Origin of the sequence: Staphylococcus sp. HMSC055A09 (assembly GCF_001809655.1) — a bacterium.
Lineage (GTDB): Bacteria > Bacillota > Bacilli > Staphylococcales > Staphylococcaceae > Staphylococcus > Staphylococcus capitis.
Genome location: NZ_KV798360.1, coordinates 115,343 through 157,285 on the forward strand (window position 1 = coordinate 115,343; position 41,943 = coordinate 157,285).

The following is a 41,943-nucleotide window of genomic DNA, read 5'->3' on the forward strand; positions in this document are numbered from 1 at the left end:
AGAATATTAATGAGAAAGATTATCAATAAAATCACTATACTTGTGAAAATCAAAAAATCCGATAGCTTAATTATTTAGCTATCGGATGAATACCATTATTGTTCAGCTTTTAAAACACGAGTCATTTCTTCAATTTTACCTGCATGTAATGGGATGTGTAATGCATTAAGCACTAAAAGTTCTTCTAATGTTTTACAACCTGCGATAGGCTGGTCAATTTCTTTTTTGAGCTCTTTATCAGTTAAATGTGTAGCTCTTTCAGGTAACGTTTTAATGTCATTTAAAATGCTTTCGATTGAAGGAACTTCATCATATCCCCAATCTGATGGCTTAGTTCCAGTTCCGAACAATTTACTATATTTATCAACATCAATAACTTCTTGATTACCCATTGCGAGTGCTTCTTCAAACACAGTTAGTACGTGACCATATTGCCAATGTAGTGTATTTGGGAAGACACTGTCATCTTTATCTAATACTTTCATAACATCCCATTTATCATAAACATCTCTAATATAACTTACACCAAAGTCTATAACGTCATAAACAGTTTTAGTCATTTTATACACCCTTTCAAGTGATTTCTAAAAAAATTGCTTGCAACATGTGTCTACCCGCTTTTAAAAATGACTACGCATATAATAACGAAGCTATTTGAATTCATATGTAGACTTTGTTTATTATAAAAGTAAACAAAAGGAATATAGGTGAAATGATGTATAAATACTTTAAGAGAAATCGTTTCTCAACGAAAAGTTCTGATATTAAAGATGATTCTGGAAAAATAGTCGGTACCATTCAGAAAAAATTTAATAATATTTTTCAACGGTTGGTTAGTTTTTTTACATTAGGTTTTAAATTTAATCGATTCGTAATTTATGATCATAATGGTGATGTAAAAGCGAGTGTCAAAGTAAAAACGATAATGGCGCAAAAGCGTTTTGATGTTACATATGTTTCAAATAACGGGGAATCACAAGTTTTATTTGATAAGCAAAGTAATGGTCGTGGAGAAACTTATGGAATATTGAAATTTGATGGTAGAATCCTCAATATTCATTCAGACGTGAATAAATATACAGTGATAAAAGATTCTAAACAAGATAAAGAAATCGCAAGTTGGAAACAAAATGGTGACTATGCATATGTTGAGGGGAAAAGTGAGTTATATGAAAAGAATCATTTATTATTTATATTAATTTTGCATTCTTTCGCGAATGTTCATGTATCGCACAGTATTCTGAATCCATTTAATCCAGATACTACTGGCTCCCCAATTATATAGGATGGGTGAAAATTAGTACCATGAGTAGTTTGATTTTGGTGGGGGCTTAGCCTATTCAGGCTTGGTTGTAGAGTGGAACGTACCTACCGCTTAAAGATAATCTAAAATGTAAATAGCGATGAAGGCCATCATAAAAATAGGCATTCATCGCTTATTTTAATATCATAAATACAATTAGTGCGTCTCACCCATAGCAACTTTAATATCTTCTTCTCGTGATATCGCCTTGATAGCAGAGGTTAATCCTTTCGTGATTGTATCGATAGACATTGATGGTTTCTCAGGTTTATCAGTAACTTGTTCTGGAATGTAAGGTACATGAATAAAACCAAACAGTAAGTCTGGATAAGACATATCTGCTAAATAACCTAGTTGATATAATATATGATTACATACAAACGTACCCGCAGTATTTGATAATCTGGCAGGTACTCCTGCTCTTTTAATAGCTTCTACCATTTTTTTAACAGGTAAATTTGAGAAATAAGCCGGCGCGCCGTCTTCTTTTATTACTTTATCAATAGGTTGGTTGCCTTTATTATCTGGAATACGAGCATCATCAATGTTTATCCCTACGCGCTCAGGTGTAATTTCGAAACGACCTCCAGCTTGACCAATTGCTAGAACAACGTCATAAGTGTCTTCTTTTAACGCTTTACAGATTACGTTTTTAGATTCATGAAAGACGGTGGGAATTTCTAATTTAGTGATGACATGTTCGCCGATGTGCGTATCAAGACGATGTACGGCTTCTAAAGCAGGATTTGTGGATTCGCCATCAAATGCATCAAACGCAGTTACTAATATTTTCAAACTCAACGCCTCACTCTCAAATTCAATCATTTAGTTCCATTTTAAAATGATTTTTCACATAAAAACAACTCCGCTACACCTATGTAAGGATAGCGAAGTTGGCATATAAACACTTCAATGATGACTTAAGCGTGGGCATGCTCAGGAACGTCTTTAAAGTTCTCTAGGCGACGATTCCATTCTTCATTACTGATATCATGTTTTGCAACATAACGATTACGTTCATGTTTCGCACAGTCGTATGAGCATGCGCCTAAGTATTTTTCTTCATTTTCTTCAGATACAAGGATTTGTTTATTACATTCTGGGTTAGCACAGTTGATGTAACGTTCACATGGTGTACCATCGAAATGCTCTTTACCAATAACTGTTTTCTCAACTTGGTTAACATCTACACTTATACGTTCATCGAAAACGTACATTTTACCATCCCAGTATTCACCCTTAGTTTCAGGGTCTTTACCGTAAGTCGCAATGCCGCCATGTAGTTGGCCTACATTTTCGAAGCCTTCTTTAACTAACCAGCCAGAGAATTTCTCACAACGGATACCACCAGTACAATATGTCACGATATTTTTACCATCTAATTGATCTTTATTGTTGCGAATCCAATCTGGTAAATCACGGAAACGTGTAATATCAGGACGAATTGCACCACGGAAGTGTCCTAAGTCGAATTCGTAGTCGTTACGTGCATCTAAAATAACAGTATCTTTATCTTCTAAAGCTTCTTTAAATTCTTTAGGTGAATAATATTTACCTGTAGTTACGCGTGGATCTACATCATCTTCTAAACCTAAAGCAACGATTTCTGTTCTAGGTCGAACGTGCATTTTCTTGAATGCATGACCTTCAGCTTCATCAATTTTGAATGTTAAATCAGCGAAACGTTCATCCGCATGCATATGTTCGATATATTTATCTGTGTCTTCTTTTGTACCAGATAAAGTACCATTAATGCCTTCTGTAGAAACTAAGATTCTACCTTTTAAATTATTTTCTTTACAGAATTCTAAGTGCTCTGACGCAAATGTTTCTGGGTCATCAATTGTTACGTATTTATAGTATAAAAGTACTCTATAATCCATTCTTACATTCTCCTCTTTTATTTCTTCTCTATATATGGGGCGATGATTTATAAATATTATTTTGTAGACAAACTAACATGACATAAACAAACTGTTAGAAAATCCTTCTCAATCGAGAAGTCGAAATGCATAAAACGTTGATGAGTGGTAAAAGGGCTTGTCTAAAGTCTGATATTAATACTGTTTACATTTTTTCCATTATAATATTGTACCAAAATGATAAATAGTTTCAATATGCTAGCTTATAAATCATTATTAAAGTTGATATTTTTTGAAAATGCAATCAAATATCGCGACATTTTTTAAGAAAATAAAATATAAAAATAACCGTTATAATACCGCTCTAATGACAATTAAGTTGAGTTCTTATAAAATGGTATCAAAGTTTAAATGAGAGAAAGAGGGGATTAGACGATGGCTATTCAAGATTTACCAACTTTAAAATATACAGGGAAATCGGCAAGTGTTGCACCAATAGTGTCTGAAAATGAGTTGCAAACAGTGACTGCAGAACCTTGGGTTAAAATTTCGGATAGAGGATTACAATTAGAAGGCTTAAATTTCAATCGCGAAGGCAATTTATTCTTATTAGATGTCTTTGAAGGTAATATTTTTAAAGTGAATACATCTACCAAAGAAGTGACTCGACCATTCGTGTCTGAAAAAGCGAATCCAGCAGCTATTAAAGTTCATAAAGATGGACGTTTATTTATATGTTATTTAGGCGACTTTAAGACGACAGGTGGTATTTTCTCAACTACTGAAGAAGGCGAACAATTTGAAGAAATTGTTTCTGAATTAAGCACAGAATACTGTATTGACGATATGGTATTTGATAGTAAGGGTGGTTTCTACTTCACTGATTTCAGAGGATACTCAACAAATCCTCTAGGCGGTGTTTATTATGTATCACCAGACTTCAAGACAATTACACCAGTGATACAGAATATCTCAGTTGCAAACGGTGTCGCATTAAGTACTGATGAACGCGTATTGTGGGTGACTGAAACAACTACAAATCGTCTTCATCGTATTGAATTAGAAGAAGATGGTGTGACTATTGCACCATTTGGCGCAACGATTCCATATTACTTCACAGGTCATGAAGGGCCAGATTCATGTTGTATCGATAGTGATGATAACCTTTATGTGGCAATGTATGGTCAAGGTCGTGTCTTAGTCTTTAATAAAAAGGGTTACCCAATTGGTCAGATCCTAATGCCAGGCCGTGATGAAGGTAAAATGCTACGTTCAACGCATCCACAATTTATTCCAGGTACAAATCAATTGTTAATTTGTACAAATGATATTGAGAATAACTCTGAAGGCGGTTCAATGATTTATACGGTCAATGGATTTGCAAAAGGTCATCAAAGTTATCAGTTTCAATAGATGCAAATTTTTAAGAACAAGTTAATGATTAAAGATATAAATAAGAAGTCGGGTGATAGCCTTTCAATAAACAACCCCTCACTATAAGCGATGATAGTGAGGGGTTTAACTCATTTATAATTGTGTTTTACTATTTAAGAGATAAAATGATGGATATGTTCATTTTGTTAATCTTCTAAACTGAATTCAGCTGATGCTTCAAATTTTACTTCTTTACCTAACATTACGCCACCAGTTTCTAATGCTTGGTTGAAGCTCATGCCATATTTTTCACGGTCAATTGTACCTGTAACAATAAATCCTGTTACTTGTGAACCGTTCATTGGATTTTTACTAATACCATTAAATTCAACATCGAAAGTTTCTTCGTGTGTTTCACCTTTAATAGTTAAATCGCCCGTTACTTTGTTCTCTGAAATTTCTTTTGTTTCAAATGTCCATTTGTCGTTTTCATCTGTTGCGAAGAAGTCACCAGATTTCAAGTGATTATCTCTATCTTCATTTTGCGTGTCGACTGAGCTTGGAATGATAGTTGCAGTTGCTTTAAGTGAACTTAAGTCGTTAATATCTCCATCTAATTGAATATCATATTGGGAGAAAGTACCTTTCACTTTAGATACCATTAAATGTTTGATTTGGAATTGAATATCACTATGTGCTTGATCAAATGTGAATTGAGTCATGATTACATTACCCCTTTTTCATAAGTTTTTAAGTATAATAATTATACCTGATATAATTATTATAACATCGTTTGCTCAAGTTGCAATCAATAAGTTCTCAATATACTCATTTTTGAAAAATAACTTCTATTAAACATTTACCCATTTTGAGTCATTGTTAGCTGTTATTTTTATAAAAAGAGATGTGTAAAACTTTATTATCTAGGGAATATTCGTTGTGATAAACAATTTCTAAAGAGGTGAAGAAATATGAAAGATATCTCAAGAGGTATCAATCATATTGGTTTAACTGTACCGGATATAGAGGAAGCCACTGAATTCTTCAAAAAGGGTTTAGACGGAAAGATTGCCTATGATAGTCAAAGAAAAGATGAGAAACCACGTGGTGGTAAAGATGTAGAAAAAATATTGGGCATGAGTAAAGGTGCTCAAATCGTACATAAACGGATGATGGTATTTGGGAATGGTCCAAATATTGAGATGTTTGAATTCCAAAATGCAAAGCAACGAAAACCTGAAGCACTTCAAGATATTGGTTATACACATTTATCGTTTTATGTAGATGACTTTGAAGTGGCTGTAGCCAAAGTAAGATCAGCCGGTGGAGAACTTATTTCTGAGCCTCATAGTAATACGAGATATGAAGACACCGAAGGGAATCAAACAGTATATGTTAAAACACCATGGGGAAGTCTCATTGAATTACAAACCGTTCCAAATGGATTTTATTATCCTCCAGATAATGAAGCGGAACTCTTTACGCCAAGTGAATAATATGTATTAATTTTAACTTTTTATTATGTGAAACTGAGATAGTTCATCTGTCTCAGTTTATTTTTATAAAAAATAATTTTATAGATAGTAAAAGAATGAGTGTGTATAACTAGTGATTATCAAACTATACATAAAAACCCCCTTCAAAGTGGCTCTCTTTGAAGGGGGTAGGGGAAATAAGGTTAATTTAGTTTCAACTTTTTGTTACTTCTAACTTTTACAATATTTATTAAGGGTTTTGGGGTCAGGGGAGAGCCCCAAGTAAGGACTTTAATATTTTATATTTTACAGGGAAAGGGTTAATTATTTAGATTCATAATAATTTAATTCTAAATCTTTTGATGTTTGTTTACGAGTTTCTCTCATTAATTGAACATCATTTATAAGTGATTGACCATATGAAGGAATCATATTTTGTAATTTAGGTTTCCATTCATTTTCGTAGTCAGCGAAGTTTCGTTCTAGAACTTCTAACGCTACAGAAACTGAAGTTGATGCTCCTGGTGATTCTCCTAATAATGCAATAACTGAGTGATCTTCAGAGTTCACAACTTCTGTACCGAATTGAATGAATCCTTTACCGTGCTCAGGCGTATCTTTGATAACTTGAACACGTTTACCTGCAGTGTATAATTGCCAATCTTCGTCACGAGCTTCAGGGTAGAACGTGCGTAAGTGGTTCATACAACCTTCTTTTGTCATCAATACTTGGTCGATTGAATACTTGATTAAAGGTAAATTTTTAACTGCAGATGCAAGTAGTGTTGTAATGTTGTATGGTTTTACAGATTTAAATAAATCTAAGTTAGAACCATTTTTTAAGAATTTAGGACCGATATTCGCAAACGGACCAAATAATAATGTTCTTTCACCATCAATATAACGCGTATCAAGATGAGGTACAGTCATTGGTGGTGTGCCTGGTGGTTCTTTACCATATACTTTAACGTCGTGTTCATTAATGACTTCAGGGTTAGTACAAATTAAGAACTGACCGCTAATAGGGAATCCACCAAGGTGTTTGCTTTCAGGGATACCAGTTTTTTGTAATAGTGGAATAGCGCCACCACCAGCACCTATAAAGACGTAATCCGCGAATACAGTTTCCTCTGAACCATTGTTACGGTTTCTTACTTTCACTTCCCAGATGCCGTCTTGACGTCGGTTGAAATCAATGACTTCATGATTATATTGAACATCGGCATTAGGATGTTGCTCAATATTTTTAGCCATTTTACGTGTTAACTCACCATAGTTAACATCGGTACCTTCGTCAATTTTGCTAGCTGCCATGATTTCATTGCCAGTACGACCTTTCATCATCAATGGCATCCATTTTCTCATTTCTTCGATATCTTCCGTATATTCGATGTTGTCAAACATAGGGAAGTTACGCATCGCTTCGTAACGGTCTTTTAAGAATTCAACGTTATTCTTACCTCTTACGAAACTAATGTGAGGAAGTGGATTAATAAATTCTCTAGGGTTATCAATGTTGCCACTTTTCACAAGGTGTCCCCAGAATTGCTTAGAAATCTCAAATTGTTCATTGATTTCTTTCGCTTTTTCTATATCAATTGAACCATCCGGTTGTTGAACTGTATAGTTCAGTTCGCATAACGCAGCATGTCCAGTACCGGCATTGTTTCTTTCGTTAGAACTTTCAATACCTGGACGATCTAAACGTTCATAGAGTTTGATGTTCCAATTAGGTTCTAATTCTTTAATCATAGAACCGAATGTCGTACTTAAGACACCAGCGCCAATAATAACTATGTTTTTTGACTCATTGTTAGCCATTTTTTGCTCACCTTTCTTAAAACAGAACTCGTGCAAAAATAATTAAATTATTGCGCTGAGTCTTATTATAATTGCTAACAATCTATAACAAAAATACATATTTTCAATAATACCTATTCCATTTTGTAATAATTTAGACATAATATGCTCATTGATTAGACACAAATTAGGAGTAGAACTTGAATTTAATCATATGTCCTACTCCTAATAAATGAGAAGATGGCTACCATAAGTTGGAGCCCCGTCAGCAAGAAGGGCTAGAATTGAAAGAAGCTTGATATAAGCACATTTTCAGTACAACCATCTACAGCATATATATTAAAAAATAAGACTGCGACAATCATTTATGCACAGCCTCAAATTTTATTCATTAATGCATGAGAGAGTATGATTAATAACTCTTCTATTGGTTTACTACTTTCATCTAAAATATGGAAGCTCACTTGTCCTTCATTTTTAGCCCAATGAGATAGTTTTTCATTCTCATAATTCGTAATAGTACATGTTTCTGGGCTCGTCTTTTTAATAAAATAATCTTCATTATCATAAGTGAATTTAACCGGTTTGTTCACCAATGTGAACTCTTTCATCTCAATATGAGTACCTCTGTAATTACAATGAATCTCTCTAAAGTTTCTAAAATTTGGAATACATTTAGAAGTAAATATTACATTTTTCTCTAAATCCCTAACGACATAAGAGGTATATATTCCTGCTTGAGGAATAATAATGTCTAATCCTTTAATAAAGGGGTTAGGGTACGATTTACGTATGTATAAATAGGGATTCCCATCGTCATACATCGTTTTCCATCTCGTATCAAAGTAATTGCTGAGTGTATAAGTAATCATCCTTCATCAACCTTCGATTTGTAAATTTTCATTATAAATATATTCCCTATTTTTAGGAAAATAAAAACTAAAATCATAAATTTTTTTAAATTAAATAGATCTAAATAAAATAAAACACTATACGAGATAGTTTAACGAGCGTGGCTATGTCGTCGCATAGAGTTTTAATGTGTAAATGAGTTAGCTAAAAATTTCTCATTAAGTCATACATTTGTAGGTGAGGGTGTGAGGCTTAGGTTTGTCTGAGGTAAGACATCCTGCATGCTAGCTCAACGTTGAATTTATGACTAGTTTTAAATAAAAGGTAGAAAAAAGGGTATATGCTAAAAAGTCAGTAATAAACAAATTGAGGTGGTGAGTATATGTTAGAAACCGATAGACTTTACTTATTAAAACCAGATATTGAGCATCTTGATGCGCTTTTCCAACTACATACGAATAATGAATCAACAAAATACACTCCTAAAGGTATACACGAGAACAAAGATATTACTAAAGGATTTATAAAAGGTTGGAGAAGACATTGGGAAGAAAATGACTTTGGATACTTTATGTTAATAGCCAAAGATACTGGAGAATTAGTAGGGATGAGTGGTTTTGAATACCGCACCATTAATTATCAATTATTCTTAAACTTGTATTATAGACTTTTTCCAAAATATACAGGTGAAGGATTAGCTACTGAAGCAATCGAAATGATATCACGATGGATGAAACAATTTGATGCAGTAACACCAAAACTTATACGAACGAATCAAGTCAATGAATCTTCTATTAAGCTTGCCGAACGTTTAGGATATGAATTAAATGATACGTGGAATAATATTATAAATGATGGGGATCGTTGTTATTTTAAGCAACAGTTAAATGTTCCTTTGTAAATATTTACGTTATTGAGTGAGATAATTTTTATCTCGCTCTTTTTTTATGCGTATTCAAATCATTGTTTAGTCAGCCTGATACATAGATATATGTTTAAACTCATTATTCGTTTGAACTCTTAAAGTGAATATAAAGCGATAGTTTTTTACATTAACATTAAATCAAAATAAAATTAAGATATATTTAATAATATTGTACACCCCATTAATGTTATATTGATTATTGTATGATGATATTAATTTGAGGGATGAGATAATGAGAAAGACTTTATATTTATTTTTTGTTTCTATTGTGTTGATGGTATTCATTTTAGAAGGATGCTCAAAACAGAAAGATTCTCACACTGAAGATAGTGAAAATGAAAATATGTATGCAAGTCATCAATCAAAAATGACTAAAGATTGGCAAACATACGATGGTGAAATATACCATATCTTTTATCATCCACTTATTACTGACGCTAAAGTGGCATTTTCGGGGAGCCCACAAGAAGCCAAAGGTAATAACGACTGGATGATTACAGCTAACGAATTTAAAAAATCTCTAGAAGAGTTACATAAAAGAAATTATATTTTAATTGATCCACACGATGCTTATGATTTAAAAGCAAAAACGATAAATAAGAAGAAGTTAAAATTACCTAAAGGTAAAAAACCATTAATACTATCTATCGACGACATGAACTATTATGAGTACATGCGTGGAAAAGGGTATGCCGACAGATTAGTTTTAGATAAAAACAAACATGTTGTATCAGAAACGAAGCAAAAGAATGGCAAAGTAACACATTCTAAAGACGATGATATCGTTCCAATATTAAATGACTTTGTTAAAAAACACCCTGATTTCTCTTTAAATGGACAAAAAGGTGTAGTTGCATTAACAGGATATAATGGCGTTTTAGGATATCGTACAAATGAAACAGATAGTAAGCATTATAAGGACCGTAAAGCTAAAGCAACAGAAGTAGCTGATGCTATGAAAAGAGATGGTTGGACATTTGCCAGTCATTCATATGGACATATTAATTTTGAACAATCATCTTATGAAGGAATTGTTAAAGATACAAAACGTTGGGAGAAAGAAGTGACACCAATTATAGGTAAAACTGATTTATTTATTTTCCCCCATGGTGCACAAGATAGAGATACGCCAGCATATAACTATCTGATTAAAGAAGGTCACTTTAAATATTTGGCTGGAGTAGGACCTAATAACTTTACCGATGTTGAACCAGATAATGTATATCAAGATAGAGTTGCAGTAGATGGTCTGAACTTATACGATTTTAAAGATAAATTAAAGCCTTTTATGAATCCTGAGAAGGTTTATGATAAACAAGATCGCAGTTACTTTAAAGGGAATAAAGATTATCAACAAGAATAAATATTCGTTAATAAGATGAAGTTATGCGAATTATTTACTTTCATAATTTCATTCAGATAATTACTCATAACAAGTAAACAGGCTAAGACATTAACGTTATGTCCTAGCCTGTTTTACATATGCGCGTGTATTCGGTATTTTTGAAAAGTTGAGTAAAACTTGATATAAGTATATGTAAAGTACATAAACTAACAAGAATATTAGAAAAATGAAATCAGGTGATACGATGTTTCGAAGAATACTATATATAACAGGCACGATAGGATTAACATCATTACTTTTAACTTCTCAAAGTTATGCAGTAGAAAAGCCCACACCTCTAGTCAATAAAGAAGAAAATGCTAATATTTCAACTCAATATGAACCTCAATCACTCACGCTCACTACAAAACAAGGTCAAATTTTATACAATTACAACGAAAATAAAAAAGTAGATCCTGCCTCTTTAACTAAAATGATGACAATGTATTTAACATTGGATGCAGTTAAATCAGGAAAAATACATATGAAAGATAAAATAAAAATCACATCTAAACAAGCGCAATTATCTCAAAAGTCTAACCTTTCTTCGGTACCGTTAAAAGCAGGACAAACATATACTGTTAAAGATATATTGAGCCAAACAGCTTTAGCTTCAAGTAATGCTGCTGCTTTAATTCTAGGCGAAAAGGTATCAGGTTCGACTTCTACTTTTACAGATAAAATGAATCAGCAGGCTAAAACATTTCACATGAAAGACACACACTTTACAAGTCCAGCTGGAGCAGATACTGAGTTGTTAGGATCTAGCGCACCTCAAAAGTATAAGAAACAAGGGAAGACTTCCAGTACGTCTAAAGATATGAATATCATGATGTATCACATGATCAAAGAGCACCCTGAAATACTTAAAACCACACAAAATAAATCAGATACACAAAAAGGACAATCATTTGAATCTACGAATTTATCTTTGAAAGGTCAGCCGAAATATTATAAAGGGACTGACGGACTCAAGACTGGTACGAGTGATTCCGGATATAGTTTAGCTTTAACAAATAAGCAACATGGTTTGAGATTAAATGAGACGATTTTAGATGTTACACCATATCCTAGTGAAACAGCTAAATTAAATCGTAATGAAATTGCGAATGATATGATGAAATATTATCGGAAGCAATATGAATATAAAAAGGTGTTATCTAAAGGTGAACATCAAATTGATGGCAAAAAATACACAGTAAAAAAAGACTTATATGACGTCGTACCTAAACATAAAAAATGGTATATTGCGATTAATGATAAAGGGAATGCTTACGTTCACTATCAACGACATTTTCTAGATGGCGCTTCTTATCCATCGGTAAAAGCTGAAAAGAAAAGTAGTGGCTTATTTGGATGGTTATCGCATTGAATAATGCGATAACTTTTTTATTGATCTACAAAAGCGCTATATTTTATTTATTACTTATGATTGCCAAAAGTGTGGTGCATTGACTATAAGACACTCGATGAACGTTCAACATGATTACGCATAGTGTCCGCACTATAATGAAAATAGCAATACGTGTCTTTAATGCCTTTTAAACTTAATAAAAGGATAGCAAGTTAAAGAAACGTATTGAAAGAGGGCATGAACCTCGGGTTGTTCCTAAAACAAATTCACCCAAAACTAGACGTAAAAAAGCCATACAAGGAAGACCTTGGATGGCTAGACATTAATGATTGAAACCTCTATTATAGTTTCTTCTGAAGATTCATAATCATTCTTGATAAATAGATGAGGGATTGCAAAACTATCTTTATATAGATGTGTTTTCAATCCCTCTCTTTTATGAATATAGTTTAGAACTTCTTTATATTTGTTTCTCTGATACCATTGATTATTTTAACTACCTCTATAGTTAACTCATCAACAGATCGTTCTTGACCTTCTTTAAGCCAAGCATAAATGATACGTAATATACCACCTGCTATAAATTCTTTATAAACTTCTAAATCAATAGTGAAACGTATACCGTGCCTTATGTCGAAATTAACTTGTCTCTCTACACCTTTATAAAGTTGCGTATAGACGATACGTGTCACTTCATCATAATACGATATAGTAAAGATACTTTGAATCGTTTCTCGATTTTCAATTAAAAAATAAAGCGTATCTCTAACGATATTTTCAAAATATGATTTAGGCTGTTTGACTAATAAACTCTCTGAATGAGATTCATGCAAACTATTGGAAAAGTTGGCTAAGACTTGGTTTAATAAATCGTATTTATCACTATAGTGACGATAAAAAGTAGAGCGTCGTACCATAGCACGATCACACAAATCTTGAACTGTAATCTGACTAAAATTTTTAGTTTTAAGTAATTCTAAAAATGAATCCATTAGAGCACGTTGTGTCTTCTTAACACGTAAATCATTGCTATTCATTATTGTTCACCTCATTAATCGGACACTTCAAAATCTGTGTGACTTAAGCGACATTTTTTGTATTTTGGCTACTCAATAAAATTGAAGCCGATGTATAATTATTGTTAGTTAAAGTCTCTGACTTATTAATTAACTAAAGTATAGTTATAGTTTACTACTATTATATGTGATAACAAAATATATAATTTAGTTATACAAATATTTATTCGTAATTAGAGAAGGGTTGTTAAAATATAAGAAGGAGATTTTAAATGATCAAGTCAGTATTCACTTGGCTTTTATGGGAAAGCATTTAATCGAGAGGGAATCATGACGAACATAATTATTCATCATGATTTCCTCTTAATTTTCACCTTTAGTATGATAGTTATGCACGCCATCAAGTAGGGTCACCATTTCTTTAGTTAACTCATTGATCGAACGTTCTTGACCATCTTGAATCCAAGCATACATTGTTCTCAATATTCCCCCGGTTATAAATTCAGCAAGTATTTCTATATCGACATCGAACTCAACGCCGTGCTGTATTTCAAACTGTATTTGTGCTTTCATCCCTTCATATAATTGTTTGAATATAATATCGGTCACTTCATCATAAAGCGCTAATGTTAATACATTTTGAACAATAGACTTATGATTATATAGATATTGTAATGATTCGTGAATGACCTTTTCGAAATGAGCTCTAGGATTCTCAGGGTTTAATGTTGAGAAATGCTTCTCTCTTACTCTGAAAATTAATTTTCGTATTAATAACTTAAGCAAATCGTATTTATCATCAAAACGTCGGTAAAACGTTGAACGTCTTACGAGAGCTTTATCGCACAAATCTTGCACTGTTATTTGATTGAACTCTTTTGTTCTTAAAGTTTCAAATAAAGCATCTAATAGAGCTTTTTCTGTTTTTTCTACACGCAAATCTTTACTCTTCATTATACACCTCTAAAAAGAGACATTTTTGATTAAATGTCACATAAGTATCAGATAGCTTAATTTGGATATACATTGTTTGAATTTAAGTTGGTATAATAACTTTTGTAATAATAATTTAATTAACATGTTCAAAGCAATGGTATTACTATGTAAGCCATACTAACTCATTTAATTGGGCTTTGTGGGTTAGTATGTTTTGTGTGGTAATTAGAGTATACTTTTTTATTTTTCTCAAAATCACTTAAACAGCTTAATTGCTGTATCCCTAAATTTTTGTGTATTAATGTAGTCAAGTATCTCTAGTTATTGCGTGTGTAAAGCAAAATGCTGATCGTTATCGATTGGTATTTTGCTTTTTTTGTGGATTTTTAAAAAATGTATCGGTGAAAGTTTTAATATTTATAAGTATTTAATAAATATATGTATAACTACTTTTAGAATAATATATCCAGTAGATTCAAACAAGGCGAATCGTCCCTTTGACCACATATTTCACAGGTTTTTTTAAAATTAATATTTTACTCAAGTGCAGAAGGAATACATCATTATAAAAATGTTCACTTGATGAACGACAATATATTAAACAATAGTAAATTTGAAAAATTTAGATATAGAATAAAATTTTAGCTCGACGTTGATTAGATGATAAATCATCGCCGAGCTTTTTCAGTTAAAGGATATATCTTTTTAAGTGTTTAGCGGTTACTGAATTTTTAATATTTAAAAGTCCCGCAGGCTGACCACTATACAATAGTTGTCCACCTTTATCTCCAGCATAAGGGCCTATATCGATAAACCAGTCAGCTTGTGTCATCATCGTTAAATTATGTTCGATAAGAATAACCGTGTTATGATCGTCAATTAAATGATTGAAGCAATCAATCAGTACAGGTAAATCATCTTCATGAAGCCCCGTCGTTGGTTCATCAAAAATAAAAATATAATCGTGTACATCTTCAGTTAAATAGCGACTTAGTTTAACGCGTTGAATTTCACCGCCTGACAATGTATCTAAAGATTGTCCTAATGTCATATATTGAAGTCCTGTGTTAGCCAACGCTTGAAGCGGACGAGTGATACTGTCTTGACCTTCAAATTGAGAGATGGCTTCACTTACAGTAAGGGCAAGTATATCTGCGATAGAATATCCCTCTACCTTCGCCTGTAATACTTCAGGGCGATATCTTGTGCCACCACACATCTCACACACTTGAGAAAAGTCTGGCATAAATGCGAGTTCGGTCTTAAGTACGCCTTTACCATTACATTCAGGGCAAGCGCCCTCAGAATTATAGCTAAACATACTTTTCTTCATACCAGTATGTTGACTAAAGAAACTTCTTACCTCATCGAAGATATCTAAGTATGTGAGTAAATTAGAGCGATTCGATGCGTGAGGCGGTTTCTGATCGATGAAGATAGCACGTTGCTCTTGTTCAAAGGCTGCTGAGATAAGGGAACTCTTACCTGAGCCAGCCACACCAGTAACTACGGTCATCGCATGTTTTGGTAATTGAGTTGAAATATGATTTAAATTGTTACGTGAAATATTCTCAATATTAAACATGTCATGAGTTGCTCTAGGATGGTCTTTAAGTTGATGTGTTCTGTTTAAAGCTTGACCTGTGCTCGTCTGAGATGTGAGAAGGTCTTGATAACTTCCTTCAAACATAATCTCTCCACCATCTTTGCCTGCATTCGGACCTATATCAATAATGTGGTCAGCCGTTTGAATAACATCAGGGTCGTGTTCAACAACGATCACCGTATTACCTTTTTGTTTAAGTGATTCAATCATGTCATTAATTCTCTGAATATCTTCTGGGTGAAGTCCTACACTCGGTTCATCGATGATGTAAACTAAATCACTTAATGGACTATTTAAATGGCGAATAAGTTTTATCCGTTGAGATTCGCCACCGGAAAGCGTTGTCGTTTCACGAGATAACGTTAGGTAATTCAAACCTATATAGCTTAATGCTTGTAGTTGTTGTTTTAAAGGTTCGATAATCACTTTTGCTGTGTTTGAATCTATTTTTTCTAGAAAATGAACAGCCTCATCAATGGGTAAATCTGTAAATTCAGCAATGTTTAAGCCATTGATTTTACAACTCAACACTTTATCATTAAGCCTTTTACCATGACATGAAGGGCAATCATGCTTAGTAACGACTCGATCAATATCAGCTTTGAAGCGTTTCTTCTCAAAGTTATCATTTAGTAAGAAAGAGCGTCTGAAACGATGAATTAGACCTTCAAATTTAGCTGTTCTAGGCCAATTTGATGGCGGATTCTTCAACTTTGTAGGTTCTGTATATAAAAAAGTATCCAATTCTTCTTTTGTATAATCTTTTAACTTTTTATCATTATCAAATAGACCTGTATAAAGATATCTTTTACCTCGCCAACTATCGGGTCTAAACGACGGGAATTTAATGGCATCTTCATTGAGCGATTTATCAAAATCAAGTAACTCATTTAAATCAATGTCTTCAACATAACCTAATCCTGAACATGTTTCACACATACCTTTCGGATTATTAAATGAGAAAATATCAGAATAACCAACAAAAGGTTCTCCTATTCTTGACCATAACAATCTCACAGAAGCATAAATATCAGAAATAGTTCCTACCGTCGAACGTGAATTACCACCTAGGCGTTTCTGATTAATAATCATTGCAACGGGAAGGTGATTGATTTGATCGACGTCTGGTTTTTCATATTGTGTGAGTTGATGTTGAACATAACTTGAGTATGTTTCATTTAATAGACGTTCAGATTCAGCAGCAATGGTATTAAATACTAGTGAAGACTTACCTGAGCCTGACCGCCCTGTAAATACAATTAATTGATGTTTCGGTATATTAACATCGATATTTTTTAAATTATTTTGTCTAGCGCCTATGATTTCAATTTGTGACATGGAATTCACCTCATTACTTAATACATACCCCAGGTACACTAAAATATTACTACTGTTCAAGTCTATCAATCGTGATATTAAGATTAAAATATTTCTTTAGAAAATACTTATAATTGTCGGACGATACCTCACATTTTTCTTTAGAACTTTGTGAAGTTAACGTAAGACTTTGATGTGTCATCGTCGCACGTCCAAATGACTGTGGTTGTGTGATTAATAGCTGCTTAACAAAGATAGAGTTTGGATTACTCTCGTTATAAATGATTTTATCGCTGAAATCTTGAATTGATTGACGCTCTAAGTAGGCGTGATATAGAGTAGTCCATTTATTATTTTTCAATTTTTGAACATGATAGCAGTCTTCTTTGTCAAAAATTGCGCGAAATTCTCCATTGATATCAGAAATACTCACTGGTTGAGACGGATGTGAAATCGGGATTGCATGTAGAGGTAAGTCACCAAACCCAACGTCTGTCACATAATAAGTATCATTTAAAATTGTGTATAAAGACATATGTGAGCCTTCTAAAGCAACACCGCCATCTGGAGTATGAACTGTTCCAGAAGCTCGATGGACATCAAAACCTTTTTTCTCTAAGTACGTTACGAACAAGTGGTTCATTTCATAACAGAACCCACCGCGATGTTGGTTTATAACTTTGTCCAATAAATCATTAATATTAACAGAGATAGGAACTTGATTTTGAACGTTAATATTTTCAAACGGAACAGTCATCATATAACGTTCCATATAATAATCTAGCGAGGCTTTATCAATATTGTTATAACGAGAAGAATCAATATTTAAATAGCTTTCAAACTGCGATAGTTCCATATTTCATCCTCCTACAATTTTTATTTTCACACTCATCTCTATTTTAAAAAAGACACCCATTAATATGTAAGTTTATAGGTTTAATCGGCTTTATAATGCTTGATTTAATTGTGTATAATTATTGACAAAACTGCAATTATCTCGTAATATTTGTTTTAAATTAAATCGAAAAGAATAGTGTTTTGATTCTTATATACTTTTTATATAAAGAGTGTGTGAGAAAAATTTTTCATAATAATTGAAAACGCTTTCTGAACGATGGAAAGGATGGTCATTATGGAAGCTATTAAAGCGATATTTAGCAAGATCTTTGAATTATTACCACGCGCAATCGTAAATCTATTTATTTAGAAATACGCTATTGTGGAGTTCATTTTTCAAAAATAAACAAATAGAGAGGTGCTTACTATGAAAACAAGACAAAACAAGTATAGTATTCGTAAATTTAGTGTGGGGGCATCATCCATCTTAATCGCAGCTTTATTATTTATGGGTGGAGGCTCAGCACAAGCGGCCGAACAAAATCAGGAACAGGGAAATCCTGAGAAGGCAACAGCACAATCTATTGGGGATGAAAATGAAGATTCAAATGGGCAACAGGCGACAGAGGATGACGCGTCTCAATCAGCTAAAGAAACTACGTCTGAACAGCCAAATGTTGAAAAAGATAATAGCGAAAATGCTAATGATAATCAAACAAGCTTACATAATGAAAATAATCAAAACACTGAACAACAAGATTCAGAAACTGAAGAACAAAATTCAGCACAAAATACAGAACAAACGAAGTCTACTGAAGAACAAGGTAAAGAGGAACAAACTTCTGCACAAGATGCAACTCAAAATTCAACTAAGTCATCAGATGAACAAGTGGAATCTAGTGAGGATTCACAAGTAGATAATAGTAAAGAGGACGCAAAGCAAGAGGATGCTAACCAAGCGGACTCAAAATCTGAACAAACAGAAGAACAAACGGATGTTCAAACACAACCAACAGAAAAATCTGATGAAGATAAATCAACTCAATCTAAACCAGAAGTGAATCAAAATCAAGAAAGTGAAAAAGATTCATCTGAGACTCAAGATAATCTAAAACAAGACAATCCAAAAACTGAAGATAAAACAGAAGAAGTATCAGATTCACAAAAAGATTCACAAAAAGTCACTCAAAATAACCAACAAAAAGACGACTTATCTTCAGATAAAGAGACAACTCAATCAGACAGAGCAGTAAAAAATCAAGCTAAAGATGAAACTGAAGCTTCTCAAACTGATAAAGATCAAACTCAAACTCAAACTGCGACTGCAACTGCAACAAAACCAAAAGCATCACAACAAGATAAAGAAAATGATGCAGAAGAACAGCAAAAAGTGTCAGCGCAAGACGAAGCAACTTCAGAAGAGACTCCAGCTGAAACAGATAACCACAAAACGCAAGCATTGAGTGTAAGTGACAAAGCAAATCCTAAATCTGAGAAAGATGAATCATCTAACAATGATAAAGATTCTAAAGATGGATTAGGTACGCTTAAGAGTAATGCTGTAGCTACTACAAATAAAAAATCTAAGCAACAAACAACGAAACAACAGAAAGATCAAACAAATAAAGCGGCTAAACAAAGCCAATATAAAAATCATGATCCAATCATCTTAGTTCACGGTTTCAATGGTTTCACTGATGATATCAATCCTTCAGTGCTTGCACATTATTGGGGCGGCGATAAAATGAATATCCGTCAAGATTTAGAAGAGAATGGTTATAAATCTTATGAAGCAAGTATTAGTGCATTTGGTAGTAACTACGATCGCGCAGTTGAACTATATTACTATATTAAAGGTGGCCGTGTAGATTATGGTGCCGCACATGCTGCGAAATATGGTCATAAACGTTACGGTAAAACATATGAAGGTGTATACAAAGATTGGAAACCAGGCCAAAAAGTTCATCTTGTCGGACATAGTATGGGTGGTCAAACAATCCGTCAATTAGAAGAGTTACTAAGAAACGGAAATCCTGAAGAAGTTAAATATCAAAAAGAACATGGTGGCGAAATTTCTCCATTATATAAAGGTAATAATGACAATATGGTTTCTTCAATCACAACTTTAGGTACACCACATAATGGTACGCACGCATCAGATGAATTGGGTAATGAAGCGCTAGTACGTCAAGTTGTGTATGATTTAGGAAGAGCATTCGGTAATAAAAACTCTCGCGTAGACTTTGGATTATCACAATGGGGTCTTAAACAAAAACCAAACGAATCACGTATTGATTATGTGAAGAGAGTTCAAAAATCTAAATTATGGAAATCTAAAGATAATGGTTTCAATGATTTAACTCGTGATGGTGCGACTGACCTTAACCGTAAAACATCATTAAATCCTAATATTGTTTATAAAACATATACAGGTGAATCTACGCATAAAGGTCTATTTGGTAGACAAAAAGCAGATTTAAATCTTTTCTTCCCATTCACGGTAACTGCCAATGTTATTGGTAAAGCTAAAGAGAAAGAATGGAGAGAAAATGACGGTTTAGTATCAGTTATTTCTTCTCAACATCCATTCAATCAAAAATATGTTGAAGCTACAGACCAAAATCAAAAAGGTGTATGGCAAGTGACACCAACTAAACATGACTGGGATCATGTGGACTTTGTTGGACAAGATAGCTCAGATACAGTACGCTCAAGAGAGGAACTACAACAATTCTGGCATGGACTTGCAGATGATTTAGTTCAAAGTGAAAAACTGACATCAACTAAAAAAGCATAACGATGAAACATGAATTTTAAAAATTATTTAAAAAGGAGTGAATCCAATGACAGGTGATGTATTTCAATTAATCGGCTCATTTTTCAAAGTCTTAAAAACATTATTCTCATAATGAGATAACAGCTTTACATAAAGCCTCCCACAGAGATCCAGTTATTATATCTCTGTGGGAGGCTTTTTCAACATTAGTGTGATTTCCAACTAGGTTGATAGTTATTAAATTGTAGCTTATACGGTTGTTTGCCAATAACAAATCTAAAAATATAAAATTCTCTTAACATCATGCCAACACCAATACATATTCCGATAATCATTAACAAGGAAACCGCTAAGAAGACGACCGTGTTATCTTCAAAGATATTGGTATAAGCAAATAGTGAATCTAAGATAATTGGATGTAATAAATAGATGAAAAACGAAAATGCGCTTATCATTTGAACCGTGTTTAATAGCATCGTTTTAAAATGCGCACAAATGCCAATAAGCACAAAGAACATAATACTATTGTATAACGTAAGTGAATAAGTGAAGCTTGTTACATTCCAATAATCATCACCTGAAAGTGCTATAAATAATACATATGAACCTAAAGCTAACATAATCATGATAACGAGATATTTTTCTAAGAATGATAGGACACGTTGATAGTTATATCCTATGAAACCACCTAAAAAGAAATAAAAAATCCATCCTAATATCATCGTATTTTCACTTAAAGGATAGTAATGTTTTACAAATGTATGGAAAGCATCACTATGATTAAAGTAGTATAAAAATGTTTGTTGTACTACAAATGCTAATACTAATAATATCTTACTGTTAAACAGTTTATAATTAATTTTATAAATTAAGTAAGATAATATGAAGAATTGCATGATGATAATGATGAAATAACCGTACCATTGCCCTAATATTACATTTTCAAAAAATTGCTTTTTGAAAGAAGAAGCAGTCAATAATGATTCACTATAACTATAGAATAATCCCACTAATAAATATGGAATAAAGATATATTTGAACCGAGAAATCAAATATTGTACGCTTACAGATTTATAATTTAATGTTGTTAGCAACTGTGATAATACAATAAAACTTGGAGTTCCAAAGATAACTATATTCCGAATATAATATTGTAGAACAAGAGAACTCCCTGACAAATGTTCATGTTCTAGTGTGATTTGAGTTAATAAGTGTGTCACTATAATAATGATGCAAATAAAAGTACGTAAATATACTAATTCAAGTCTATTTTTATTCATGGAAACAGTCCCATTTCTTAATTAAAGTTTCGAATGCGTCGTTACTTACTAAAATACGTGGAATTTTATAATTATTATCATGAGGAGTGACTGCTTGCTCCTTCAATGTAAATCCGTATTTCATACCTGCATCTTTAGAAGCTTGAATTTTACTATTATTGATTAGACCGTAGGGGTAAGCAATGGCATGTTGTGTTTTACCAAACTTCGATTTTAGTTCATCTTCACTTACTTCAATGTCTTTAATAGCAGACACATTAGACGCCTCTAGAAATTTAGATTTATTTCCTTTCTTAAGAGAATGTAAATCATTCGTGTGTGTTTCAAAGTCCCAAAGTCCTGAACGATACATTTTTGATAATTGAGGCTGCGTGATCATATCCAAATTATGAAAATTCTTCTCTCCAACGTGTCCTGTAATCACGAAGCCAGTTGCAGGAATTTTATATTTTTTTAGTACTGGATAAGCATTTTGATAAATTGTCTTATCCATATCATCGAAATTTATCCATACGCTACGTTTTGGAAACTTCCCTTTCTGTTTATACTTCAAAAACTCTTTCAAAGTAAGAAACTTTGCATCATGTTTCTTAAGCCACTTGATTTGTGATTCAAATTCTTTATCTGTCACACTATAATTTTTAATTTCCTTACTACTAGAGAAAATCGTAATAAAGTCATTTAACGGGTCATTTTTTCTCACTCTGTGATAGTTTAACGCTAAAGCGCTATTCTTCTTATACTTTAACTTCTTGTGGTCTTCATCGGCTTGTGCATAATGATGAAAGCTAGGTGTTACATTCGTCATTACTAACATCACTACTAAGCTAATGAAGATGAATTTGAAAGGTTTCATACTTCACGACCTTTCTTAATTTTTTGGAAAATCAAACTAAATGTGAAGAATAGGAAAATGATAATTGAAAATAATCCCATTAATTCAAAGATCTTATAAATTTCAATATTCTCCACGTTAAGAGCGATACGTATTGTTATCACACTTTCCACTTGAGAATTGATTAGCGTTCCGATATATACAATCATAACGACTACGCAATAAATCCAAAATGCACAAGATATCGCAATGAATAAGCTCTCCCTAACTATATTCAACGACGATTTTACCGTTGGATATTTCCTCTGTCTGGGCTTGACCATGTAGCATAGCCACCTTTCTTTCTTTTTAATGCTTTAGGAAATGCGAAAATGACAACGGCGGCATTGATAATCCAATAGATTGTCGGATACCAACTCACAAATATTAAACCAGCGATATTTTTCTTTTCGTAGCGACTGTCTATAAATAAAGCAACTGTAAATTGAATAATATTGATAAAGGTCATCGTAAATGATGATAGGAAAAATATTGAAAAACTATACTTCAAATATGTGTAATCTAAGAAGTTTGCTGTCATTAATAGAAATGCTAAGTACAGCAAAATCATATAAACCCAAATAATTGAAACTATTTGTTCAAACATGAGGATATAGAGCGATAATTTTTTAGATTTCATTGTTGCCCAAAAATCTCTTAATAGAACTTCATGTCCACCTTGAGCCCATCGCAAACGTTGTTTCCATAGCCCCCCAACCGTTTCAGGTACTAACATCCAACACATGGCACGTGGTTCATAATTAATACGAAAATCTGCAAGATGCAGTTTCCACGAAACAGCAATATCCTCAGTAATCATATCAGTATCCCAATAACCAACTTCTTTAAGTGCACTTTTTTTAAATAATGTAAACACTCCAGAAATAGTATTAATGGCACCAGCAAGTGATTGACTACGTTTGATACATCCAATTAAGCTTGCGTATTCTATCGTCTGAATTTTCCCCAATATAGAACTTTTATTACGTATACGTGGATTACCTGTAACAGCACCTAGTTTAGGATCTTGTTTAAAGTTATCCATCATATAATATGGCGCATCTTGATTAACGATTGTGTCTGCATCCAAACACATGACGTAATCATATGAAGAATGTTTGACGCCTTCGTTTAAAGCGTTAGCTTTTCCTCTATTTACCTGTAAATCAACAAATTTAAAGTCGTGATGTTGCTTCATCTCATAAATAATTTCAGCGGTATTATCTGAACTACCATCATTTATGATGATGATTTCTTTTTTTGGATAGTTGAGAGCCAACACATTTGAGAGTGTATCTCTAACAGTTTCGCTCTCGTTGTAACAGGCCAGCAAGAAAGAGATACCTTCAATCTGGTCCTTGTTTTTAGAGATTACTTTCTTCTTACTAAAAGGAAATTCTTTAGTGAAAAAGTAATAAAACGCCCCAACAATCCAGTAAATGGACATAAAAATGGGGTAAAAAAGTAAAAAGTTAAAAAATTGCAACTTATCTACCTACCTTTCGTTAGTTAGGCTGTATCGCATATACTAATCGAAAGTGTTTCAATTTGCAATAGAATGTTGTTATACTTGAACAGTAATATTTGTAATTTTAACTTAATTTTCCTGTAATATAACGAATTTAAATTAAATAAGGGGGAGATTTTAGAATTGAAGAATAAGATTATTGATAATGCAATAACCTTATTTTCTGAAAAGGGGTATTACGGTACTACACTTGATGATATCGCTAAAAGTGTAAACATCAAGAAAGCGAGTTTATACTATCATTATGACAACAAAGAAGAAATTTACCGTAAAAGCGTAGAAAACTGTTTTAATTACTTTAAAACTTTCATTCTTGAGAGCAACAACGATTCTAACTACTCTATAGATGGGCTTTACCAGTTTTTATTTGAATTTATATTTGATATTGATGAAAGGTATATCAGGTTATACGTCCAATTATCCAGTGCACCAGAAGAGTTATCTTCAGAGATCCATAATCATCTCTTAGGAGTTAATGAAGTGCTAGATAGTGAAATTATAAAATATTATGATTCCTCCAATATATCTATGGGTAAAGAAGATTTTCAAAATTTGATACTCCTTTTTTTAGAGAGTTGGTATCTGAGAGCGTCCTTTTCACAAAGATTCGGGGTTACTGAAGAAAATAAGAATTGCTATAAAGACCAAGTATATTCTTTATTAAATGTGTTTATAAAAAAATAATTTTGGTAACTAGTATGTAATAAATCTCTTATTTTTATAAGGAATTGCATTGCATATTTTTTTGAAACCAAAAAATAGTTGACAATATATATAAAAATTGAGACTCTAAAGTTATAGCTAATAAAATTCGAATTTTATACAATTACTTGGAGATTTGAATAATTCAAATTTAATAAGAGTTGTTCATAAGTGTGATTTTAGTATTTCAAAATTTGATCGTGAACCTAGTTATAGTTAAGTTAAAATTATAGAGGCTTAATTAAGATTGTTAAATTCATATATAATCGAAAACAGCCTATAAACATGAGTCATAGACATTTAGTTAATAAAATTTATAATATATTTGAGCATCTACAATCGTCATTGTGGGTGCTCTTTTTTTTTAATTTTTAAAAATAAAAGTTAATTAAGCAATTTAATTACAAGTCAATGATGTAAAAATATGGTAAAAATTATGTAACATAAATGAAATAATTAAAAATCTGTGATAACGTAGAATATGTAAAATTCAAAATTTCTGAAAGGGGTTACAGTTTAATGAAGAAAGTCACTTTATTAAGTAGTGCAGTATTAGCAGGTACGATTGCTTTATCAGGCGTAACAGGAGTAGCAAATGCGAGCGACTATCATCATGGCAACTTCGCTACTTATAAGGAAAAAGTTGAATCACTAAAAAAATTAAAAAAAGATGGAGCTATTAGTAATAAAGAATATAAAGGTAAAATGGAAGCTTTAAAAGAGTTTGATAAACAAGGACGTACGAATATGGGATCTAGACCATATGGTGGTATGCCTCCTAAAGGTATGACTAGTGAGCAATACAGTGAATTAGAATATAATGTTGGTAATGCTAATGAGATGCCTAACTCAGTATTTAACAAGAGAATCGATCGTGAAACACAAAAAATTGCAGATAAATACAAAACAACGATTTATGCACCTCAAAAGACGTTCAAACCACATAAATAAATAATCACAAAAGTAAACAATGTGATTTAATTAAGTAAGCCATAGTGTGTAACATTTAGATAAGGACCATGAAGATAATTTTCAAAATTATGTTTCTGACCCAATTCTAAAAACATGCTATGGCTTTTTATATAATAGAAAACTAATCTTAAAATATATACCATATAATAGAAGAAACACGTTCAATTTGGTTTTGCAAAATCAAATTGCAAACAAAAAAGGGCAGGTTCTTGTAATAAGAACTTGCCCTTTAATAAAGTAGCGGAGGGAGAAGGATTTGAACCAACGCGAGCTAAAAGCTCCTACCAATCACGAATGATTGGCCTCTTAAGCCAGACTTGAGTATCCCTCCAAAATCAGAACATTAACTATTATAAAACGCTCATATTCTTTTGTAAAGAGAAAATGTTATTTTCTTTAAATTTATGTAAATACCAATTTCATACACTCATTAATTCCATTGTTTAAATACCTTAACTAGACCAATAATTAAATAGTAAATAAGATCTATAATAATATCCACGAACCACCAAAACCATTCAAATTTTCGTTTTTTCTTTTTCTCTGTGGGTGTTGAACTCATTATTCTCCTCCTATTTTAATACTGAAATAAACATAACAGTTACAGTGTGATTTTTCAAAAGTCGTCGTTAATATTTATTTCAATAGGGAAGATAAATATATAATTGGAATGTGCTGTCACAAAATCGACAAAAATTATGAATATGCATTTCAATTTATCTATATTAAAAAGTATTTTAATTAATCATTTTACAATTGGCTTAATACCACGTTATCTAAAATTGTCTTAATTTTATTATAATGAAAACAAAATGAAAGCTTATGATACTTGAGTTTAAACTCAAAAATTAATTTCTAAATACCTCTTCACAAGTACCATAATTTTTTATAGTATATCACTCATGTTGATTTTTTGAGAAAAAATAATAAGGGAGGAAGCAAAAATGAGAGAAAACAAAATGATGTTCTTCATATTCATGTTAGGAACTTTCACAGTAGGTATGGCAGAATATGTAGTGACCGGTTTGTTAACGCAAATTGCTGACGACATGAAAGTCTCTATTTCAAGCGCTGGCTTACTAATAAGTGTCTATGCAATTAGTGTAGCTGTGATTGGTCCATTCATGAGAATATTCACTTTAAAAGTGCATGGACATCGATTATTGCCTATTCTAGTGGCTATATTCATTGTCAGTAATTTAGTGGGTATGTTAGCTCCTAATTTTAATATACTGCTATTATCTAGATTGATGTCAGCAGCAATGCACGCGCCATTCTTTGGTGTATGTATGAGTGTAGCGGCTGCGGTTGCTCCTCCCGGTAAGAAACCACAAGCAATTGCCTTAGTTCAAGCTGGGTTAACTATCGCGGTAATGATTGGTGTGCCGTTTGGTTCATTTCTTGGTGGATTCGCAAATTGGAGAACAGTATTTGGTGTAATGATCCTATTAGCTATCATTACAATGTTAGGTATGATTAAATTTGTTCCAAAAGTATCATTAAGTGCAGAAGCCAATATTGCTAAAGAATTAAAAGTATTTAAAAATCCACATATCCTTATAGTTATTTCTATCATTGTATTTGGATATAGTGGCGTATTTACAACTTATACTTTTATGGAACCAATGATTAGAGATTTCTCACCTTATAAAGTGGTAGGCCTTACAGTGTGTCTATTTATGTTTGGTCTTGGTGGCGTTATCGGTAATTTAGTTACTGGAAGTATTCCAGAACATAAATTAACTAAAAATCTCTATCTTACGTTTTTATTATTATTCATCACAATTATTTTATTTGTTACTGTTGTGCATAACGCAGTTTTAGCGTTAATTGTATGTTTCATGTTTGGTTTTGGAACTTTTGGTACGACACCATTACTCAATAGTAAAATTATATTAAGTGCTCATGAAGCGCCACTACTTGCAAGTACATTGGCTGCATCAGTATTCAATGTAGCGAATTTCTTAGGCGCAATCATTGGTTCGATTCTATTATCTATAGGTTTACCATATATTCAAATTACATTTATTTCAGGTGGTATCATTATTCTAGGTATCATTCTTAACTTTCTTAATAATATTTATGAAAAGAAACACATTACATTCAATGATTAATTAAAAAATGCCTGTTCGCTATCCTTAGCGAGCAGGCATAATTGATTTAATATAAATAAACTCACATCATAAATCACTCTTTACTTATGATCTCTCCAAAATTTCGTATAATCTTTTTTCTCTTCCATATTTAGTTTAATCATGTCACCGATTAAATCATAATCAATCTCGTGGTTCCATTTGATTCTAAATAAATTTTCAGTTTGTGTGTAACCAGCGTTAGTTACACGTTGCTTAAATTGTTTCAAACAAGCTGCTTCAGGCATAATTGAGAAATGTTGTTTGGCTTTGCTGAAGGCAATTATAAACGTTTCGTTGTACGTGTACATTGGTTGATTCCATTTCACTACTGGTGTTAAATCTGAATATTGTGTTTCAATCCATTCAAATAAGTGTCTCAATTTTTCACGATGCGCTTCATTCTCGATGTCATTTATAAAAAGGTTAAATTCTGACATAACTTGCACCTCTCATTTTACGACTTTGAAATTTACAACTTTAGGTATATGACTTAAGTCGTTAGTTGATAAGTAATTGATTAATAGTTGTGCGCCTTCAATTTGGATGTCTTTAATGATTGGTTTATTTTCATACATATTATAATTACCACCACCAACAGCACGATAATTATTGACGCAAATAGTGTAGCTTTTATGTTCATCTAAAGGCTTCCCATTCACAAATAAATCACTCACTCGTTCTCCTAGAGCACGACCTACATGAATCGTATAATCTATTCCCGCAAAGATATCATAATTAAAATGTTGAGGTTTTGGCTCAAGGAAGTCTGCGCTCACACTTATTTCCTCATCATGTAAATCGAAATAAGCAGCTGACCGTTCAATAGCTAATTTAATATCACGACCTGTAAGTTCGATTACTTTAAATGTGTTAGGAAATGGATAGTTGTTGATGATATCACGCATAGTCACATCTTTATCGAAGCCTTTAGCAGAATCGAAAAGGGCAGTACAGGTAATATCAGCGCCACTACTTTCAAGTAAAATGTAGTTTAGTAAATTAATAAACGGATGAGGCTTAACTCTAGCATCAAAAGCATTCTCAACTCGCATTGAAGTAGGTAAAGTTGCAACTTTCTTATCTAGCCAATCTTCTAAATGAACTCTTAAATTTTGATCTTGTTGATTTATTTCAAAACTTGAACAATCCTCGACATCTAATAAGTGACAATTCTCTATTTGAACGTCATTGTCATGTTCAATATTTAAGACGATTTTTCCAACTTTAGTCCCTCTTGTACCAGGCTGTATGACGGCAGTTTGATTGTAAATGGTAGCAATATCACGATGTTGATGACCAGTAATTAATACATCAATGTCATCACTGAATAAACGCAAAATTTCAGAAGCTTCATTTTCTCCAGTCAGAGCTTCCGTAGGCTCACCAGTTTCTAAATCACGTTCAAACCCACCATGATAACTTACGACTACTACATCACTTTGTTTTCGCAATTCAGGTAATTGGGAAGAAAGAGTTTCAACAGCACTTTGAAATGTCAAAGTTTCAATGTATTCAGGCTGTTCCCAATGTGGAATAAACTGCGTTGTTAAGCCAATTACACCTATAGTTAACCCCTGACTTTTTATGTAAGTGATACCTTGCCCTGTAAACGGTTCTCCATTTTCTAAAATATTCGCACATAGCATAGGATAATCAAGCTGATGTATGGTTTGTTTAAGATACTTTAGACCGTAATTAAACTCATGATTTCCAATTGTACCGAAATTAAAATTTAAACGATTATAAATATCGGTTAATGGACGACTAGTAGCTAATTCAGAAACTAAATAGTTACACAAAGGGGAACCTTGTAAAAAATCGCCGTTATCTATTTTTATACTGCCGTCATAGTGAGAGCAGTCTTGTTCAATGATATGATTAGCTTTTAATAATCCCATGGGTAATTCAACATCACGATGTGAGAAGTCAGTTGGAAAGATAAATCCATGCACATCACTTACAACATAAAATGCTAATTGAGTCATCCACCTAGAACCTCCTTTGATAAAGAAAAGGTTGGGACTTTAAAAGTTTAAGCTTTGGGAAACTAATTTATGATGTCCCAAAGCGGGATTTTAGCAGTAAAACTTATGGTTCTGCTTCAATCCTAAAACTTTCGTCCCGACCTCTTTTTAAATATTATATCTATAGTGTTAATGAATGTCTGTAGTTGTAACTACTTTTTTACCTTGTTTGAGTCGAATATGAGCACCATTAATATCTTCAGAAACTTTAGCAGTAAGTGTTAATGTTGCTTCTCCATTACTATCCGTTTTAACAGTTTGATCTTTACTATAGCCTGGTTGACTAAATTGGGACCCATCTGATGAGAAGCTACCGATTTGTTTACCTCCATCTTTATAAATACCAACTGTTAAATTATTAATTGTACTATTTGCATCATAACCTTTAAGTTTTACTGTTACTTTAAATGGATGGTTGGGCTGAATACTTTGAGGTAGGTTGAATTCAGCGTTACCAGTTTGGTCATGATGTGAGTTGCTATTGTCATTAGAGCTACTTTCATCATTATTATCAGAACCACTTTGCGAACTACCGTAACTACCAGGTTTAAAAGTTGAACGGTCATACCATTTATAGCCTTTTTCTGGCTGTGACCAAGGTTCATGTTGAGGTTCAGTGGAATTTTCAGGTTTTTCAAAGTTTAATAATGGGGTTTTATTATCAATTTTGACACCTGTATCCTTCATTGATTCATGGCTATCTGATTTTCCTAACCAAGTTGTGAGATTTTTTAAAAGTGTTCCATTATCCTGTTCTTTAAAGCCATCATATGTTTTTTTCGATTTGCCATTATCTTCACGTTGATATTTAGGAGAACTGTCTTCTACAAGTGAAGTATCTCCAATAAATGCAGCTTTACCTTTACCAACTTTTGAAATAGCTATGTAAGGTCCTTCTTTAGTACCGCCACCACTATAAATACCTTGGTCTACGGCGTGAGACCATTTTTGTTTATTAGATAAGTTTTCAGGCATATATACGATACCTTTAGCTTTATCAGGATCAGTAATAGCTAGAGTTGAACCAGAATGCATAGATACTGATTTCACATCTTTAGTAATTCCAAAGCTCTCTTTACTAGATACAATATTCTGAGTATTTAAATCGCCTAATGCATTGTATCTAAAGCGAACGCCGAATTGATTAGAAAGCCAATCTGAGCTTTTCACACCTTGCATTGCTTTAGAGTTTTTCTCTCCACTATTCATATCTTTTGTCATATCTTGGTAAGCACCACGACGATATCCATTCATAGATTCGGATGAATCGATTCTATTTAAATTTCTATCTGCATTGTAGTGGTCTGAAATAAATATGACACTACCCCCACGTTTTACAAAGTTAACAATAGCTTGTTGTTCTTTCTCTTTAAATGGATTATTAGCTTCCGGAATTACTAAAATATGAGCATTTTTAAGTGTTTCATTACTAATATTTGCTTCTCCATCTAATTCTTTAACGTTATATCCTTTGTTCTTCATAGAATCTGCATAATCTGAAAATGCACCGTCAGTTACCCAGTCAGCGGCACCAGCTGTTTGTGCATGAGAGTTATCGAAAAGCACGGTTTGGTCAGATTGTCCCGAACTTGAAGATGTAGATTGTGTCGTTGCATGAGCTGATTGAATCGTAGTTACAGAAATGGCAGTAGCTAAAACAGTTGAACTTAACACTTTAAATAATTTCATCTCTTTATTTACTCCTCATTAAAAATGTATACCTTTCAAAATTATAGTATAAAAATTGGAGGGTAAGTAGAGATTTAACGATATTTTTACAAAGCCTTAGTAATTAATATAAAGTTTTTATAAATTTAATTAAAATTAAATACTCATTACTTATTAGATGTGCTAATCTATAAATATGGTTTCTAAAATATACATATTACACTAACTTATATTGTGAAGGGGACAGTTATGAGAATGAAGAATTTGAAGTTTTTAGTTGTACTTGTATTATCGGTAGTTATCTTTGCGGCAGCGTGTGGGAACTCTAGTTCATTAGATAACAATAAGAAAAGTTCAGATAGTGGATCAGATTCTGGTTCAAGTTCGGGAGATTATAAACCTAAAGAATTAACTGTACAGTTCGTACCATCTCAAAATGCAGATAAACTCGAAGCGAAAGCCAAGCCTTTAGAAAAGTTATTATCTGATAAATTAGGTATTCCTGTAAAAGTATCAGTATCAACGAATTACAACACAATTGTTGAGGCAATGAAGTCTAAAAAAGTAGACGTTGGTTTCTTACCACCAACTGCTTATACTTTAGCTCATGATCAAAAAGCAGCAGACTTATTACTTCAAGCACAACGTTACGGTGTTAATAAAGACGGTTCATCTAATAAAAAATTAGTGGATGATTACAAATCTGAAATCTTAGTTAAGAAAAACTCAGGAATTAAAAGCTTAAAAGATTTAAAAGGCAAGAAAATCGCACTACAAGATGTAACTTCTACAGCTGGGTACACATTCCCATTAGCTACACTTAAAAAAGAAACAGGTATCAATGCTACAAAAGATATGAAGATTGTAAATGTTAAAGGTCACGATCAAGCTGTTATTTCTTTATTAAATGGTGACGTTGATGCAGCTGCAGTATTCCAAGATGCACGTACTATAGTTAAAAAAGACCAACCAAATGTCTTTAAAGATACTAAGATTTTAAAACTAACTGAATCTATTCCTAACGATACAATTTCAGTACGTCCGGATATGGATAAAAAATTCCAAGAGAAACTTAAAAAAGCATTTAAAGACATCGCTAAATCTAAAAAAGGTCACAAAATCATTAGTGAAGTATATTCACACGAAGGATACACAGATACAAAGGATTCTAACTTCGATATCGTAAGAAAATATGAAAAAGAAGTTCAAGACATGAAGTAATCAACCATACGATAAATTGAATAGAGTCAAAAAATAGAAAAGCTAGGAGACTGAATGAAAGATGATGATATCAACTATTCAGCTTCTTAGCTTTTCTTTATAAAAGAAGGGTGTTTGTTATGAGTCAAATTGAATTCAAGGATGTTAATAAAGTATATCCTAACGGGCACGTGGGGTTAAAAAATATTAATCTAAACATTGAAAAGGGTGATTTTGCAGTTATTGTTGGTTTATCAGGTGCAGGGAAATCGACTTTGCTACGATCTGTCAATCGCCTACATGATATTTCTTCAGGTGATATTACAATTGATGGACAATCCATTACGAAAGCGCGTGGCAAACAGTTATTAGAAATGAGACGTAACATTGGAATGATTTTCCAACATTTCAATCTCGTAAAACGTTCAACCGTACTAAGAAACGTACTAAGTGGCAGAGTGGGATATCATCCAACTTGGAAGATGGTACTCGGTTTATTCCCTAAAGAAGATAAAATCAAAGCAATTAACGCCTTAGAGCGAGTGAACATTTTAGATAAGTACGATCAACGCTCAGATCAACTCTCAGGTGGACAGCAACAACGTATATCAATCGCGCGAGCATTGTGCCAAGAATCAGCAATCATTCTTGCGGATGAGCCTGTTGCATCGTTAGACCCCTTAACAACAAAACAAGTTATGGATGATTTAAAGAAAATTAATGAAGAATTAGGAATTACAATCTTAATCAATTTACACTTTGTAGATTTAGCAAAGGAATATGGATCTAGAATCATAGGTCTTAGAGCTGGAGAACTTGTCTATGATGGACCAGCAAGTGAAGCGGATGATGATGTTTTCAATCATATTTATGGTCGATCAATTAATGAAGATGAAAAGTTAGGGGTGGAGTAAAATGGCAACACCTACATCATCAACGAGTAAATATGATCAATATTTAAATAAAAAGATGTCAATTAAAACAAGCTTTACAATTATTCTTATAGCGGCTCTCATCATATGGAGCTTTATTTATACAGGTTTTAGTATTGGAGATTTAATGATAGGTATTCCACAAATTGGTGCATTCTTTGGACAGATGGTACCACCAGATTGGAGTTACTTAGATCAAATTACGAAACCAATGTTAGATACAATTCGTATGGCAATTGTAGGCACATTCTTAGGGAGTATTGTATCAATACCTGTAGCTCTTTTATGTGCAAGCAACATCGTTCAAACTAAATGGATTGCTATTCCAGCACGATTTATTCTCAATATTGTACGTACAATTCCAGACTTACTTTTAGCAGCAGTGTTTGTTGCGGTATTTGGTATTGGTCAAATTCCTGGTGTTTTAGCATTATTCATATTAACTATCTGTATCATCGGAAAGTTACTATATGAATCATTAGAAACAATTGAACCAGGACCTATGGAAGCTATGACGGCTGTAGGAGCAAATAAAGTTAAATGGATTGTCTTTGGTGTTGTTCCTCAAGCAATTTCTTCATTCATGTCATATGTTTTATTCGCTTTTGAAATTAATATTCGTGCATCGGCAGTTTTAGGACTTGTAGGTGCAGGGGGTATTGGATTATTTTACGATCAAACTCTAGGTTTATTCCAATACAAGAAAACGGCAATGATTATTTTATTTACTCTCCTCATCGTTGTCATTATTGATTTTGTAAGTTCGAAAGTGAGGGAAAAATTAGCATGAATGAACAAAAATACAAACTCAATTCAAAGAGATATCGTGAGAGAATTATAAAAAATTGGATTATTGCAGTTATTGTAGCAGCGATTATTATTTGGGCATTTGCAGGTATGCCAGCTTTAGAATTAAAAAGTAAATCGATTGAAATATTGAAGTCCATATTCAAAGGCTTATTTCATCCAGATCTAGGCTACATATATATTCCTGCCGGTGAAGACTTACTTAGAGGACTATTAGAAACATTTGCAATTGCAGTAATAGGGACATTCATTGCCTCTATTATATGTATTCCATTTGCTTTCTTAGGTGCAAGAAATATGGTGAAGTTAAGACCAGTAACTGGCATAAGTAAATTTATCTTAAGTATTATTCGTGTATTTCCAGAAATTGTAATGGCACTTATCTTTATCAAAGCCGTAGGACCAGGTTCATTCTCTGGAGTACTTGCATTAGGTATTCACTCCGTTGGAATGTTAGGAAAACTTTTTGTTGAAGATATTGAAAGTTTAGATTTTAGTGCTGTTGAATCATTAAAAGCTAGTGGTGCTAATAAAACTAAAACATTAATATTTGCAGTGATACCACAAATATTACCTTCATTTATATCATTAATTCTTTATCGATTTGAACTAAATCTACGTTCTGCCTCTATTCTAGGTCTAATAGGTGCAGGAGGTATTGGTACGCCGTTAATCTTTGCACTCCAAACACGTTCATGGGATCGTGTGGGGATCATCTTAATAGGATTGGTGATTATGGTTGCGATTGTCGACCTAATTTCCGGTGCTATCCGTAAGCGTATTGTTTAGTCATTTTATCTGAAAATAAGTATGCCTACCGTATAAAAAGTTATGAATCATAAAGATTTATAATAAGACGTCAGGTATACTTATTTTTTTAAAGAAAAAGAGTTTTACGAGCGTAAGCACATGAGTTGAGTGAGAATGACACGCATGTTAATATGCATGTGCATATAAAATTCGAGGAAGGAGCTTTTAATGATGAGTGTACTAGTAATTGGTTCAAATGGTGCAGTGGGCAGAAAAGTTATTTCGCAATTAAAAGACACTGAACATTCCTCTGTAGCACTTGTACGTAAAGAGGAACAAGTAAGTGATTTAAAAGAACTAGGTGCAGATAAAGTCGTTGTCCAAGATTTAGAGGAAGATTTTTCAAGTGCTTTTGAAGGCGTAGATAGTGTCATATTTACAGCAGGTTCAGGTGGTAGTACTGGTGCAGATAAAACTTTATTAGTAGATTTGTGGGGAGCTAAAAAAGCTGTGGACTACGCTACTAAACATCAAGTGAAGAAATTTGTTCATTTAAGTGCTACTGATAGTGTTGAACCTGATAAAGAAACTGATGTAATGAAACCATATGCTGTAGCTAAACATTTCTCAGATCTATATATTGAAAATTCAAATTTAAATTATACCATTGTCCACCCTGGTCCACTTCAAAATGAAGAAGGTACAGGTAAAATTGATGCTGAATTAGATATCGCAAGAGATCCTAATAGCTATACAATTCCTCGCGAAGACGTAGCAACTGTATTAATCGAAGCTCTTGATGCGTCAGCAGTTGAAGGTAAAGATATCTTCATTCAAACAGGTCAAACTGATATTAAGGATGCAATCAACAATATAAAATAAGTGATATATACTACCCGTTCAAAGTTCATAAAACATTTTGAACGGGTTTTTAATTTAAGGTTATTAGACTTATGTTGAATCATGGTAGTGGTTATTAAGTATTCGTGTCCTAACAACTCATGATATAATTATAGAAAGCTATTTAATAAAAATAGAATTATAAAATTATTGAATATATAAAGTTTAACCTATCTTTAAATGTGAAAGTAGGTTTGAGATCAACGATAGATAAAAGATTGTAATATTTATAGCGTATAAGTTATAGACTTAAGTTCCCAATTTACATTTTCCAAGAGCATCATAATAGAATTTACAACTAGAAGGTTTGGAGTACATTTAAATGAAACGTTTTTTAAAAATACATAAACATACTCTAAGAGAAAATACATTGATAAGTCTTATTTTTATAATGAGTTTATATAATAAATGGTTGCTACTTTTAGCGATTATTTTATCGGTTCTCTTGTTAAAAAGAGGAATACTTGGAGTGATCCAACTTATTTACTTCTATACTACAAGAAATTTAATGATTTCATTTTTCGATACGAGTGATAGCGCGTATGATCTTACATATGCGATTTACATTCTCATTTATGTTATAGGAATATTTTTCTTAATTAGACATATCAAACGTTGGGTGAGAAGCTATCTGATATTTACCTTTGCTCTAGCTTCAATCACTTTGATGCTAATTTATATCATAATGTCTTTGATTACATCTAATGATCCTCTTTATTCAATAACTAAACTCATTAATTACTTTATTCCATTAATCATTATTGTTACTTTAGTTTATCTTATCAAAGAAGTAGATGAACTTATTAAATGGCTAGCGAATCAAGTTGTAACATTCATTCTTTTTACATTAATACCTTTAGTGATGTCATTAATAAAAGTTCTTTCTCAAGAACAATCATTTAAAGGGTTCTTCAATGACTCAAATACGTTTGCAGTCTTTCTTATATTAGGTTTATTAACTCTCATTATTTCATCTATGAAATATCATAAATTTAACTTCTTCGTCATGTTTGTTATGATGTCGGGAATTTTTGAACTTTATGTAACTCATTCTAAGTTGGCATGGTTTGTATTTATAGTATGTTTATTTCTCTCTTTATTGCTTTTAATTTTGAAAAAGCGTTATAAATATTTAACGATTCCCTTAATAATTTCAATAATCATATTAAGTATCTTTCAACCGTCAATTCATTATTTAATTAAAAGCTTTGTGTTAAATGGTAACTCAGTTAAGAGTGTTTTAATGCCAAAGGATAATCAAATTAAAAATATCGAGAATGTGCTAGAAACACATATGCTTATGGGGAATGGATTTGGTATGTCATTGCACGGTTTGACTAAAAATAGTGATATAGTCGCAGGGAATATGGTTTTTGAACTTATGATGTTTACTGGGGTAATTGGTTTAACTTGTTATGTGATATATGTATTAAAAGTTATGCTTTTAGCCACATATATGTTTAAACTCACGTTTGTGCTCTTTATAGCAACCTTACTGACTAATACCATAGAAATCGTAATGTTTAACGCAATAAATATCGGTGCTCTTTGTTACATTCTTTGGGGGATTTATCTCAAGGATGGTTTACATAAGGATAGTAAGAATAAAATGGTTAAAAAATCTTTAGAGGTTGATAAAAGAAATATATAATCAAGGTTGTCCTATATACATTTATTTATTAATTTGAAATTTAAATAAATGTATATGTCTTTAGATAAATTGCCAATAATCTAATGAAAAACAATAAAGTCGGCTTGAATCCCTATGTATCAAGTCGGCTTATTATATACATTTTTATGTATATTAATACATCAAGCTAAACTTATTTTATAGCTGAAAACGATTTAAATCCTAATTGATTTACCTATAAAATTAATATAACGCTTTCATAAAAAGAATTTAATTTCAATAGTTATGAGGTAAAATTTTTGTTTATTTTTCGAAAAAACATGCTTATCTAAGCGTCTCATTACACCTAAAGTGTATAAAGATACCGTAACGATATTTTTAAAATTTAGTTATATAAATATTGTGTTAAATTGGTTGCTTTTTACATATAGCGGGTTATATACTTAAGAAAATGAATATTTATGGTATAAATAACTATTTTTTACAAATTTTTAGGGATAAGTGAGAGGTCGATTATGTCAAAAAAAGAAAGAGATTTTAACAAGAGTCTTGGCCAAGAAAAAGCCCGGGTCAAACTCTATAAGTCCGGTAAAAACTGGGTTAAAGCGAGTATTAGTGAATTTGAATTATTAAGAACAATGGGAGTGCCTTTTTTAAGTAAAAATATTAAAAAAGAAAGCCAAACTAAAGATAATAAAGGTAGTAGATTCAAGAAGAATGCTGCTAAGACAACGGCCCTAGTCGGCGGAGCGTTCACATTCAACATGCTTCAAGATCATCATGCGTTAGCTGCTTCTGAGACGCCAATGACTTCAGAAATTTCATCTAATAGCGGAACAGTTGCCAATCAAAACTCTACTACTATAAGAAATTCGCAAGCAAAGGTAACGAATAACACAACGTCAAATTCCACGCAGCAAAGTAGTGAAATCAAAAATTCTACTACTAAAACATCATCATCAGAAGTGATAAATAAAAACGAATCTAGTAGCGAAAAAGCTGTAGAAAACAATCAAAATAGTGAAAGCATAAAAAAAGAAGCTAGTGAAAGTACGAATAAAGCACAAAATAGCGAACAATCTAAATCATCTTCAGAAAAATCTTCTATAAGTAAATCAACTGTTTCAAATACATCATCCACGAATAATGACAAAAATTCCCAACAACTTAAGAATACATCCACATCAGAAAAAACTTCTCAGGAATCTCAACAATTAAAATCAACATCAGAAAGTTCAAATAATAAAAAAGAGGGTCAATCTACACTCACTCAACATAGCCAAACAGCAACTCAAAAAGATACTAGTAATAACCAAGCAAGCACTCATACTTCAGAAAAGCCGACTATTAATAAGAACTCTCAATCAGCAAGTGAATCAACGGCCTCTAAAGTAAGTAACTTGCGAACATTCAGTCGAATGAGTGTCTTTAAAACATTGGCAGCTACACCAGCTGCTTCTACAACTACTGCGTCAAGCGTATCTTCAAATTCAGTAGTAGTAACTAAAGATAACTTTAACGATCATATGAATGTTTCAGGTTCAGCGACTTTTGATAAAAATACAGGTATTGTCACATTAACGCCAGATGTGAATAGTGTGAAAGGTGCCATTAGTTTAAATACACGGTTAGATTCAAATCGTAGTTTTCGTTTTACTGGTAAGGTCAACCTTGGTAGTAGATATGAAGGACATAATGAAGGAACAGGTGATACTGCTATCGTTGGGGGAGACGGTATAGGTTTTGCCTTTTCTCCTGGTAACCTAGGTGAGATTGGTAAAGAAGGTGCAGCTGTAGGAATAGGTGGATTAAAAAATGCATTTGGTTTCAAATTGGATACTTACCATAATACTTCACAACCTAAAGGGGATGCCAAAGCTAATAAAGATCCAGGTAGTATGATTGGGAAAGGTGCCTTCGGTGCGTTTGTCTCAACAGATCCAAATGGAGTTGCGACAACTGATGAAAATAGTGCATCTCCTTTAAAAGTGCAACCAACGGATAACTCTCTCCAAGATTTTGTGATTGATTATAATGGTGACACAAAAGTTATGACCATTACATATGCAGGTCAAACGTGGACTAAAAACATGTCCGACTGGATTAAAAGAAGTGGTTCTACGACGTTTTCTTTATCAATGACTGCGTCTACAGGTGGGGCTAGAAATCTTCAACAAGTTCAATTCGGTAAATTTGAATATACACAATCTGCTACGGCACAAGTAAGATACGTGGATGCTAAAACAGGTAAAGACATTATCCCTCCTAAAACATATGCTGGTGAAGTTGATGGCAGTGCGACTATTGATAAACAAATCGATGCAATGAAGAGTAAAGGATATAACTATTCTGGTGTGGATAGTACTGGCGCACCTAATTATACAGACAGTACAGGTACAGTTAAATTGACTAATGCCGGTCAAACTATCATTTACAAATTTAATGATGCACAAAAACCGACGATTAGTGTCAGTAATCCAACTATAGAAGTAGGGAAACCTACGTCACCAATTAGCGTTACAGTTACAGATAATAGTTCAGATCCGGTTAAAACAACTGTAACAGGATTGCCAGATGGATTATCATTTGATAGTACTACTAATACCATTACAGGTACACCTACTCATATAGGTACAACGACTGTACAAGTGCATTCTGAAGATTCAACTGGTAATGCTTCAGATAGCAGCTTTGTCATTACAGTTAAAGATTCTACTGGACCAACGATTACACAGATTAGTAATCAATCATCAGAAGTTTATAATCCAATCAATCCAATTACGATTAGTACAACAGATAATAGTGGGACTAAAGTAGTTAGCGAAGTATCAGGCTTGCCTGATGGTCTTACATTTGATTCGAATACGAATACGATTAGTGGCACGCCAAGTAAAATGGGTAGTTTTACCATAACTATTACTTCAAAGGATGAGACTGGAAATACATCAACGTCTACATTTAAGTATGATGTTACTAGAAATAGTACTAGTGATTCCATATCTACTTCTTCAAGTAAAAGCCTTTCAACATCAAAAAGCAATAGTATAGCTAATTCAGAAAGCGCGTCAACAAGTAAGGCGAATTCAGAGAGTGCATCAACAAGTACAGCAGATTCAGAGAGTGCATCAACAAGTAAGGTAAATTCAGAGAGCGCATCAACGAGTAAGTCGGATTCAGAAAGTGCGTCAACGAGTAAGTCGGATTCAGAAAGTGCATCAACGAGTAAGTCGGATTCAGAGAGTGCATCAACAAGCACATCAGATTCTCAAAGCAAATCAACGTCGGAAAGTGAGTCAAATTCAATCAGTGAGAGTAAATCAAAAAGTACAAGTATTGCAGATTCGCAAAGTAAATCAGCAGCTGAAAGTACGTCAAAATCAATCAGTGAGAGTAATTCACAAAAAGCATCAGAGAGTACAAGTAAGTCAGCAAGCACTAGCGTATCAGATAGTGAATCGGCTAATACAAGTACATCAACAAGTGAAAGTTATTCTACATTTATAAGTGATTCAGACAGTACAAGTATAAGTGATTCAAACAGTACAAGTACATCAACAAGTGACTCAATATCTGATTCAGGCTCACTAAGTGAGAGTACTTCCCTAAGTAACTCAAGAAGTGCGAGTACTTCATTATCTGACAGTACTTCAGGATCAATAAGTGCATCAGAATCTGCTAGTACGTCATTATCAACAAGTGAGAGTGATTCAACAAGCGCAAGTAC

Annotated in this window: 35 protein-coding genes and 1 tRNA gene; 17 read left to right on the forward strand and 19 right to left on the reverse strand. The window is 32.8% G+C overall.

The window, feature by feature from the left end; translation table 11 throughout:
* Window positions 1–95: 95 nt before the first annotated feature.
* Window positions 96–560 (reverse strand): bacillithiol transferase BstA, encoded by a 465-nt coding sequence (locus tag HMPREF2642_RS02690; protein ID WP_030058850.1) that lies wholly within the window; start codon window positions 558–560, stop codon window positions 96–98.
* Between the two features lie 155 nt (window positions 561–715).
* Between HMPREF2642_RS02690 and HMPREF2642_RS02695 the strand changes: the two genes are divergently transcribed.
* Window positions 716–1,285, forward strand: coding sequence for a tubby C-terminal domain-like protein (locus tag HMPREF2642_RS02695; RefSeq protein WP_030058852.1), 570 nt, complete (start codon window positions 716–718; stop codon window positions 1,283–1,285).
* Window positions 1,286–1,459: 174 nt separating this feature from the next.
* Here HMPREF2642_RS02695 and pcp read toward each other — a convergent pair whose 3' ends face one another.
* Together pcp and HMPREF2642_RS02705 are read right to left on the reverse strand one after the other, a co-directional pair.
* A complete protein-coding gene (gene pcp / locus HMPREF2642_RS02700) occupies window positions 1,460–2,098 on the reverse strand; it encodes a pyroglutamyl-peptidase I (RefSeq protein WP_030058854.1) in 639 nt (212 codons plus the stop codon).
* A 125-nt stretch (window positions 2,099–2,223) separates the two neighbouring features.
* Window positions 2,224–3,186, reverse strand: coding sequence for an oxygen-dependent tRNA uridine(34) hydroxylase TrhO (locus tag HMPREF2642_RS02705; protein ID WP_030058856.1), 963 nt, complete (start codon window positions 3,184–3,186; stop codon window positions 2,224–2,226).
* Window positions 3,187–3,600: 414 nt separating this feature from the next.
* Here HMPREF2642_RS02705 and HMPREF2642_RS02710 point away from each other — a divergent pair, with 414 nt between their 5' ends.
* Entirely contained in the window at window positions 3,601–4,578 is a 978-nt protein-coding gene (locus HMPREF2642_RS02710; protein ID WP_030058858.1) for an SMP-30/gluconolactonase/LRE family protein, read from the forward strand.
* Between the two features lie 167 nt (window positions 4,579–4,745).
* Here HMPREF2642_RS02710 and HMPREF2642_RS02715 read toward each other — a convergent pair whose 3' ends face one another.
* On the reverse strand, window positions 4,746–5,261 hold the full coding sequence (locus HMPREF2642_RS02715) for a YceI family protein (RefSeq protein WP_030058860.1): 516 nt from the start codon (window positions 5,259–5,261) through the stop codon (window positions 4,746–4,748).
* Between the two features lie 249 nt (window positions 5,262–5,510).
* Between HMPREF2642_RS02715 and HMPREF2642_RS02720 the strand changes: the two genes are divergently transcribed.
* Window positions 5,511–6,035: a VOC family protein gene (locus tag HMPREF2642_RS02720; protein WP_002434905.1), complete on the forward strand. Its 525-nt coding sequence runs from the start codon at window positions 5,511–5,513 to the stop codon at window positions 6,033–6,035.
* A gap of 303 nt (window positions 6,036–6,338) precedes the next feature.
* On the opposite strand, the gene lqo is transcribed toward HMPREF2642_RS02720, so the two are convergent.
* Together lqo and HMPREF2642_RS02730 are read right to left on the reverse strand one after the other, a co-directional pair.
* On the reverse strand, window positions 6,339–7,871 hold the full coding sequence (lqo, locus tag HMPREF2642_RS02725; RefSeq protein WP_227489934.1) for an L-lactate dehydrogenase (quinone): 1,533 nt from the start codon (window positions 7,869–7,871) through the stop codon (window positions 6,339–6,341).
* 320 nt (window positions 7,872–8,191) lie between these two features.
* The gene (locus HMPREF2642_RS02730; RefSeq protein WP_023350936.1) at window positions 8,192–8,686 is read right to left on the reverse strand and encodes a tubby C-terminal domain-like protein; all 495 of its coding nucleotides are present in this window, start codon (window positions 8,684–8,686) and stop codon (window positions 8,192–8,194) included.
* 362 nt (window positions 8,687–9,048) lie between these two features.
* Here HMPREF2642_RS02730 and HMPREF2642_RS02735 point away from each other — a divergent pair, with 362 nt between their 5' ends.
* The 3 genes from HMPREF2642_RS02735 (at window position 9,049) to pbp4 (ending at window position 12,347) form a co-directional block, all read left to right on the forward strand.
* Window positions 9,049–9,567, forward strand: coding sequence for a GNAT family N-acetyltransferase (locus HMPREF2642_RS02735; RefSeq protein WP_023350937.1), 519 nt, complete (start codon window positions 9,049–9,051; stop codon window positions 9,565–9,567).
* A gap of 253 nt (window positions 9,568–9,820) precedes the next feature.
* The gene (locus HMPREF2642_RS02740; RefSeq protein WP_030058868.1) at window positions 9,821–10,954 is read left to right on the forward strand and encodes a polysaccharide deacetylase family protein; all 1,134 of its coding nucleotides are present in this window, start codon (window positions 9,821–9,823) and stop codon (window positions 10,952–10,954) included.
* A gap of 226 nt (window positions 10,955–11,180) precedes the next feature.
* The gene (pbp4, locus tag HMPREF2642_RS02745) at window positions 11,181–12,347 is read left to right on the forward strand and encodes a penicillin-binding protein PBP4 (RefSeq protein ID WP_030058870.1); all 1,167 of its coding nucleotides are present in this window, start codon (window positions 11,181–11,183) and stop codon (window positions 12,345–12,347) included.
* A 431-nt stretch (window positions 12,348–12,778) separates the two neighbouring features.
* Here pbp4 and HMPREF2642_RS02750 read toward each other — a convergent pair whose 3' ends face one another.
* The 4 genes from HMPREF2642_RS02750 to HMPREF2642_RS02765 form a co-directional block, all read right to left on the reverse strand.
* Window positions 12,779–13,366 (reverse strand): TetR/AcrR family transcriptional regulator, encoded by a 588-nt coding sequence (locus HMPREF2642_RS02750; RefSeq protein WP_002435036.1) that lies wholly within the window; start codon window positions 13,364–13,366, stop codon window positions 12,779–12,781.
* Window positions 13,367–13,708: 342 nt separating this feature from the next.
* Entirely contained in the window at window positions 13,709–14,299 is a 591-nt protein-coding gene (locus HMPREF2642_RS02755) for a TetR/AcrR family transcriptional regulator (protein WP_016898499.1), read from the reverse strand.
* A gap of 670 nt (window positions 14,300–14,969) precedes the next feature.
* Window positions 14,970–17,225: an ATP-binding cassette domain-containing protein gene (locus HMPREF2642_RS02760; protein ID WP_030058872.1), complete on the reverse strand. Its 2,256-nt coding sequence runs from the start codon at window positions 17,223–17,225 to the stop codon at window positions 14,970–14,972.
* 49 nt (window positions 17,226–17,274) lie between these two features.
* Window positions 17,275–18,060 carry an arylamine N-acetyltransferase gene (locus HMPREF2642_RS02765; protein ID WP_070597643.1) on the reverse strand — a complete coding sequence of 262 codons (786 nt, stop codon included), beginning with the start codon at window positions 18,058–18,060 and terminating at the stop codon, window positions 17,275–17,277.
* A gap of 408 nt (window positions 18,061–18,468) precedes the next feature.
* On the opposite strand from HMPREF2642_RS02765, the gene lip reads away from it, so the two are divergent.
* Window positions 18,469–20,838, forward strand: coding sequence for a YSIRK-targeted triacylglycerol lipase (gene lip / locus HMPREF2642_RS02770; RefSeq protein ID WP_030058876.1), 2,370 nt, complete (start codon window positions 18,469–18,471; stop codon window positions 20,836–20,838).
* 185 nt (window positions 20,839–21,023) lie between these two features.
* Here lip and icaC read toward each other — a convergent pair whose 3' ends face one another.
* From icaC to icaA, 4 genes are read right to left on the reverse strand one after another with little or no spacing between them, the layout of a single operon-like run.
* Window positions 21,024–22,097, reverse strand: coding sequence for a polysaccharide intercellular adhesin biosynthesis/export protein IcaC (gene icaC / locus HMPREF2642_RS02775; RefSeq protein ID WP_002454230.1), 1,074 nt, complete (start codon window positions 22,095–22,097; stop codon window positions 21,024–21,026).
* Window positions 22,090–22,953 carry an intercellular adhesin biosynthesis polysaccharide N-deacetylase gene (gene icaB / locus HMPREF2642_RS02780; RefSeq protein WP_070597644.1) on the reverse strand — a complete coding sequence of 288 codons (864 nt, stop codon included), beginning with the start codon at window positions 22,951–22,953 and terminating at the stop codon, window positions 22,090–22,092. The genes icaC and icaB overlap by 8 nt, the downstream gene beginning before the upstream one ends.
* A complete protein-coding gene (gene icaD / locus HMPREF2642_RS02785) occupies window positions 22,950–23,255 on the reverse strand; it encodes an intracellular adhesion protein IcaD (protein WP_023350944.1) in 306 nt (101 codons plus the stop codon). Before icaD ends, icaB begins: the two co-directional genes overlap by 4 nt.
* Complete coding sequence (gene icaA, locus HMPREF2642_RS02790) at window positions 23,219–24,457, reverse strand: poly-beta-1,6 N-acetyl-D-glucosamine synthase IcaA (protein ID WP_030058883.1); 1,239 nt, start codon at window positions 24,455–24,457, stop codon at window positions 23,219–23,221. Before icaA ends, icaD begins: the two co-directional genes overlap by 37 nt.
* A 165-nt stretch (window positions 24,458–24,622) precedes the next feature.
* Here icaA and HMPREF2642_RS02795 point away from each other — a divergent pair, with 165 nt between their 5' ends.
* Both HMPREF2642_RS02795 and HMPREF2642_RS02800 read left to right on the forward strand, forming a co-directional pair.
* Window positions 24,623–25,183, forward strand: coding sequence for a TetR/AcrR family transcriptional regulator (locus tag HMPREF2642_RS02795; RefSeq protein WP_030058885.1), 561 nt, complete (start codon window positions 24,623–24,625; stop codon window positions 25,181–25,183).
* Window positions 25,184–25,720: 537 nt separating this feature from the next.
* Window positions 25,721–26,152, forward strand: a complete 432-nt coding sequence (locus HMPREF2642_RS02800) for a hypothetical protein (protein ID WP_049326420.1) — start codon at window positions 25,721–25,723, stop codon at window positions 26,150–26,152.
* 262 nt (window positions 26,153–26,414) lie between these two features.
* Here HMPREF2642_RS02800 and HMPREF2642_RS02805 read toward each other — a convergent pair.
* Window positions 26,415–26,504: transfer RNA gene (locus tag HMPREF2642_RS02805), tRNA-Thr, on the reverse strand.
* A 99-nt stretch (window positions 26,505–26,603) separates the two neighbouring features.
* The gene (locus tag HMPREF2642_RS11800; RefSeq protein WP_002435053.1) at window positions 26,604–26,735 is read right to left on the reverse strand and encodes a hypothetical protein; all 132 of its coding nucleotides are present in this window, start codon (window positions 26,733–26,735) and stop codon (window positions 26,604–26,606) included.
* 382 nt (window positions 26,736–27,117) lie between these two features.
* On the opposite strand from HMPREF2642_RS11800, the gene HMPREF2642_RS02810 reads away from it, so the two are divergent.
* Window positions 27,118–28,287, forward strand: coding sequence for an MFS transporter (locus HMPREF2642_RS02810; RefSeq protein ID WP_070597645.1), 1,170 nt, complete (start codon window positions 27,118–27,120; stop codon window positions 28,285–28,287).
* An 80-nt stretch (window positions 28,288–28,367) separates the two neighbouring features.
* Here the strand turns inward: HMPREF2642_RS02810 and HMPREF2642_RS02815 are convergent, their stop codons facing one another.
* The 3 genes from HMPREF2642_RS02815 to HMPREF2642_RS02825 all read right to left on the reverse strand — a co-directional run bounded on the left by HMPREF2642_RS02815 (window position 28,368) and on the right by HMPREF2642_RS02825 (window position 32,021).
* Window positions 28,368–28,745, reverse strand: a complete 378-nt coding sequence (locus HMPREF2642_RS02815; RefSeq protein ID WP_030058889.1) for an iron chaperone — start codon at window positions 28,743–28,745, stop codon at window positions 28,368–28,370.
* A gap of 12 nt (window positions 28,746–28,757) precedes the next feature.
* Window positions 28,758–30,293 carry a bifunctional metallophosphatase/5'-nucleotidase gene (locus HMPREF2642_RS02820; protein ID WP_030058891.1) on the reverse strand — a complete coding sequence of 512 codons (1,536 nt, stop codon included), beginning with the start codon at window positions 30,291–30,293 and terminating at the stop codon, window positions 28,758–28,760.
* A gap of 168 nt (window positions 30,294–30,461) precedes the next feature.
* Complete coding sequence (locus HMPREF2642_RS02825; RefSeq protein WP_030058893.1) at window positions 30,462–32,021, reverse strand: motility-associated ABC transporter substrate-binding family protein; 1,560 nt, start codon at window positions 32,019–32,021, stop codon at window positions 30,462–30,464.
* 234 nt (window positions 32,022–32,255) lie between these two features.
* Between HMPREF2642_RS02825 and HMPREF2642_RS02830 the strand changes: the two genes are divergently transcribed.
* From HMPREF2642_RS02830 to HMPREF2642_RS02860, 7 genes are all read left to right on the forward strand, one after another.
* Complete coding sequence (locus tag HMPREF2642_RS02830) at window positions 32,256–33,221, forward strand: phosphate/phosphite/phosphonate ABC transporter substrate-binding protein (protein ID WP_030058895.1); 966 nt, start codon at window positions 32,256–32,258, stop codon at window positions 33,219–33,221.
* Between the two features lie 119 nt (window positions 33,222–33,340).
* Window positions 33,341–34,114, forward strand: a complete 774-nt coding sequence (gene phnC, locus HMPREF2642_RS02835) for a phosphonate ABC transporter ATP-binding protein (protein WP_030058897.1) — start codon at window positions 33,341–33,343, stop codon at window positions 34,112–34,114.
* 1 nt (window position 34,115) lies between these two features.
* The gene (phnE, locus tag HMPREF2642_RS02840) at window positions 34,116–34,922 is read left to right on the forward strand and encodes a phosphonate ABC transporter, permease protein PhnE (RefSeq protein ID WP_002435050.1); all 807 of its coding nucleotides are present in this window, start codon (window positions 34,116–34,118) and stop codon (window positions 34,920–34,922) included.
* Complete coding sequence (gene phnE / locus HMPREF2642_RS02845) at window positions 34,919–35,728, forward strand: phosphonate ABC transporter, permease protein PhnE (RefSeq protein ID WP_002434989.1); 810 nt, start codon at window positions 34,919–34,921, stop codon at window positions 35,726–35,728. The genes phnE (HMPREF2642_RS02840) and phnE (HMPREF2642_RS02845) overlap by 4 nt, the downstream gene beginning before the upstream one ends.
* 192 nt (window positions 35,729–35,920) lie before the next feature.
* Window positions 35,921–36,571 carry an SDR family oxidoreductase gene (locus HMPREF2642_RS02850; RefSeq protein WP_030058899.1) on the forward strand — a complete coding sequence of 217 codons (651 nt, stop codon included), beginning with the start codon at window positions 35,921–35,923 and terminating at the stop codon, window positions 36,569–36,571.
* 487 nt (window positions 36,572–37,058) lie between these two features.
* Window positions 37,059–38,240 carry a hypothetical protein gene (locus HMPREF2642_RS02855; RefSeq protein ID WP_256276628.1) on the forward strand — a complete coding sequence of 394 codons (1,182 nt, stop codon included), beginning with the start codon at window positions 37,059–37,061 and terminating at the stop codon, window positions 38,238–38,240.
* Between the two features lie 494 nt (window positions 38,241–38,734).
* Window positions 38,735–41,943, forward strand: a 3,209-nt coding sequence (locus HMPREF2642_RS02860) for a lectin-like domain-containing protein (RefSeq protein WP_176744841.1), incomplete at its 3' end; no start/stop codon positions are given.

Coding starts and splice junctions, on each gene's coding strand:
- lip (WP_030058876.1), top strand. CDS start 18,469: ATGAAAACAAGACAAAACAAGTATAGTATTCGTAAATTTAGTGTGGGG.
- HMPREF2642_RS02825 (WP_030058893.1), bottom strand. CDS start 32,021: ATGAAATTATTTAAAGTGTTAAGTTCAACTGTTTTAGCTACTGCCATT.
- HMPREF2642_RS02720 (WP_002434905.1), top strand. CDS start 5,511: ATGAAAGATATCTCAAGAGGTATCAATCATATTGGTTTAACTGTACCG.
- icaD (WP_023350944.1), bottom strand. CDS start 23,255: ATGGTCAAGCCCAGACAGAGGAAATATCCAACGGTAAAATCGTCGTTG.
- HMPREF2642_RS02710 (WP_030058858.1), top strand. CDS start 3,601: ATGGCTATTCAAGATTTACCAACTTTAAAATATACAGGGAAATCGGCA.
- HMPREF2642_RS02690 (WP_030058850.1), bottom strand. CDS start 560: ATGACTAAAACTGTTTATGACGTTATAGACTTTGGTGTAAGTTATATT.
- icaC (WP_002454230.1), bottom strand. CDS start 22,097: ATGAATAAAAATAGACTTGAATTAGTATATTTACGTACTTTTATTTGC.
- HMPREF2642_RS02750 (WP_002435036.1), bottom strand. CDS start 13,366: ATGAATAGCAATGATTTACGTGTTAAGAAGACACAACGTGCTCTAATG.
- HMPREF2642_RS02765 (WP_070597643.1), bottom strand. CDS start 18,060: ATGGAACTATCGCAGTTTGAAAGCTATTTAAATATTGATTCTTCTCGT.
- icaB (WP_070597644.1), bottom strand. CDS start 22,953: ATGAAACCTTTCAAATTCATCTTCATTAGCTTAGTAGTGATGTTAGTA.
- HMPREF2642_RS02800 (WP_049326420.1), top strand. CDS start 25,721: ATGAAGAAAGTCACTTTATTAAGTAGTGCAGTATTAGCAGGTACGATT.
- phnC (WP_030058897.1), top strand. CDS start 33,341: ATGAGTCAAATTGAATTCAAGGATGTTAATAAAGTATATCCTAACGGG.
- phnE (WP_002434989.1), top strand. CDS start 34,919: ATGAATGAACAAAAATACAAACTCAATTCAAAGAGATATCGTGAGAGA.
- HMPREF2642_RS02730 (WP_023350936.1), bottom strand. CDS start 8,686: ATGATTACTTATACACTCAGCAATTACTTTGATACGAGATGGAAAACG.
- HMPREF2642_RS11800 (WP_002435053.1), bottom strand. CDS start 26,735: ATGAGTTCAACACCCACAGAGAAAAAGAAAAAACGAAAATTTGAATGG.
- HMPREF2642_RS02715 (WP_030058860.1), bottom strand. CDS start 5,261: ATGACTCAATTCACATTTGATCAAGCACATAGTGATATTCAATTCCAA.
- HMPREF2642_RS02695 (WP_030058852.1), top strand. CDS start 716: ATGTATAAATACTTTAAGAGAAATCGTTTCTCAACGAAAAGTTCTGAT.
- HMPREF2642_RS02755 (WP_016898499.1), bottom strand. CDS start 14,299: ATGAAGAGTAAAGATTTGCGTGTAGAAAAAACAGAAAAAGCTCTATTA.
- HMPREF2642_RS02830 (WP_030058895.1), top strand. CDS start 32,256: ATGAAGAATTTGAAGTTTTTAGTTGTACTTGTATTATCGGTAGTTATC.
- phnE (WP_002435050.1), top strand. CDS start 34,116: ATGGCAACACCTACATCATCAACGAGTAAATATGATCAATATTTAAAT.
- HMPREF2642_RS02760 (WP_030058872.1), bottom strand. CDS start 17,225: ATGTCACAAATTGAAATCATAGGCGCTAGACAAAATAATTTAAAAAAT.
- pbp4 (WP_030058870.1), top strand. CDS start 11,181: ATGTTTCGAAGAATACTATATATAACAGGCACGATAGGATTAACATCA.
- HMPREF2642_RS02815 (WP_030058889.1), bottom strand. CDS start 28,745: ATGTCAGAATTTAACCTTTTTATAAATGACATCGAGAATGAAGCGCAT.
- HMPREF2642_RS02820 (WP_030058891.1), bottom strand. CDS start 30,293: ATGACTCAATTAGCATTTTATGTTGTAAGTGATGTGCATGGATTTATC.
- HMPREF2642_RS02735 (WP_023350937.1), top strand. CDS start 9,049: ATGTTAGAAACCGATAGACTTTACTTATTAAAACCAGATATTGAGCAT.
- HMPREF2642_RS02850 (WP_030058899.1), top strand. CDS start 35,921: ATGAGTGTACTAGTAATTGGTTCAAATGGTGCAGTGGGCAGAAAAGTT.
- HMPREF2642_RS02810 (WP_070597645.1), top strand. CDS start 27,118: ATGAGAGAAAACAAAATGATGTTCTTCATATTCATGTTAGGAACTTTC.
- HMPREF2642_RS02705 (WP_030058856.1), bottom strand. CDS start 3,186: ATGGATTATAGAGTACTTTTATACTATAAATACGTAACAATTGATGAC.